General features: G+C 62.6%; 54 protein-coding genes and 3 tRNA genes (1 of these 57 cut by a window edge). 29 read left to right on the forward strand and 28 right to left on the reverse strand.

Going from position 1 to position 56033, the window contains the following annotated elements:
• Positions 1-98 precede the first annotated feature (98 nt).
• Positions 99-1244: a C45 family autoproteolytic acyltransferase/hydrolase gene (locus tag B9Z01_RS04700; RefSeq protein ID WP_085481043.1), complete on the reverse strand. Its 1146-nt coding sequence runs from the start codon at positions 1242-1244 to the stop codon at positions 99-101.
• A 197-nt stretch (positions 1245-1441) separates the two neighbouring features.
• Between B9Z01_RS04700 and B9Z01_RS04705 the strand changes: the two genes are divergently transcribed.
• Positions 1442-2320: a LysR family transcriptional regulator gene (locus tag B9Z01_RS04705; protein WP_244195917.1), complete on the forward strand. Its 879-nt coding sequence runs from the start codon at positions 1442-1444 to the stop codon at positions 2318-2320.
• A gap of 118 nt (positions 2321-2438) precedes the next feature.
• On the opposite strand, the gene B9Z01_RS04710 is transcribed toward B9Z01_RS04705, so the two are convergent.
• Complete coding sequence (locus tag B9Z01_RS04710; protein WP_085481044.1) at positions 2439-3317, reverse strand: SDR family oxidoreductase; 879 nt, start codon at positions 3315-3317, stop codon at positions 2439-2441.
• Positions 3318-3444: 127 nt separating this feature from the next.
• Here B9Z01_RS04710 and B9Z01_RS04715 point away from each other — a divergent pair, with 127 nt between their 5' ends.
• Positions 3445-4365 (forward strand): LysR family transcriptional regulator, encoded by a 921-nt coding sequence (locus B9Z01_RS04715; protein ID WP_085481045.1) that lies wholly within the window; start codon positions 3445-3447, stop codon positions 4363-4365.
• A 312-nt stretch (positions 4366-4677) separates the two neighbouring features.
• On the opposite strand, the gene B9Z01_RS04720 is transcribed toward B9Z01_RS04715, so the two are convergent.
• The 6 genes from B9Z01_RS04720 to B9Z01_RS04740 all read right to left on the reverse strand — a co-directional run bounded on the left by B9Z01_RS04720 (position 4678) and on the right by B9Z01_RS04740 (position 10007).
• Entirely contained in the window at positions 4678-5688 is a 1011-nt protein-coding gene (locus tag B9Z01_RS04720) for a response regulator (protein ID WP_085481046.1), read from the reverse strand.
• Positions 5685-5876 carry an ATP-binding protein gene (locus B9Z01_RS37045; RefSeq protein WP_476704041.1) on the reverse strand — a complete coding sequence of 64 codons (192 nt, stop codon included), beginning with the start codon at positions 5874-5876 and terminating at the stop codon, positions 5685-5687. Before B9Z01_RS37045 ends, B9Z01_RS04720 begins: the two co-directional genes overlap by 4 nt.
• A complete protein-coding gene (locus tag B9Z01_RS04725) occupies positions 5873-6277 on the reverse strand; it encodes a response regulator (protein WP_476704042.1) in 405 nt (134 codons plus the stop codon). The genes B9Z01_RS37045 and B9Z01_RS04725 overlap by 4 nt, the downstream gene beginning before the upstream one ends.
• A 7-nt stretch (positions 6278-6284) precedes the next feature.
• Positions 6285-7622 (reverse strand): sensor histidine kinase, encoded by a 1338-nt coding sequence (locus B9Z01_RS04730; RefSeq protein WP_085481047.1) that lies wholly within the window; start codon positions 7620-7622, stop codon positions 6285-6287.
• Position 7623: 1 nt separating this feature from the next.
• Positions 7624-9030 (reverse strand): class I SAM-dependent methyltransferase, encoded by a 1407-nt coding sequence (locus B9Z01_RS04735; protein WP_085481048.1) that lies wholly within the window; start codon positions 9028-9030, stop codon positions 7624-7626.
• A gap of 779 nt (positions 9031-9809) precedes the next feature.
• Positions 9810-10007 (reverse strand): hypothetical protein, encoded by a 198-nt coding sequence (locus tag B9Z01_RS04740; RefSeq protein WP_085481049.1) that lies wholly within the window; start codon positions 10005-10007, stop codon positions 9810-9812.
• A 653-nt stretch (positions 10008-10660) separates the two neighbouring features.
• Here B9Z01_RS04740 and B9Z01_RS35425 point away from each other — a divergent pair.
• A complete protein-coding gene (locus B9Z01_RS35425; RefSeq protein WP_008921206.1) occupies positions 10661-10810 on the forward strand; it encodes a hypothetical protein in 150 nt (49 codons plus the stop codon).
• Between the two features lie 316 nt (positions 10811-11126).
• A complete protein-coding gene (locus tag B9Z01_RS04745) occupies positions 11127-11750 on the forward strand; it encodes a chorismate mutase (protein ID WP_085481050.1) in 624 nt (207 codons plus the stop codon).
• A 40-nt stretch (positions 11751-11790) separates the two neighbouring features.
• Here B9Z01_RS04745 and B9Z01_RS04750 read toward each other — a convergent pair whose 3' ends face one another.
• A complete protein-coding gene (locus B9Z01_RS04750) occupies positions 11791-12948 on the reverse strand; it encodes an exonuclease domain-containing protein (RefSeq protein WP_085481051.1) in 1158 nt (385 codons plus the stop codon).
• Positions 12949-13291: 343 nt separating this feature from the next.
• Complete coding sequence (locus B9Z01_RS04755) at positions 13292-13495, reverse strand: cold-shock protein (RefSeq protein WP_085481052.1); 204 nt, start codon at positions 13493-13495, stop codon at positions 13292-13294.
• 403 nt (positions 13496-13898) lie between these two features.
• On the opposite strand from B9Z01_RS04755, the gene B9Z01_RS04760 reads away from it, so the two are divergent.
• Positions 13899-14147 carry a hypothetical protein gene (locus B9Z01_RS04760; protein WP_085481053.1) on the forward strand — a complete coding sequence of 83 codons (249 nt, stop codon included), beginning with the start codon at positions 13899-13901 and terminating at the stop codon, positions 14145-14147.
• 522 nt (positions 14148-14669) lie between these two features.
• The gene (locus B9Z01_RS04765; protein WP_085481054.1) at positions 14670-15818 is read left to right on the forward strand and encodes a porin; all 1149 of its coding nucleotides are present in this window, start codon (positions 14670-14672) and stop codon (positions 15816-15818) included.
• An 80-nt stretch (positions 15819-15898) separates the two neighbouring features.
• On the opposite strand, the gene greB is transcribed toward B9Z01_RS04765, so the two are convergent.
• Positions 15899-16468 (reverse strand): transcription elongation factor GreB, encoded by a 570-nt coding sequence (gene greB / locus B9Z01_RS04770; RefSeq protein ID WP_085481055.1) that lies wholly within the window; start codon positions 16466-16468, stop codon positions 15899-15901.
• A 123-nt stretch (positions 16469-16591) separates the two neighbouring features.
• Between greB and B9Z01_RS04775 the strand changes: the two genes are divergently transcribed.
• A tRNA-Arg gene (locus B9Z01_RS04775) sits at positions 16592-16668 on the forward strand.
• A 77-nt stretch (positions 16669-16745) separates the two neighbouring features.
• Positions 16746-16822: transfer RNA gene (locus tag B9Z01_RS04780), tRNA-Arg, on the forward strand.
• 112 nt (positions 16823-16934) lie between these two features.
• Here the strand turns inward: B9Z01_RS04780 and B9Z01_RS04785 are convergent.
• The 5 genes from B9Z01_RS04785 to B9Z01_RS04805 form a co-directional block, all read right to left on the reverse strand.
• Complete coding sequence (locus B9Z01_RS04785) at positions 16935-17420, reverse strand: phage protein NinX family protein (protein ID WP_085481056.1); 486 nt, start codon at positions 17418-17420, stop codon at positions 16935-16937.
• 155 nt (positions 17421-17575) lie between these two features.
• Positions 17576-19936 carry a RelA/SpoT family protein gene (locus B9Z01_RS04790; RefSeq protein ID WP_085481057.1) on the reverse strand — a complete coding sequence of 787 codons (2361 nt, stop codon included), beginning with the start codon at positions 19934-19936 and terminating at the stop codon, positions 17576-17578.
• A gap of 98 nt (positions 19937-20034) precedes the next feature.
• Positions 20035-20238: a DNA-directed RNA polymerase subunit omega gene (gene rpoZ, locus B9Z01_RS04795; RefSeq protein WP_008921215.1), complete on the reverse strand. Its 204-nt coding sequence runs from the start codon at positions 20236-20238 to the stop codon at positions 20035-20037.
• Between the two features lie 60 nt (positions 20239-20298).
• A complete protein-coding gene (gene gmk / locus B9Z01_RS04800; RefSeq protein WP_085481058.1) occupies positions 20299-20979 on the reverse strand; it encodes a guanylate kinase in 681 nt (226 codons plus the stop codon).
• Positions 20980-20998: 19 nt separating this feature from the next.
• Positions 20999-21922 (reverse strand): YicC/YloC family endoribonuclease, encoded by a 924-nt coding sequence (locus tag B9Z01_RS04805; protein WP_085481059.1) that lies wholly within the window; start codon positions 21920-21922, stop codon positions 20999-21001.
• A 213-nt stretch (positions 21923-22135) separates the two neighbouring features.
• Between B9Z01_RS04805 and rph the strand changes: the two genes are divergently transcribed.
• From rph to B9Z01_RS04825, 4 genes are all read left to right on the forward strand, one after another.
• The gene (gene rph, locus B9Z01_RS04810; RefSeq protein WP_085481060.1) at positions 22136-22873 is read left to right on the forward strand and encodes a ribonuclease PH; all 738 of its coding nucleotides are present in this window, start codon (positions 22136-22138) and stop codon (positions 22871-22873) included.
• A complete protein-coding gene (rdgB, locus tag B9Z01_RS04815) occupies positions 22870-23565 on the forward strand; it encodes an RdgB/HAM1 family non-canonical purine NTP pyrophosphatase (RefSeq protein WP_085481061.1) in 696 nt (231 codons plus the stop codon). Before rph ends, rdgB begins: the two co-directional genes overlap by 4 nt.
• Positions 23562-24791: a radical SAM family heme chaperone HemW gene (gene hemW / locus B9Z01_RS04820; RefSeq protein WP_085481062.1), complete on the forward strand. Its 1230-nt coding sequence runs from the start codon at positions 23562-23564 to the stop codon at positions 24789-24791. Before rdgB ends, hemW begins: the two co-directional genes overlap by 4 nt.
• A gap of 65 nt (positions 24792-24856) precedes the next feature.
• Positions 24857-24946, forward strand: a tRNA-Ser gene (locus tag B9Z01_RS04825).
• Positions 24947-25155: 209 nt separating this feature from the next.
• On the opposite strand, the gene B9Z01_RS04830 is transcribed toward B9Z01_RS04825, so the two are convergent.
• Complete coding sequence (locus B9Z01_RS04830; RefSeq protein ID WP_085481063.1) at positions 25156-25575, reverse strand: winged helix-turn-helix transcriptional regulator; 420 nt, start codon at positions 25573-25575, stop codon at positions 25156-25158.
• A gap of 273 nt (positions 25576-25848) precedes the next feature.
• Here B9Z01_RS04830 and B9Z01_RS04835 point away from each other — a divergent pair, with 273 nt between their 5' ends.
• Together B9Z01_RS04835 and B9Z01_RS04840 are read left to right on the forward strand one after the other, a co-directional pair.
• On the forward strand, positions 25849-26721 hold the full coding sequence (locus B9Z01_RS04835; RefSeq protein WP_085481064.1) for an NmrA family NAD(P)-binding protein: 873 nt from the start codon (positions 25849-25851) through the stop codon (positions 26719-26721).
• Between the two features lie 152 nt (positions 26722-26873).
• Positions 26874-27245: a DoxX family protein gene (locus B9Z01_RS04840; RefSeq protein WP_085481065.1), complete on the forward strand. Its 372-nt coding sequence runs from the start codon at positions 26874-26876 to the stop codon at positions 27243-27245.
• Between the two features lie 82 nt (positions 27246-27327).
• Here the strand turns inward: B9Z01_RS04840 and B9Z01_RS04845 are convergent, their stop codons facing one another.
• The 3 genes from B9Z01_RS04845 to B9Z01_RS04855 all read right to left on the reverse strand — a co-directional run bounded on the left by B9Z01_RS04845 (position 27328) and on the right by B9Z01_RS04855 (position 33510).
• Positions 27328-30690: an efflux RND transporter permease subunit gene (locus B9Z01_RS04845; protein ID WP_085481066.1), complete on the reverse strand. Its 3363-nt coding sequence runs from the start codon at positions 30688-30690 to the stop codon at positions 27328-27330.
• 9 nt (positions 30691-30699) lie between these two features.
• A complete protein-coding gene (locus B9Z01_RS04850) occupies positions 30700-31917 on the reverse strand; it encodes an efflux RND transporter periplasmic adaptor subunit (protein WP_085481067.1) in 1218 nt (405 codons plus the stop codon).
• A gap of 75 nt (positions 31918-31992) precedes the next feature.
• On the reverse strand, positions 31993-33510 hold the full coding sequence (locus B9Z01_RS04855; protein WP_244195918.1) for an efflux transporter outer membrane subunit: 1518 nt from the start codon (positions 33508-33510) through the stop codon (positions 31993-31995).
• Positions 33511-33806: 296 nt separating this feature from the next.
• Between B9Z01_RS04855 and B9Z01_RS04860 the strand changes: the two genes are divergently transcribed.
• On the forward strand, positions 33807-34442 hold the full coding sequence (locus tag B9Z01_RS04860; RefSeq protein ID WP_085481069.1) for a glutathione S-transferase family protein: 636 nt from the start codon (positions 33807-33809) through the stop codon (positions 34440-34442).
• 81 nt (positions 34443-34523) lie between these two features.
• Here B9Z01_RS04860 and B9Z01_RS04865 read toward each other — a convergent pair whose 3' ends face one another.
• Together B9Z01_RS04865 and B9Z01_RS04870 are read right to left on the reverse strand one after the other, a co-directional pair.
• The gene (locus B9Z01_RS04865) at positions 34524-34754 is read right to left on the reverse strand and encodes a hypothetical protein (protein WP_085481070.1); all 231 of its coding nucleotides are present in this window, start codon (positions 34752-34754) and stop codon (positions 34524-34526) included.
• Positions 34755-34992: 238 nt separating this feature from the next.
• Positions 34993-36213: a Bcr/CflA family multidrug efflux MFS transporter gene (locus B9Z01_RS04870; RefSeq protein ID WP_085481071.1), complete on the reverse strand. Its 1221-nt coding sequence runs from the start codon at positions 36211-36213 to the stop codon at positions 34993-34995.
• 332 nt (positions 36214-36545) lie between these two features.
• Between B9Z01_RS04870 and B9Z01_RS04875 the strand changes: the two genes are divergently transcribed.
• The 8 genes from B9Z01_RS04875 (at position 36546) to B9Z01_RS04910 (ending at position 43993) form a co-directional block, all read left to right on the forward strand.
• Entirely contained in the window at positions 36546-37076 is a 531-nt protein-coding gene (locus B9Z01_RS04875; RefSeq protein ID WP_085481072.1) for a hypothetical protein, read from the forward strand.
• A gap of 194 nt (positions 37077-37270) precedes the next feature.
• The gene (hemL, locus tag B9Z01_RS04880) at positions 37271-38554 is read left to right on the forward strand and encodes a glutamate-1-semialdehyde 2,1-aminomutase (protein WP_085481073.1); all 1284 of its coding nucleotides are present in this window, start codon (positions 37271-37273) and stop codon (positions 38552-38554) included.
• Positions 38555-38604: 50 nt separating this feature from the next.
• Positions 38605-39756, forward strand: coding sequence for a bifunctional diaminohydroxyphosphoribosylaminopyrimidine deaminase/5-amino-6-(5-phosphoribosylamino)uracil reductase RibD (gene ribD, locus B9Z01_RS04885; protein ID WP_085481074.1), 1152 nt, complete (start codon positions 38605-38607; stop codon positions 39754-39756).
• Between the two features lie 15 nt (positions 39757-39771).
• Complete coding sequence (locus B9Z01_RS04890) at positions 39772-40410, forward strand: riboflavin synthase (protein ID WP_085481075.1); 639 nt, start codon at positions 39772-39774, stop codon at positions 40408-40410.
• A gap of 80 nt (positions 40411-40490) precedes the next feature.
• The gene (gene ribBA / locus B9Z01_RS04895) at positions 40491-41624 is read left to right on the forward strand and encodes a bifunctional 3,4-dihydroxy-2-butanone-4-phosphate synthase/GTP cyclohydrolase II (protein WP_085481076.1); all 1134 of its coding nucleotides are present in this window, start codon (positions 40491-40493) and stop codon (positions 41622-41624) included.
• A gap of 48 nt (positions 41625-41672) precedes the next feature.
• A complete protein-coding gene (ribH, locus tag B9Z01_RS04900) occupies positions 41673-42185 on the forward strand; it encodes a 6,7-dimethyl-8-ribityllumazine synthase (protein WP_085481077.1) in 513 nt (170 codons plus the stop codon).
• Positions 42182-42613, forward strand: a complete 432-nt coding sequence (gene nusB, locus B9Z01_RS04905) for a transcription antitermination factor NusB (RefSeq protein ID WP_085481078.1) — start codon at positions 42182-42184, stop codon at positions 42611-42613. The genes ribH and nusB overlap by 4 nt, the downstream gene beginning before the upstream one ends.
• Before the next feature lie 183 nt (positions 42614-42796).
• Positions 42797-43993 (forward strand): pyridoxal phosphate-dependent aminotransferase, encoded by a 1197-nt coding sequence (locus tag B9Z01_RS04910; protein WP_085481079.1) that lies wholly within the window; start codon positions 42797-42799, stop codon positions 43991-43993.
• A 207-nt stretch (positions 43994-44200) separates the two neighbouring features.
• Here the strand turns inward: B9Z01_RS04910 and B9Z01_RS04915 are convergent, their stop codons facing one another.
• A complete protein-coding gene (locus tag B9Z01_RS04915) occupies positions 44201-45409 on the reverse strand; it encodes a lytic transglycosylase domain-containing protein (RefSeq protein ID WP_085481080.1) in 1209 nt (402 codons plus the stop codon).
• A gap of 629 nt (positions 45410-46038) precedes the next feature.
• Here B9Z01_RS04915 and B9Z01_RS04920 point away from each other — a divergent pair.
• Both B9Z01_RS04920 and B9Z01_RS04925 read left to right on the forward strand, forming a co-directional pair.
• The gene (locus B9Z01_RS04920) at positions 46039-47607 is read left to right on the forward strand and encodes a UbiD family decarboxylase (RefSeq protein ID WP_085481081.1); all 1569 of its coding nucleotides are present in this window, start codon (positions 46039-46041) and stop codon (positions 47605-47607) included.
• Positions 47608-47653: 46 nt separating this feature from the next.
• Positions 47654-48334, forward strand: coding sequence for a LysE family translocator (locus B9Z01_RS04925; RefSeq protein ID WP_085481082.1), 681 nt, complete (start codon positions 47654-47656; stop codon positions 48332-48334).
• 80 nt (positions 48335-48414) lie between these two features.
• Here the strand turns inward: B9Z01_RS04925 and B9Z01_RS04930 are convergent, their stop codons facing one another.
• From B9Z01_RS04930 to B9Z01_RS35430, 3 genes are all read right to left on the reverse strand, one after another.
• Positions 48415-49380: a threo-3-hydroxy-L-aspartate ammonia-lyase gene (locus B9Z01_RS04930; RefSeq protein WP_085481083.1), complete on the reverse strand. Its 966-nt coding sequence runs from the start codon at positions 49378-49380 to the stop codon at positions 48415-48417.
• A gap of 181 nt (positions 49381-49561) precedes the next feature.
• The gene (locus tag B9Z01_RS04935) at positions 49562-49864 is read right to left on the reverse strand and encodes a hypothetical protein (protein WP_085481084.1); all 303 of its coding nucleotides are present in this window, start codon (positions 49862-49864) and stop codon (positions 49562-49564) included.
• Positions 49865-50248: 384 nt separating this feature from the next.
• Positions 50249-50410 (reverse strand): hypothetical protein, encoded by a 162-nt coding sequence (locus B9Z01_RS35430; protein ID WP_167387428.1) that lies wholly within the window; start codon positions 50408-50410, stop codon positions 50249-50251.
• Positions 50411-50622: 212 nt separating this feature from the next.
• Here B9Z01_RS35430 and B9Z01_RS04940 point away from each other — a divergent pair, with 212 nt between their 5' ends.
• The 3 genes from B9Z01_RS04940 (at position 50623) to B9Z01_RS04950 (ending at position 52804) form a co-directional block, all read left to right on the forward strand.
• Positions 50623-51558, forward strand: a complete 936-nt coding sequence (locus B9Z01_RS04940; RefSeq protein ID WP_085481085.1) for a Rossmann-like and DUF2520 domain-containing protein — start codon at positions 50623-50625, stop codon at positions 51556-51558.
• A gap of 87 nt (positions 51559-51645) precedes the next feature.
• On the forward strand, positions 51646-51966 hold the full coding sequence (locus tag B9Z01_RS04945) for an EthD family reductase (protein WP_085481086.1): 321 nt from the start codon (positions 51646-51648) through the stop codon (positions 51964-51966).
• 274 nt (positions 51967-52240) lie between these two features.
• Positions 52241-52804 (forward strand): YggT family protein, encoded by a 564-nt coding sequence (locus B9Z01_RS04950; RefSeq protein ID WP_085481087.1) that lies wholly within the window; start codon positions 52241-52243, stop codon positions 52802-52804.
• Between the two features lie 375 nt (positions 52805-53179).
• Here the strand turns inward: B9Z01_RS04950 and B9Z01_RS04955 are convergent, their stop codons facing one another.
• Positions 53180-54004, reverse strand: a complete 825-nt coding sequence (locus B9Z01_RS04955; RefSeq protein WP_143808811.1) for a hypothetical protein — start codon at positions 54002-54004, stop codon at positions 53180-53182.
• Positions 54001-54960, reverse strand: coding sequence for a toll/interleukin-1 receptor domain-containing protein (locus B9Z01_RS04960; protein WP_085481089.1), 960 nt, complete (start codon positions 54958-54960; stop codon positions 54001-54003). Before B9Z01_RS04960 ends, B9Z01_RS04955 begins: the two co-directional genes overlap by 4 nt.
• Positions 54961-55582: 622 nt before the next feature.
• Here B9Z01_RS04960 and B9Z01_RS04965 point away from each other — a divergent pair.
• On the forward strand, positions 55583-56033 hold the 5' portion of the coding sequence (locus tag B9Z01_RS04965; RefSeq protein WP_085481090.1) for a hypothetical protein. 197 nt of this gene lie beyond the right edge of the window; the window shows 451 of its 648 coding nt (coding positions 1-451); its start codon is at positions 55583-55585; its stop codon lies beyond the right edge, outside the window.

Raw genomic sequence — 56033 nt, forward strand, 5'->3', positions numbered from 1 at the left:
AGACGGCGTTGCGGTTTCGGTAACTTCGGACATCTATTTGCTCCTCCCTGACTGTTTGAATGTGGCGCGCAGCGTCGCGCTGTATCGCGCTATGTCGTTCAGGCTGCTTCGGCGATGGGATCCCGCTGCAGGCTGTAGCGGGTGAACACGCGGTTGAGCGCCGGCATCGGCGCGACGTCCATCTCGCCTGCCGCCGGCTGCATGACGATCATCGCGACCGTCGCCGTCATCGTGTGGCGCGTGCCCAGACGCGGCGGCCTGCACACCGAATACGGCGTGCCGAATGCATCGAACAGCGCAGCCTTGACCGCGTTGCGATCGAGCTTCGGCGCCGCGTTCAACAGCTGGCGCACGCGCCAGTCGCGGTAGTAACTGTCGGGCGAGTTCTCGCAGCCGGTGTCGCGCAGCTTCGTGCGGGCAATCGGGCTGACCCAGTGGTTCGCGTGCACGATCAGTTGATCGTCGCCCGGGTAGATCGGGAAAGCTTCGTCGGGCGCGCATTCGAAATCGATGCCGAAGCCCTCGGCCATGCCCAGCATGATGTTGTTCGAACACGATTTCGGGGTCGTCGCGACCGTGCGCAGCGCATTGGCGAACACCGGCTCTTCGAGCACCCGGCGGCGCAGCAGCGACAGCGGCACGCCCAGTTGCGTATAGTCGCGATCCGACTCGAGATAGTTCGCCGTGATCGACACGCCCGCCGCATTCAGCCCGCTGCGCGCAAGGCCGCCCGCCTCGACGAAGGTCAGATAGTCGGGCCCGTCGTCGTTATGCACGCGCAGCACGATGCCGGTATCGACGCAATCGGCCTTCCAGTCCCAGTTCTGCGCGTGGATCAACTGCCCGTTCGCCGAGCGCGACGGCAGCACGAGCACGCCTGTGCAACCGTCTTCGTCTTCGATGCCGGCGTCGGCGTCGGCAAGCTTCGCCTGTTCCACACGCGCTTTTGCGAGCACCTCGGTGCGGGCGTTGATCATCACAATGTCCTCATAGGCCACTTCGGCCCCGGCCGCGATGCCGCGCATCTCCTCGAGGTAGGCCGGCTGGAACTCGCCGATCGCCTGTTCGAGCGAGCGGATGAACGCCGTGCGCGCCTCCTCGCTGTAGCCGAGACTGCGTAACGTCTGCCCGTATCGCGACGCGCTCAGGCGCACGCGCTCCGCTACCGCACGGCCGTACTGCAGGCCGCGATCGTAGGGCTTGCCGGATACGCTGACAAAAGGAAACGGCTGGATTTGCGACATCGTTTGGACTCCTTACCCTGAAAAGCTCCGCATCGGACCTCGCGGCGGCGCTCGTGGCGTCCGATAGGCTGATTGAGTCGATTCTCAGCCGCGATAAACAAAATAAAAAGCGTTATTTTCTTTACCGAAACGAAAAAATTATTTTCGTTTCGTGCGATCATCCGGCGCTTGGGGCTGGCATTTTCAGGAGGTTTGGGATGAGCGAAATCCGGATGCTCCGGACGTTTCTGGCAATCGAAAAACATGGAACGATGGCTGCCGCGGCTGACCGCATCGCACTGACGCACGCGGCCGTCGGCGCGCAGATGCGCACGCTGGAGCGCGTGTGCCAGCGTCAGTTGTTCGACCGCAGCGGGCGGAGCATTCAATTGAACGATGCCGGCCGCTCGATCATCGAGCAGGCGCGCACGGTGATCGCCGCCTATGACTCGCTGCTACGCGGCGTGGCCGACAAGCACACCATCGAAGGCTCGATTACGATCGGCTCGACCGTTTCGTCGATGGGCTTTCTCGCGGCAAACGTGATCCGGCTGAAAGTGCCTTATCCGGGTTTGAACGTACGGCTCACACATGACAGCAGCCCCGAACTGGAGCGACAGGTACGGGCCGGCGAGATCGACGCGGCGGTCATCATCAGCGAACCGCGCGTGACCACGCTGCCGGAATCGTGGGAGCGTCTTTACGAGGAACCGCTCGTGCTGCTGGCGAATCCGGCGATTGCTCCAGCCGATGCGTCGGTCACCTCGCTGCTCAAGCGCCATCCGTTCATCGGTTTCGAGAAGGTGTCGATAACCGGAAGACATGTGAGCAGCGTTCTGCGGCGTCTGCGCGTCGATGTGAACCCGGTGCTGGAGATGAACTCGATTGCCGCGATTGCCGATCTGGTGCGTCAGAACATCGGCGTTTCGATCGTGCCGCGCCTGCGGCATGCTGCGTGGGAAGACGATCCGCAGTTGTCCGTCAAACTGATTCCCGGTGCGACGTGGCGCCGGCACGTCGCATGGTATGAGTTCGGCCGTCAGCCGCGGGCGACCGCGATCGTCAAAAACCAGTTGCTTGCGGCGTTAGCGGATTAGAACAGCGTGGACTGATCGCATCTCACTGGATTGCGATCGGCAGCGCGCGACTCGTTGCAGCCAACCGGCCTTCGCAACGGGCATCGCGCGATGCCCGAACGGCGTTACTCCGCTTCTCTCACCCTTTCGCCCACGCCTGAACCGTCCCCGCGACGAACTCGCGATACGACCTCGGCTTGCGGCCCAGCAGCTGCGCGAGCCGTTCGACCTCCGCTGCGGATGCCACCGCGCCGTCCCGCTGATAGCGCTGCATCATCAGCCGCATGTCATATGCGAGCCACGCCGGAGCGGACGCCTTGAGACGTTGTTCGAGCACGTCGAGATCGTCGCCGCCATAACGCACCGTGCGTTCGAGCGCTTCGGACCACGCCGCGCTCACCGTTTCCGCCGTCATTGCATCGGGACCGACGAGTTCGTATGCAATGCGCGGCAGCGGACCATCAGCGCGTTCGCGACGGAGCAGTTCACGCGCCGCGGCATCGCCGATGTCGCGCACATCGACCATCGAGATGCCTTTGCTTCCAATCGGCATTCCATAGACGCCATGTGTGAGCAACGCGTCCTTCTGACGGGCGTCGTTCTGAATGAAATACGCTGGGCGCAGCACGGTTGCGGGCAAGTCGCATTGCTCGATCATCCGTTCGGCTGTGTGCTTGCTGGCGAAATGCGGAACGTCCGCGTACTCCGCGCCCTTGAAGACCGACAGGTACACCAGGCCCTTCACGCCCGCTTCGCGAGCGACGCTCAGGGTCTGCAGCACTTGCGTCAGTTCGTCGGCGGCGTTGGGTGCGAGCAGGAATAGCACGCTGACACCGCGCATCGCATCGCGGATGGAGTCCACGTCGGACAGATCGCCTCTCACTGCGATGACGCCATCCTCAAATTGCGCCTTGGCGGGCGAACGCGTCAGCGCCCGCACTTCTACGTCGCTACTGCGCAGATGTTCCAGCACCTGCTTGCCCACGACGCCCGTGCTTCCGGTTACCAGAATTGCCATGATTTTCTCCTAAGGGTAAATGGACTGCGTCAGCCCGTAGACACACGATAGTCGTTCCATCCAACAACGGAAAGTGCCAGAATAAAGACATGTCGTCTCACTGATGGAACGATACGGGAGTTGACGTATGGATCTGACCTCGCTTGCCGATTTCAACGCCGTCGCCGTGCATGGCGGCTTCGGCCCGGCCAGCCGTGCCTTGGATCGCCCCAAAGCGACCCTGTCGCGGCGCGTGGCCGAGCTCGAGGAAAGTCTGGGAGTTCGCCTGATCGAGCGAGGATCCCGGCGGCTACGGTTGACGGAAGAAGGCCAGGTTCTGCACGAGCGCACCCGAGGGTTAATGGCCGAGATCCAGGAAGCAGGCGATGCGGTCGCGTCACGCGCGCCGGTACCACGAGGGCGCTTGCGAATCAGCGCACCTGTCGTATTCGCGCATGTCGTGCTGTGCCGGATCGCGGCACGTTTTGCGCTCGCCTATGCGCAGGTCGAATTGGAGGTCGTCGCGGAAGACCGCGTCGCAGACCCGGCGGAAGACAGCTTCGACCTCGTTATCCGGATCGATCCGCCGCGCGACGAACTGCTGGTCGGTCGACGCATCCTCGATGACGTGAGGATGGTGGTCGCGTCGCCGTCGATGTCGATGTCGATACCGTCCGATCCTGGGGCCGACGGCAGCGACAGTAGTGGCGAAAGCGCGCGGGCCGTTCCTGCTGTCGTGTCGTCGGCATCGTCGACATCCGCTGCGATGAGTGGCGCGATGTGGACAATGCGAACACCATCCGGTGAGCTAAAAACGCTGAAACCGGCGCCGGTCTTGCGACTGTCGTCGCTTCTGATGATTCGCGACGCAGTGGTGGCGGGTGCGGGCGCAGCGCTCCTGCCTCGTTTGCTGGTCGAGCAGGACATATCACAAGGAAGGCTGGTGTGTTGGGGCACGGAAGCCGGGCCGCCAGTCGAGATCTGGGCGCTTTACAGTTCGCGTCGTCTGCTGAGCGCGAAAGTCCGCGCGTTCCTCGACATGTTGCAGGAACTCCTCGCGCGGACGTAGCTGCACACGAATAGACGCGAGCAACTTCGTCTGAACGGCAGACAGTCACTCAATCTGCGTCGGCCTTATAACGAATAATCCGGCGAGCAACGGCTGTTGGTCTGCTGACCATCCCTTGCAAAACTCCGGGGGTCCACTTTCGGGCAGAGAGCCGCGGATCAGCCAAACGGCAAGCCAGATGATTTCACCAACCCGCGGCCGATGTTGCCTCTGCGGGCGCGCGCCAGAAACAGGCGCGCGCAGGATCAGGTCCAACGCCGGGGTCGCTCCGCATCAATACAACCGCGCGCGACAGCGGATCGTCCCCTTCACCTAGTCGAACACCGGCTCCGAGAACCGCTCGATCCAGACTGCCAGGCGGTCGGCCGCAAAACTGGCAGCGCGTGTGCCGGCGCGGCAGACGATGCTGTCACCTTCGCGCACAAGCTGCAGGGCGCCGCCGGCTTCTTCCAGCCACAGCAGGCAGGCCAGCCAGCCAGCGTGTTCGGCCGATACGGCCTGAGCCACCGGCCGGGTGAGGAACTCGCTCAGCGTGGCCGGCGAAGTGCAGATCAGCGCATCGCCATCGCCGCGTACTGTGGCGCCGAGGACTTCAGTGAAGACCTGCACCGCATCGGCAGCGCTGCGCCCTGCATTCTGCGTACGCAGCTCCGCGAGGCGCGTGCTGATCGCGTGGCCGAAGCTGCCGCTGCATTCGCTCTCGGCACGCACCAGATCGGCGTAGTCCATACGCTGCCAGTCCGGCTCCACATTGCGCGTACCAGCCAGTTCGGCGCCGGCCAGGTAGGTTTCCACCGGCTGGAAGCGGCCCGGCCCGATCAGGCTCGCGCACAGCGTGTGCACCATGCCGATGCGGGTCGCCACGGTCTGCGTCTGCAGCACGCTCAGCTTCTCGCGCACGAGTTGGTCGCGTTCCTTGCGCAGTCCCGCCAGCTCCAGCGCCTGCTTCATCTCCATGCGCAGCGCGGTGATGTCCCACGGCTTCTTGATATAGCGATGTATCTGGCCTTGATTGACGGCCTCGACGGTCTGGTCCAGCTCCGAATAGGCCGTCGTCAGGATCCGGACGATGTGGGGATAGCGCTCGCGCGCATAGCGCAGAAGTTCGTTGCCATGTTCGCCCGGCATGCGCTGGTCGGACACCAGCACGGCCAGGCTGGCGGCGTGGGCATCCAGCATTGCCTTGCCGTCCTCCACGGAGGCGCCCGTCACCACTGGCGCAATCGCGCCGATGGCGCGCTCGAAGTATTTGACCGCGGTGGCTTCGTCATCAACGAACAGAATCGCCGGGGGCGGCGTCTGGTTGGCAATCGTATTGCTCATTGGTAACTCCTGTGCATTCGATCCTTGAAATTTGGTAATTCCGGCGTCACGGTCGTGCCGGCGCCGGGCGCGGATGCAATCCTGATACTCCCGCCAAAGGACTGCATGACGCGGTTGCAGAAAATAATGCCGAAGCCGCCAACGCCGGCGTTCGTGATAACTGGGTCGACCAGCAGGTGCTGTATCACCTCGGACGCGATACCGGGACCGTTGTCGCCGCTGCCAGTACCTCGCGGACCGTGCCCACGCCCAACGGCTTCTCCAGGATTCGAAACACCTCGCCAGGATTGACCGCTCCCAGCAGCGCGTCCTTGTCCACGTAGGCTGTCACCAGGATCCGCACGATATGCGGATACTCCTGCGAGACCCGCCGCAGCAGATCGCCGCCGTGCGGGCCCGGCATGCGGAAGTCGGTCACCAGGATCGCCACCCGTGCACCTTCGCGGCGCAGGATCGACATGGCCTCGTCCGCGCCGTCGGCGAGCAGCACCTCGTAGCCGCTGCCGGCCGCGCGCGCAAAGTACTTGCGGGCCAACTCCTCATCATCGACATAGACGACAGTCGGCCGCGCTCGCTGGGTCTCGCTCATCTCGACCTCACTCGACACGCGGCAGGTCGAAGTTGAACGCGGTCCACTCGCCCAACTGGCTTTCTGCGAACAGTGTGCCGCCGTGCCGCTCCACCACCGCATAGCTGATGGACAGGCCAAGGCCGAGGCCCTGGCCGACTTCGCGGGTAGTGAAGAATGGTTCGAACACGCGCGCCAGATTCTCCGCGGCAATGCCCGGGCCGTTGTCGCGCACATTCACGTGCAGCCGGTCGTCGCGCCATTGCGCCGCGACATGGACCCGCGGCGATACGGTGCCGGCCTTGTGCATGGCCAGAGCCGCATTCGAGAACAGGTTGATGAGTACGCCGATGATGGCGGCTTCGTCGCCCAGCACGAGGGTGTCGCCGGGCAGCTCGCGCGTGACACTCACGCCGCGCAACTCATGCGCGCTCAGCCGGATCGACGAGTCGAGCGCCTTCTCGAACAGGAACGGCACGTCGTCTGCCGCCGCGCCGGGTTTGCGGTAGGCAAAGGTCTTCAGGTCCGACACGATATGCTGGATGCGGTGCATGCCCTGCTTGACATCCATCAGGCACTCCTGCAGCGACGGGCTCTCCTTGGCCTGCGGTTCCTCCATGGCTATTTCGATCGCCATCAGGCAGAAGTTCACCGGATTGTTGACCTCGTGAAGCAGCCCCGCGGACAGCGTACCGATTGCGGCCATCTTCTCCTGCTGCAGCAACTGGCCCTTGATCTGCGCCAGGCTTTCATTGGTGCGGGCGAGCTGATCGTTTTTGTGCGCCACCTCGTCCTTTAGCCGGAAAAGCTGGAAACGGCCCTTCTCGTTGAAGTAGGTGTAAATGGAGCTGGCCAACGCGCAGAAGAAGATCAGGATTAGCTGGAACTGAAACTTGCTAGGGTTCTGTATGCCGCCCGGATGTGCCACGCAGGCGATGTAGTAGAGCGAGACCGTGGCCAGGCCGAATGTCAGCGTCTGCAAGTAGCCGGAGGGGAACAGGATCCCCACCGCAAAGATCGTCAGCATGAGCCCGGCATAGAACAGCGATTGCTCGCCCTGCGTGGCGTAAATCATCCAGGAGATCATGACCTGCGGCAGCAGCAGCCAGCAGAAGGTGATGACCTGCACGTGGCGTTTGCCCGTTTCCGTGTAAAGCGAGAGCAAGGCCAGGCCGATGGCCGCGCTGGTCAGCATCCGGACGATGGCAAAGTACTTCTGCTCAGCCGGATACACGACATAGTCCATCGCCATGCCCATCAGCACCAGCACGATCACGGTCAGGCCGCCAGCCTTGCTGCATAGCAACCGGTAGTCGCGCAACTCTTCACGATAGTTCGACTGCAGGCCAACCAGCGATGTTGTCATCTCAGGCTACTTGTTGCTGGCCGATCACTACCTCGGCGAACACATTAACCCCGGTCGCGTCCGTATACAGACGGGGCTCGCCGCAGTTCTCCGGCATGATTTCGGCCATCTGTGCCTCGTTGCGATAGATCAGGTACCACTCCAGCACGTGCTCCATGCTGAAACGCTCCGGGTTGTCGGCGTGAACATTGGTTACCAGCAGACGGCCGCCCCGTCTGGTGCGGCTGGCGAAATGCTGGTTCAGCCGGGCACAGACCTTGTCCGATAGATAGTCGAACAGGCCGGCGCAATAGACCGCGTCGAACTCGCGGACGTCCGACGCGTCCGCATGCATCCGGCGCTTGAGCAGGTTGTGGACCGAATCATGCGTGTAGCTAATGGTCATGCGCGCGGCCGTTTTCTGTGCGATGGATCCCAGGCGGTCGCGCGTCCAGTCCAGTGTCTCCTGGCTGAAGTCGAGCAGTTCGAACGTCAGCCACTCCGGTTCGTCGTATTCCTGCATGAAGCGCTGGATCTCCTGAGCGGGGCCGCAACCCACGTTCAGCACCCGGAACGGCCGCTGCGCGGCGCGCGCTTCATTGGCCAGCCGGGTCAGGTAGTCCACCAGCAACTCGACGCGATTGCGGTGCGCGCGCGCCACGGCCGTCTGCAGGAAAGCCGCGTTGACGATCTGGAAATACGTGCTCGGGCCCTGGCGGGGATCGTCGAGCATCTGATTGACCATCTGGTAGTCACCGGCATAGCCCAGCGGCTTGGTGAAGGTGCGGAAGACGAAGGGCGAGCGCAGCAGCAGCGGATGTAGCGCGGCCTGGGCAAAGGCACGGTGCGCCGGCGCCAGTTCTTCGTCGACGAGGCGCGCCTCGCCTTCGAATTCGTCGAAGTAGAACTTGGTCCTCTCCATCAGTGGCGATGCCAGTTCGAGGAAGAAGTCCTCGCGCAGGCTTTTGCCTTCCTTCGGCATGGTGTCGGCCAGGTCCGCCTGCTCGACCCAGCGCGACATGTCCGAGAGAAAAGCCCGGATCTGGTTGACCGCGATCTGGTAGTCACGGCGTATCTTGAAACGCTCGGACCAGTCCTGCACGAACCGGCGGGCTTCTTCCCCCACCGCGCGCGCTTCCAGCGCGCCGCCGCTCAGTTCCCGCCACTCGGCGATCAGCGTCACCGAGACAATGGCTGTCAGGCCGGTATTGACCATGCTGATTACGACCGCCTTGCCCGAATAGGCGTGCTCCACGCCCATCTTGACCGACAGGTCGCTCAGCACTTCACTGACCTGGACAATCGAGTACGGGTTATAGACCTCCATCACCAGGGACTTTCGCTGAAGATTGATGATGGTGCCCCGCGCCTGTTCACCCTGCGAGTTGCGGAAGCTCACTACCGGATCGATTTGCGTTTTGGAATACACAGTATTGCGGCCAGGTAAGTACCACGAGAAATTGGTTTGAAATTCGGTGCCATACCCAGGCCGGCAGGTCGGCAGGTCGGCCAATCGGCCAGTTCAGCGTCGATGGGTCCCTTGGTCCAGGTGACGAAGCGTCGCCATCGGTCTCTCAGTTGTCGCCACAGCAACCCGTTCTTTCTGGGCGGCGTACCACTGCTCCCGAACTGCGTCGGCCAGACAAGTTATGCATTTAGAGTTATCCGCGTCACCTCGCGACAGCACGTGTGCTAATGGCATCACGGTTTTAACGAGACTCGTTAGTCTGGTGGGCCTGAGGGCCGGTTTCGGAACAATACGGACCTTTGCGATTGCAGCATTCTACTGATAAAAAAGAACGCTGTCGTCTCGCGCAAATTTCATCAGTGACACATATCGGACCTCCATTCCCATCGATTGCTTTTCTAGGGATTTGCATTGGGTTTACGACAGGAAAACACGAGTTCCGGGCCATGTACGCCACTTCGTCGCGCGCGACTTCGGGCCTCATGCGTTCGCGTCGAACCACATCGCGACGACGAGGAGCAACATGGAGTCACGGCAAACAGGTATGGCCGCGTGACGACGCGGCTCACGGGAGCAAAAAAGTACTGGATGCCACGATGCTGTGAGGCAGGCCTGCGCACCCCGCGCAGCCGCCTTGCGAGGTTGGCCGTTTGCTGATTGATGCTGATGCGCTTCGTTATCGGCGCATCAGACTGGGACCTTTGGGTCCGTCCCGATCGGAGGTTGCCGAAGCGTCCGGTTCATCCGCGAAAATCGAACCGGTCAGGCTGCGTCACCATGAGATTGCGGGCCACGACGGAATCTCCGGCAGCGACCCGCTCCTTGTGCGGCGTGCCGTACGCGGCGATCGCGTCCGCCGGCGCCGACACGAACCACGAGATCCTGCCCGCGCATTCGATACCAACCTGATGTCCGTTCCAGTAGACAGCGTTTTCCATCGCGAACTCCCCGAATGACGAAGACTGTCATGATCCGCACCGCGCCGCGCGCGTCCGTTAGCCACCGCACGTCGGGTGACAGGTAGCCGTTTCAATCATAGATGGCCGGGATCGCTCGGCGGCGTTTGTCATCGAATGCGGATGTTTTGGCACAAAAGTGTGGCGATGGGTTTGTTACCCAACTGTCTACGATTAATTCACGCACAAAAATTATTAAATAGCGCTCACGGCGTCAACGAAGCACGGGAATCTGCCGTTTACAAAAAATCAGGACTGACTCGTTCAATCGGTAAATAACGAACGTTCAGTCTTATAGACAGAAAATCCTGCCGATGCCGCGCCGCACAAATGCTGTCACGATTGATTCACATCAAAACGTTAAAAGCGGTCGCGCAAACGGCGCCAACTGCTCGGCCAGAAGGTAAGCGGGACAAGGCGGAGAAGGGAACGGTGGGAGAACTGGCTGATTTGATTTCGAACCGGGAAAGAGCAAACCGGCAGCGCGAGTGATAGCCAGAGGACAAATTTTATTCAAACACTCTGTTCAAGTGTCGGCTTGTGCCGTTAAAGCAACAGAGAACATGTGACTTGTATCAGGCACTGGTGCGACGCAGGGGCCGAGGCAGATAATTGGTTTGTAAAGGAGAAAGATCATGGATGCCAAACCACCGAAGATTCCGACCCCGGATAAAGTTTTTTACCCGGATCCGGAACCTGTGGCCGTCGAGTTTCTGGGTGCCGAACTGCCTGAGCACGTTCGCGCTTTTTTCGACGAACAACGCAAGTCGTGCGATCCGAAGTAATCATGCAGTTGCGCGGCGCAGCATCGACGCGCGTGCAGCAAGCACGCGTGGCAAGTGCGCGCCCTTATTTCGCGTATGGGTATCCGTCCGGCGCTCGCGTCGTGACGCCTGGCCGACTCGCCTGAGTGCAACGGCGCTGGGCCGTGCGGCTCGAGCGTCTGAATGCGCACGCCGTTCACTTCCGGGAGCGCATGATCTGTAGCGCCCTCCTCTTCTTCCCAGACTGCGGTTCCCGTTTGCCAGATACGCGTGGTTTGCCACGCATCGTTTATTCTTCTGATTTTTCCGTCAGCGGCCGCCCGGCTTCGTCCACCTCATGAATCGTTCGCATCGCTTCGGCGCGTCATGCGCGCTTACCGCACTCGCCCCATTCGCCCCGTTCGTGCTGGCCGCCAGTTTCGTCTTCGCACCCGCCCCGGCCTTCGCCGACGGTGACGACACCGCGCTCACCAATCTGATCGCATTGGCCTCGCAGCGCCTCGCGCTTGCGGAACCGGTTGCCCGATGGAAATGGGCCAATCACCAGCCTATCACCGATATCCCGCGCGAAAACGCGTTGCTCGCCGACGTCGAGAAGCGTGCCGCGGCCGCGAACGTCGACCCTGCGTTCGCGCGCGCGTTCTTTCAGGATCAGATCGACGCGAGCAAGGACGTGCAGAACGCGCTCTTTGCCACGTGGCGCAGTACGCAACCGCCGCAGGGGCCCGCGCCCGATCTCGCCACCAGCACGCGGCCGCAACTCGACAAACTCACGCAATCGCTGCTGGCCGGCCTTGCGCGCGTGCAGCCGCTGCGCAAGGCGGAGGATTGTCCGTCGCGCGTCGCACAGTCGCTCGCCAACTGGAAATCACTAACTCGCTATGACTCGGCTCATTCGAGTGCCTTGAACCGCGCACTCGGTCACGTGTGCGAGACGGGCGGCGTCGGCGCGACCGGCTGATCGCGGCAGCGCTACCGGACAGGATATGTGCGGGCCTCGCTCAGACGAGGCTCGACTCGGTGCTCGACGCAGGCGCCCCGCTCGGGACGCCGAGCGGCATCACGCGCAGACCGCGCGCAAGATGGCTCTGCAGGATGCGATACGTCGAAAGCTCGAACGGCCCGGCAATGCTCGACGCATGCAACTGCGCCGCCTGCACGAGCGACGATGCATGCCCGAGGTAACGCCAACGGTCGACCACATGAAAAACGCGCGCCGCATCCTCGCGCTCCTCGAAAACGATCGCCCCCTGGAAGGGCCACGGTGCATCCTCGGGATCGCTCTTCGTCACGCGCGGCAGCCGGTTCTGGCCCGGCCGCAGTGTGGCAATCCACTGCGCCTCGGCGAGCATCGCACCCAACTCGCCGCCGGTCGCGCGCCATTCGACCCGCCGCACCTGCTGGGCGAGCCGGATTTCCTTCGATGAGCGCCGCTCGCCCGTCAGGTGCGAGCGCAACCGTTGACACACGCGCACGCTTCGTCCCACGTAAAGCGGCGCATCCTCTTCTCCGTAGAACACATACACACCGCAACCCGCCGGCGCGGTATCGAGCAGGTCTTCGGTGATGTCGCCGGCCAGCCGGTAGCGCCGCGTGGTGCGCTCGATCTGCGCGCGCAGCACATCGAGCGGCACGAGCGCAGGCAGACGCTGCCAGAACTGCCAGATCAGATCGGCGTCGGCGAGCGCGCGGTGGCGATCGGAAGGCACGAGTGCGTGACGTTCGACGAGCGCATCGAGGCCGTGGCGCTTTTCGGCCGGAAACAGCGCGCGCGACAGCCGCACCGTGCACAGCACGTCCGGATCGAATGCGATCCCTGCGCGACGAAACTCGCTGCGCAGAAATCCTCGATCGAAACTCGCATTGTGCGCAACGAACAGCTTGCCGTTCAGGCGTTCGAAAAGCGCCGGCGCGATCGACTCGAAGGTCGGCGCTCCGCGCACCATCTCGTTGGTGATGCCAGTGAGCTGCTGGATGAACGAAGGAATCGGCTGCTGCGGGTCGACCAGACTGCTCCAGCGCGACACGCCAGCGGGCCCCACTTCGACGACGCCAACCTCGGTGATGCGGTGCTCGCTCGTGGAGCCGCCTGTCGTCTCGAGATCGACGAAGACAATCGGTACATCCAGGGCCGGTTCCGGCGAAAACTGTTCAGACATGAAGAAAAAGGAGACTTTAGACGCGTGACTTTGCGGCAAGTATGCACCAGTTGGGCATTGCGCATCCAGATTGCATCGTGTGACGCGAACAAAAGTCGCCGTGCGGGGAGCCTATTGGTGCTAGCGCTCGCAGACAACAACTGAACCACAAAGATTATAAAAACCGCTCAAATGCATTTCGCCACGTTATCCATTAGCGGCCGGGGCAGGCATTTTTGAACCATGCGGTTACACCAAATTATTCCGGCAAAAAACGCTTCGAAAAACAAAAGCCCTCGCGCTCCGGCGAGGGCTTCCCTTAAAAAAACTGCCGGAGCGAGACGCCCGGGTGCAACGCGACTCTTTACAACGGCTGGATATTCGCCGCCTGCTTGCCCTTCGGGCTCGTCTTGACCTCGAAGGACACGCGCTGGTTCTCCTTCAGCGACTTGAAGCCTTCCGCACGGATCTCCGAAAAGTGTGCGAACAGATCCTCGCCACCCGAATCCGACGTGATGAAACCAAAGCCCTTAGCATCGTTGAACCATTTGACGACACCAGTTTCCATTTCCTGTTTCCCTCTATGATTTATCAAAATCGGGCATTGCCCCTGGATCGATCCAACCCCGGATTCATTAGTGACTGATATATGAACATTTAAAATGCATAATCAGTCAATGAAATACGGCCTTGCCGTTATACGGGGGACGAAGAATCGTCGTCAAGTAAACTTTCCGTATGTGTTAATCGTATTAAGAGATAAATACACAAATCGCATCGGATAAACCGGATCGCGTCAATATTACCGAGAAAAAATTTGGCTCACGTCAAATAACGGGAAAAATTGCGGCACAACTACCGTACAGATGTAACAAAATTCAGGTTTCGGTAAGTGTTTGTCCGACTTGTTGCAGCGCATTCACAATCGCATGATGGAATTCAGGGGTAGCGCTGTGCATCAGGAGGTTGTCATGCTGTTCAATGAAATTCGCCGTCTCGTCGCCTGGCTCACTCATTCACACGCAAAGGTGGTTTCCGACCAGCCTGCCCGGGTTGCGGACTCGTCCACCGTTTTCTCTTTCGATCCGATGTGGCATGGGGATCACTGGCAAAACCTGCTGTCGTCGCCAATGGACGCACGCCGTTATGTGATCGAAGACTGGAGCGTGTCGGCTGCAGCCGACTGGAACGAGACCGACGGCACCGCGCCGGCGCACTAGGCGGAACACGCAGTCCGCAGACAAAAAAAGCGCGACTGGAAAGTCGCGCCGACAAAGGTTTGGAGATCTTTTTCGTCAACGAAAAAGTCTGCTTCGAAAAGCAGAAATTACAGTATAGCTGCCGGTCGCTATTTCGATTATTCACACTATTAACAATCATCTATTGCGGCAGCAACAACAATCTTTTTGAGTATTTCTTATCGTTGCTTTTTGCATCAATTTGTGTCGCGAATCAGCAACGCCATTTCCGCCGGCTCTCCTTTTTAATCTTCCCTGTATCGCGCAAAGCCTTTGCCCATAAGGCTTAAACGGCAATCGAACATCGTTTCCAATCACGGAATACTTTATTGCGAAAATCGGAACATCCACTTTGCGAAGTGTCTCTCTACACTCTGCCTAATCGGAAACCGGCGCGAAATCTGGTCATCGCGCTTGTCACGCGGATTCACCGCTTCTCGCAGCGCCGCGTGAAGGTCTCCTAAGCCAGGGTTTTATACCTCTCTTGCTCTCGGAGTTATATAAATGAAGAAGACACTGATGGTCGCTGCCCTCACGGGCGTTTTCGCAACGGCAGCGCACGCGCAAAGCAGCGTCACCCTGTACGGCTTGATCGACGCGGGCATCACCTATACGAACAACGAGCACGGCCACAGCAACTGGCAAATGACGAGCGGCTCGGTGAACGGCAGCCGCTTCGGCCTGCGTGGCGCTGAAGACCTCGGCGGCGGTCTGAAGGCTATCTTCACGTTGGAAAACGGCTTCGGCATCAATGACGGCACGCTCAAGCAGAACAGCCGCATCTTCGGCCGTCAGGCTTTCGTCGGTTTGGCGAGCGACCAGTTCGGCGCCGTCACGCTCGGCCGTCAATATGACAGCATGGTCGACTACGTCGCCCCGCTGGCTCTGACCGGCACGCAATACGGCGGCACGCAGTTCGCGCACCCGTTCGACAACGACAACCTGAACAACTCGTTCCGTATCGACAACTCGATCAAGTATCAGAGCGCAAACTACGGCGGCTTCAAGTTCGGCGCGTTGTACGGCTTCTCGAACCAGGCTGACGGCTTCGCGAACAACCGCGCATACAGCGCAGGCGCGTCGTACAACTGGGGCGGCCTGAACGTCGCTGCCGCTTACCTGCAACTGAACAGCAACGGCGCGACCAGCGCGGCGGCGGCGTTCAACTCGGGTGGCGCGGTGTCGGGCGACAACACGTTCTTCGCGGCCCGCCAGCAAACGTGGGGCGCAGGCGCGAACTACGCGTTCGGCCCGGCAACGGTCGGCCTCGTGTACTCGCAGACGAACCTGCACGGTCTGGCCGGTATCAGCCAGAGCGCATCTGGTATCACGGGCGGCGTTGGCTTCCCGACCAACAGCGCTCAGTTCCAGAACTTCGAAGCCAATGCCCGTTATGCTCTGACGCCGGCACTGAGCCTCGCGGCCGCGTACACGTACACCCGCGCGAACCTGTCGAGCACGCACGTGCACTGGAATCAGGTCAACCTGCAAACCGCTTATGCGCTGTCCAAGCGTACCGACGTGTACCTGCAGGGCGTCTATCAAGCGGCTAATGAAGACTCGATCGTCGATGCCAACATCAACGGCATCGGCGGCGCTTCGGGCAACAACAAGCAAGTCGCTGTGACGGCTGGTCTGCGTCACCGCTTCTAAAAACTGCGGGAGTATTCGCAGTAGAAAGGCGCCGTTCGCGGCGCCTTTTTTTATGCCTGCTTCGTGCCCGCCTCCGCCGCTTAGCCGCCGTTGTCGGGCCGCGGATACTTGACGTCGAGAATATCGATCGGCTGCGGGCCAGCCGGCGTGAACAGCGTCACCGTGTCGCCGACTTTCGCCTTGAGCAACGCGCGCGCAATCGGCGAAATCCAGCTCACGTGCCCGATATCCAGATCGACCTCGTCGATACCGACAATCGTCACGGCGTGCTCTTCGCCATCTTCGGTCGCATAGTCAACGGTCGCGCCGAAAAACACCTGATCGACGTTTTCCTGCCTGCTGCTATCAACCACCTCGGCGAGATCGAGCCGCTTGGTCAGAAAGCGGATGCGCCGGTCGATTTCCCGCAAACGGCGCTTGCCGTAGATGTAATCGCCATTCTCCGAGCGATCGCCGTTCGACGCCGCCCACGATACGAGCTTGACTATATCGGGCCGCTCGACATCGATCAGATTCAGCAGCTCATCGCGCATGCGCCGATGGCCGGCGGGCGTAATGTAGTTTTTAGTGCCTGCGGGCACATCGGGCTGAGCGACGTCGAGATCGTCATCGTTATCTTCGCTCGATTCTTTGACAAAAGCCTTGTTCATAGTGATCCAGTAACGGCAACAAGCAACAACCTTTTAAAAGGTTACACGATCGGGAGGGCGACACAAATCTCCGTGATAGGCTTCCATTTTCAAAAACCATTGGCTATAATCTCGTTTCTGTGTGCGGCTGTAGCTCAGTTGGATAGAGTACTTGGCTACGAACCAAGGGGTCGTGGGTTCGAATCCTGCCAGCCGCACCACCTTTTCGAGGGCGTCCCTGCGGGGGCGCCCTCAAGTTTCACCGGTTTCATTGCAGTAAGCACCATCTGTTTTGCGTGCGGCTGTAGCTCAGTTGGATAGAGTACTTGGCTACGAACCAAGGGGTCGTGGGTTCGAATCCTGCCAGCCGCACCACCTATTAAGGGCCTTCCAATCGGAAGGCCCTTTGTTTTTCCCGGTGCTTCTCGTCGGGCGCTCGTCAGCCATTCCTGCTCGTAGCACGTGTGCCGTTGCGCAACACCCGCAGTTATCGCGGCGCCGACTGAATATCTCCGATTTGTCCATTCGGGTTCGGCAGGTCCTCGACAAAGCCCTCTTTCGTTTGCTCGCCGATCACCACCGCCCGCGTCCCAGCCAGCGCCTGCGACTCGCGCAGCACGTCGCCCACGGTGTCGCCGAAATGGCTTGCGACAAACGCCCGCAGCAACGCTTCCCGCAAAGACGCTCCTCGCCCCTCCACGGCACGATGCCCGCCCTGGAACTCTGCTACGCATACCGCGCCGTTCTCGTCCTGCTCGCGCACGTCTAGCCGCCGCGCACGCTCCAGCACCACGACAGCCGTCTCCCATGACGTGGAAGGCGTAAAACGGCCATCCCACGGACGACCGCGGTCATTGCCGCGGATCGCAACGATCTCGCCACTATCGGTAAAGTAGATTTCGCGCACGAAGTCGTGCAGGCTGCGGGCCACCCAATAGTCGAGCGCCACGCCATCGAGGTCGGCTACGTTCATCTGCGTTCTCCCTGGGAGATCAGAGGTGAGACTTGCTCTCTGCCGATGCCCTTAGAGTCACACGAAGGATGCGAAGACCAACCGCGCGCAACGAGCGCCGGTCAGACGTCGCAACACTCTAAAAGCGCTATCCAGACCCGGCCGAAACACGCGGCTCAGTAGTCCGCCCGCTCGCGATCGATACGCATGCCGCCCTCGTGGCGGTGGTGCCCTTCTTCGCTCGGCCGCTCACGCACAATGCGCATCACGTCCGGGTTCGTGCGCACGCGGCGCATCACGTTAGCCAGATGGACGCGATCGCTGACCTGGATCACGAAGCGCAGCACCGTGGATTCCTGCGACAGGTCTTCGTCCATTGCGATATGGACGATGTTCGCATCCGCCGACGTAATATCGGCCGCGACGCGGGCAAACACGCCCTTGGTGTTCTTGACCAGCACCTTCACCGCGACATCGAACAGACGCCCCGGCTGCGGCGCCCACGCGACGTCGATCCAGCGGCCCGGATCGCGCCGGTGAATGCGCTGCGCGACGCGGCAATCGGTCGTGTGGATCGCCATGCCGAGGCCGATGCCGATATAGCCCATGATGTCGTCACCCGGAATCGGGCGGCAGCAGGCGGACAGTTGCACCGACATGCCCTCGGTGCCCGTAATGACGACCGGCGGCGCATGAGGCGCCGAACCGGACTCGGAACGCGAGCCGTCGTCGTCGGCGTCGCGCCCGCTCATCAGCACCTCGATGCGCTTGGCCATGACCGCCGCGACACGCCGGCCGAGACCGATATCCGCGAAAATTTCCTGACGGTTTTTGTTGCCCGTCCACTGCACGAGCTTTTCCCACGCTTCCGGCGTGACATCCGACAGCGCGAGCCCGTAGCCCTTCAATGCCTGATCGACGAGGCGCTCGCCCAACTGCACGGACTCGTTCAGGCGCATCGTCTTCAGGTAATGACGGATCGCCGAGCGCGCCTTGCCGCTGCGCACGAAGCCGAGCCACGCGGGATTCGGCTTCGAATACGGCGCCGTGATGACCTCGACGATATCGCCGCTCTTCAGCTCGGTACGCAGCGGCAGCAATTCGTTGTTGATCTTCACGGCGACGCACTGGTTGCCGAGGTCGCTGTGGATCGAATACGCGAAGTCGAGCGCCGTGGCGCCGCGCGGCAGCGCCATGATCTTCGACTTCGGCGTGAACACGTAGACCGCGTCCGGGAACAGGTCGATCTTGACGTGCTCGAGGAATTCGCTCGAGTCGCCCGCTTCGCTCTGAATGTCGAGCAGCGACTTCAGCCACTGATGCGCGCGCTTCTGCACGTCGTTCAGGTCCGCGCTGCCGTTCTTGTACAGCCAGTGCGCGGCGACGCCCGCTTCGGCGATCTCGTGCATCTTGCGCGTGCGCACCTGGAACTCGATCGGCGCGCCGAACGGGCCGACTAGCGTGGTGTGCAGCGACTGGTAGCCGTTCACCTTCGGGATCGCGATGTAGTCCTTGAACTTGCCCGGCACGGGCTTGAAGAGCGCGTGCAGCGCGCCGATACAGGTGTAGCACTCGAGCGCGTTCTCGACGACTACGCGAAACCCGTACACGTCTAGCACCTGCGAGAACGACAACTGCTTGTCGCGCATCTTCTTGTAGATACTGAAGATGGTTTTCTCGCGGCCGGTGACTTCCGCGTCGATCTTCGCGTCCGCGATTGCGCGCTGCACCGATTCGAGAATCTTGCTGACCACCTCGCGCCGGTTGCCGCGCGCCGCCTTGACGGCTTTTTCGAGCGTGGCGTAACGGTGCGGGTTGAAGTTCGCGAAGCTCAGGTCCTGCAACTCGCGATAGGTGTTGTTCAGGCCGAGCCGATGGGCGATCGGCGCGTAAATATCGAGCGTTTCGCGCGCCACGCGGCGGCGCTTTTCCGGCGGCACGGCGCCGAGCGTGCGCATGTTGTGCAGGCGGTCGGCGAGCTTGACCAGAATCACGCGAACGTCGCGCGCCATCGCAAGCAGCATCTTGCGGAAGTTTTCCGCCTGCGCTTCCTCGCGATTGCGAAACTCCATCTTGTCCAGCTTCGACAAGCCATCGACCAGTTCCGCGACCTTCGCGCCGAACCGCTCGGCGAGTTCGGCCTTGGTCACGCCCTGGTCTTCCATCACGTCATGCAGCAGCGCCGCCATGATCGACTGCGCGTCGAGATTCCAGCCGGCGCACATTTCCGCGACGGCGACAGGATGCGTGATGTAGGGCTCGCCACTCTGGCGATACTGGCCGAGGTGGGCTTCGTCGCTGAAATGGAAAGCCGCCTTGATGTCCTTGATCTCTTCCGGCTGCAGATAGCCGGACAACACGGACGTCAGTTTGGCGATGGAGACGACGTCATGCCGGCGCGGCTGCTCCGGCGTGGCGGTCGGTCCGAACAGGTGGCGAAACGACTGTTCGAGGACCGCGTCGATGTATTTGCGTGCAGACGAAGGCGAATCGGCGTCGTGTTCCGCTTCCGTGGCGGTGGGCGGGGTAGCACTCATGGTCGCCTCCGGTAGCGGTCAGGGTTGGACGCGGGTCTGCACGTTGAGCAATCCGGTAGGCAAATACCGGGCAAATCGAAAACGAAAAACAGTGCGCCTTAGACCGGCACCTTCTTCAGCATTTCGACGCCAACCTGGCCCGACGCGATTTCACGCAGCGCGAGGACGGTGGGCTTGTCGCGGCTTTCGATCTTCGGCGTGTGGCCTTGGGCGAGCTGACGCGCGCGATAGGTCGCGGCAAGCGCGAGTTCGAAACGATTCGGGATCTGTTTGAGGCAGTCTTCGACGGTAATGCGGGCCATGTTGGGTTCCTTCTCAGTATGTTGCTTATTCTACCTTATGTGCTCGACACGACGCCGCGCTCAGGCGTGCGGCAGGTGGATGCCGAGCTGCATGAAAAGCTGCGTGTGACGTGCGTACTGCGAGGCGAAGCGCGAGCGCGTCGCGCCGACGAGGCAACGCAGTTCGGCGAGCGCGCGATCGAAATTCTCGTTGATCACGACGTACTCCGCCTCGGCCGCGTGCGCCATCTCGCCGCCGGCCGCGAGCAGGCGCCGTGTGATGACATTCGGCTCGTCCTGGCCGCGCTTTTTCAGACGCTCTTCGAGCGCTTCGAGCGACGGCGGCAGGATGAAAATTTCGACCGCGTTGTGGAACTGCTTCTTCACCTGCTGCGCGCCCTGCCAGTCGATTTCGAGCAGCACGTCATGGCCGCTTTTCATCTGGTCCTCGATCCACACGCGCGAGGTGCCGTAGTAGTTGCCGTGCACTTCCGCGCTTTCGAGGAACTCGCCCGTGTCATGGCGCTGCATGAAGTCTTCGACGGTCGTGAAGTGATAGTGCTCGCCGTCCTGCTCCTTCGGACGCGGCGGGCGCGTCGTGTACGAGATCGACAGACGGATCGCGTCGTCGCCCGCGAGCAGCGCGTTCACGAGCGTCGACTTGCCGGCGCCCGACGGCGCGACGACCATGAACAGATTGCCGGGATAAGCACCCGCATAGGGATGGCGCGAGGCGCCGGTTTCGCGTGTGTGGTCGGTCATGATGTGTCGTACTCCAGCCTTATTCGAGATTCTGTACCTGCTCGCGCATCTGTTCGATCAGGAGCTTCAGCGTCATCGACGAATCCGCGAGTTCCTTCGCCGCCGCCTTCGAGCCGAGCGTGTTCGCTTCGCGGTTCAGCTCCTGCATCATGAAGTCGAGCCGCTTGCCGACCTTGCCGCCCTTCTCGATCACGTGACGCGTTTCGTTCAGGTGAGCCGTGAGGCGCGACAGTTCTTCGGCGATGTCGATGCGAATGCCGTACATCGTCACTTCCTGGCGAATCCGTTCGTTGATCTCTTCGCGCGAGACGATCGTCGCGGCCGCATCGGGCGCGGCAATGCCGAGCGCCTCTTGCAACCGCTCGACGATCTTCTGCTGATGCCGCGCAATCAGTTCGGGCACGAGCGGTGTGATCTTCGTGACGATCGCTTCCATTTCGGTGACGTTCGCGAGCAGCATGTTCGCGAGTTGCGCGCCTTCGCGCGCGCGCACGTCGATGAGGTCGGTGATCGCCTGCTTGCCGCACGCGAGCACCGCATCGCGCAGCGTCTCGGGGGCGACGCCGCTTTCGGCGAGCACGCCCGGCCAGCGCAGGATTTCACCGGTGCGCAGACGCCCGGCCTCTGGAAACGTCGAGAGCACCGCGCGCTCGAGCAGCGCGAGTTGCGCGAGCGCCTCGCGGTTGATCGCGCCCGCGTTCGCGGACTGCTCGCTGCGCTGCAGATTGATGCGAATGTCGACCTTGCCGCGCGAGAGCTTGTTCATCAGCATCTCGCGCAGCGTCGGTTCGCAGACGCGCACGTCTTCCGGCATGCGGAAGTTCAGATCGAGAAAGCGCGAGTTCACCGTGCGCAATTCGACCGACACGCTCACGCCGCCAGTGCCCGAAGCCGCCACGAGTTCGCGCGTGGCGCTCGCATAGCCAGTCATGCTGTAGATCATCGTATTTCTCGCGATTGCGGCCATGCGTGCGACGATGGCCTGAGAAGCGGATCGCCCGGCGTGTACGAGACGCGAGGCGGGGAACCGTCATTATCCCATTTCTCCACGCGCGACTTCGCGCATCGTCCGCACGCGCCACCGCCCTACCCGATCGGCGGTAAAATTGCGCTTTTCCCTCCACCCCTCTTCCGGCCTACTTCGACCCATTCCGACATGAGCAACGACCCCCAACGCCCCAGCGGCCGCCAGGCCAACCAGTTGCGCGACGTGCGCATCACGCGTCATTACACGAAGCACGCGGAGGGCTCGGTGCTGGTCGAATTCGGCGACACCAAGGTCATCTGCACCGCGAGCGTCGCCGAGAGCGTGCCGCCGTTTCTGCGCGACCGCGGCCAGGGCTGGCTCACCGCCGAATACGGCATGCTGCCGCGCGCCACGCACACGCGCAGCGACCGCGAAGCCGCACGCGGGAAGCAGACCGGCCGCACGCAGGAAATCCAGCGGCTGATCGGCCGCGCGCTGCGCTCGGTGTTCGATCTCGAGAAGCTCGGCGCGCGCACGATCAATATCGATTGCGACGTGATCCAGGCCGATGGCGGCACGCGCACGGCGAGCATCACGGGCGCGTTCGTCGCGGCGCACGACGCGGTCGCGAAGCTGCTTGCCACGGGCCGCATCGAAAGCTCGCCGATCAGCGATTACGTCGCCGCGATTTCAGTGGGCGTCTACGACGGACAGCCGGTGCTCGACCTCGACTACGACGAAGATTCGCAGTGCGACACCGACATGAACGTCGTGATGACGGGCTCGGGCGGCTTCGTCGAAGTTCAGGGCACCGCCGAAGGCGCGGCGTTCTCGCGCGCCGAAATGAACGCGCTGCTCGATCTCGCGAGCGACGGCATCAGCACGCTGATCGCGAAGCAGAAGCAGGCGCTGGGAGTAGAGCAGTGAGTGAGGTTCGCCAAGACAGCGGCGCGAACAATGCCGACGGAGCAAACAGCGCCAACGGCTCAAACGGCGCGGCCTCGCCGTTGAACACACCGCTGAAAAAAGTCGTGCTCGCCTCGAACAACGCGGGCAAGCTGCGCGAATTCGCGGCGCTGCTCGGCGCGGCCGGCATCGAGCTGATCGCGCAAGGCGAGCTGAACGTGCCGGAAGCGGAAGAGCCGCACCCGACCTTCGTCGAAAACGCGCTGACCAAGGCGCGCCATGCGGCGAAGCTCACCGGCCTGCCTGCGCTCGCCGACGACTCGGGTCTCTGCGTGCGCGCACTGCGCGGCGCGCCGGGCGTCTATTCGGCGCGCTATGCGCAACTCGCCGGCGGAGAAAAAAGCGACGCGGCCAACAACGCACGCCTTGTCGCCGAGTTGCGGCACGAAAGCGATCGGCGCGGCTATTACTACTGCGTGCTCGCGCTCGTGCGTCACGCGGACGACCCCGAACCGCTGATCGCCGAAGGCCGCTGGCACGGCGAAATTCTCGACGCTCCGCGTGGCGAACACGGCTTCGGCTACGACCCGTACTTCTACTTGCCGTCACTGAACGCGAGCGCCGCCGAGCTCGAGCCCGCGATGAAGAACGCGAGCAGCCATCGCGCCATCGCGTTGCGGCAACTGCTCGCGCGTCTGTCGGAGGAAGCGTGATTCCGATCAGGCCCACGCCGGCGGAGGTCGGCAACGGCGTCATCAAGGCGTTCACGTCGCCGGGCAGCATTCGCCTGACGTCGCTGCCGCCGCTTGCGCTCTACGTGCATTTTCCGTGGTGCGTGCGCAAGTGCCCGTATTGCGATTTCAACTCGCACGAGTGGAAAGGCGAGACGTTTCCGGAGCGCGACTACCTCGACGCGCTGCGCGCCGATCTCGAGATGGCGCTGCCGCTCGTCTGGGGCCGCCAGGTGCATACGGTGTTTATCGGCGGGGGCACGCCGAGCCTGCTGTCGGCGGCGGGGCTCGACCGCATGCTGTCGGACATCCGCGCGCTGCTGCCGCTCGACGCCGACGCGGAGATCACGCTCGAAGCGAACCCCGGCACGTTCGAAGCCGACAAGTTCGCGCAGTTTCGCGCGAGTGGCGTGAACCGGCTCTCTGTGGGCATCCAGAGTTTCAACGAAGCGCACCTCAAAGCGCTCGGCCGGATTCACGACACGGCACAGGCGCGCCATGCGGTCGAAGTCGCCGCGACCACGTTCGACAACTTCAACCTCGACCTGATGTTCGCGCTGCCGCAGCAAACGCTCGCCGAATGCCAGGCCGACGTCGAAACGGCGCTGTCGTTCGCGCCGCCGCATCTGTCGCTGTACCACCTCACGCTCGAGCCGAACACGCTGTTCGCGAAATTTCCGCCGGCGTTACCCGACGACGACGCCTCCGCTGATATGCAGGACTGGATTCATCAACGCACGGCGGAGGCCGGCTACGAACGCTACGAGGTATCGGCGTATGCGCGGCCGCACCGGCAGAGCAAACACAATCTGAACTACTGGCGCTTCGGCGACTATCTCGGCATCGGCGCAGGCGCGCATACGAAGCTGTCGTTCCCGAACCGCGTGCTGCGTCAGGCGCGCTACAAGCATCCCGCGACGTTCATCGAGCAGGCGAAGGCCGGCACGGCCGTACAGGAAGAGCACGAGGTCGGGCCACGCGATCTGCCGTTCGAGTTCATGCTGAACGCACTGCGGCTCGTGGAAGGGTTTCCGGTGCATCGATTCGCCGAGCGCACCGGCCTTTCGATGACGTCGATCGAACCGGCGTTGCAGGAAGCCGAACGGCGCAAGCTCATCACGCGCGACCACGAAAGGATTGCGCCGACGCCGTTGGGCCAGGCGTTCCTGAACGACTTGCAGGCGCTGTTTCTGAAAGATCCGCAGTGATTCGCTGTGGTTGAGGCTCAACCTGACCCCGCGGCCGGCAGTTTTCAGGTTACAATTTAGGGCTTGGAGGTGTGGCCGAGTGGTTTAAGGCACCGGTCTTGAAAACCGGCGAAGGAGCAATCTTTCCGTGAGTTCGAATCTCACCGCCTCCGCCATACAGCCTTACTGAATAAGGCTTTCAGGGAAGCAGCAGCGAATCCCCCAAGTTTTGCCCCATATTTGACGCGCACACTGTCACGGACGTGTGCGCGTTTTGTTTTTTGGGTATTCGGATTCAGCGATTGATGCTCGCACGCAATGCATGCTGCGTCACAGGAATCGAACGCAGTGCCCGAGATATCCCGTCGCGACCGGACTAAAGCATCTAGCGCGGGACATCCCCGGGTGCGCCGTCAAAGCGGACGCGCGCGGCATGGATGTCGGAATAACGACGATCGGCCCAATCGATGAGGGCCGCCATCGGGTCCAACAGCGATTGGCCTAGCGGGGCCAGACGATATTCAACGGTCGGCGGCCTGGTGGGAAAAACGTGGCGGGTGATTAGTCCGTCGCGCTCCAGATCGCGGAGTGTCTGAGTAAGCATGCGCTTGGAAATGTCAGGGATGGCTCGGTGAAGCTCGCTGAAGCGCTGCGATCGCGTCGCGAGCTCCATGATCATGAGCATGCTCCATTTGTCGCCGATGCGGTCGAGCACGTCGCGAACCGCGCAGTGTGCGGACTGGTCGCCGCCCAATTGACGTTGATATCGGCTGAATCTCTCGATCGCATTCTGTGCGGAGCTCATTCGGGTTCCCTTTAACTCTGCTGGTAACAAAAAACTGCCTCCTTACGGCGCGAGGCATTGGTCTCTATGATAGACCTACCCTAAAACATAGACCGCTTTCAACGATTCAACGACCCAACGACGCTCGCCACGGCCTGTGCCGGAGTCGAGCGCCTGCTGATCATCTCCATCGATGAGTTGGGCGACAGCATTCTTTCCAACAACAGCGTATTGGGATGAATCTCCAGATCGCGAGTTGACGTTTAAAGGCAATCCTAATCTCAGGAGAAACACATGTTTTTGGTAATGGGAATTACGGGACGCGTGGGTGGCGCAACGGCCCAACATCTGTTGGCGCAAGGCAGGAAAGTACGCGCGCTGGTCCGCAATCGCGAGAAGGCGGCGAATTGGGCGGATCAAGGTGTGGAACTGGTCGACGGCGACTGGAATGATGCGGCCGCCGTCGAGCGGGCGCTCGAAGGAGTCGAAGGTGCATTTGTCATGCTGCCGGCTGTCTGGGCGCCCTCGCCTGATTTCAAGGAAGCAAAGAGCGTGATCGCGAACTATGTCGAGGCGCTGACCAAGGCAGCGCCGCCGCGGGTGGTTGTGCTCTCGTCGATGGGTGCGAACAGAACCAGCGGGCTGGGGATGATCACGGCCCTGTCGCTTCTGGAGCAAGGACTTCGCCGCCTGCCATTGCCGATCGCCTATGTGCGCGCCGGCGGGTTTTTCGAAAACTTCCTTTACGGCTTGCACGTCGCCCAGGGCGGCACGCTACCCGTCTACTACAACCCGACGAATCGGAAATCGACCATGGTCGCGACCGGCGATATCGGCGCCGAGGTGACGACGCTACTGACCGGGCCGGCGTGGTCCGGGCATCGCGTCGTTGAACTTGGCTCGATGGTCAGCGCGGATGAAGTCGCGGCCCAACTGGGCGAAGTCATGCAGCGCGACGTCAATGCCTTCGCGATCCCGCGGGACGGGTGGCCGGCGGCGTTCGAACAGCTCGGCATCCCGAAGGGCCGGACCGGACCGGCCGAAGCGATGTACGACGCCGTGAACGCGGGCTGGATGGACCTCGGCGTCGAGGGTACGGAGCACGTCGCGGGCACGACGTCCCCTCGCGACGTCTTTGCGGCGGCCCACAAGGCCGCTACGGCATGAACCGCGGCATTCACGCCAGGCAAGATCGAGCTCTGGCATGAAGGTTTTTGTTTTGGGTGCGACGGGCGGAAGCGGACGGCAGATCGTCCGCTTCGTCGACCAGGCGGTCACACTGGTCCTCGGCGATACCCTCATCAGACAAGGAAGGACGCATGTCCAAGATATCCTGGCGCCAGGCATTACCTTTGGCTCTTGCCGCTTTTTTCGTCGTGGGAGGGCTCAGCAACATCCTCGCGCCGCGATCCATCATTGAGGAATACCTGAAGTGGGGGTATCCGCACTGGTTCCATTTCGTGACCGGTTCGCTGGAACTTACGACCGCCGTTCTGCTGGCACGGGAACAGACGCGGCTGTGGGGCTCGGCGCTCGGCTGCGCCGTGATGTTGGCTGCGCTCGCGACCGTCACACTCCACGGCGAATACGTGCATGGGGTGGCGCCACTTGTCGCGGCGACACTATCGATTGTTGTCGGCTGGATCGCCTGGCGCAAGCGGCTCGCCGCCGGGTTCATGGCACGGGCCTAGACGTTATGTGGTCCTCAAGAACTTGCAAGCGTGCCGGAAATGCTATTTCGCGCCGCGCGTGAATCCCGCGCGCTCCGGTTCATCAGGCTGGCGTGCTTTCCCCAGCAGGGCTTGCGCCGCCAGGACCGCCTCCCTGGCCGCCACCACCCTGCCCCCCACCGCCGCCCGGCGTGCCGCCGTCATGTGGATCGTGACCGGCCTCGTCGTCGCGATCGTGGTGAGGCATCTTGTGCGACACCTCGTCGAGCTTGTCGCCCAGCAGTCGCCGCACGACCACATAGAACACAGGAATCAGCAGCAGACCGAAGGCAGTCGCGAACAGCATCCCACCGATCACGCCGGTGCCAATTTCGTGACGTGAAGCCGCGCCCGCACCCGAAGAGATCACGAGCGGGAAAACACCGAGGATAAAAGCCGCCGAGGTCATCAGGATCGGACGCAATCTCAATCGGGCCGCGGTCAGCACCGCATCGCGCAATGTCATGCCACTTTGTTGACCCTCGACGGCAAACTCGACGATCAGGATCGCGTTTTTCGCCGCGAGACCGATCACGGTCACGAGGCCGATCTTGAAGTAGATATCGTTGGGCACGCCGAACGTCAGACAGAACACCAGCATGCCGAGCATACCGAGCGGCACGACGAGCAGCACCGAAACCGGAATCGACCAGCTTTCATAGAGTGCGGCGAGACACAGGAACACCACCAGGATCGACAGCATCAGCAAGGTCGTCGCCGATGAACCCGACAGCAGCTCCTGGAACGACTGTCCGGTCCAGTCCGCCGCGAAACCCGTGGGCAACTGACGGTCGACGATGCTCTGAAGCACATCGATCGCCTGTCCGGTCGAATAGCCCGGCGCGGAGTTGCCGACAATCTCGATCGCCGAGTAGCCGTTATAGCGCGGCAGCACCGTCGGCCCGAAGCTCCATCTGGCATTCACCACGCTGGAGAGCGGCACCATGTTGTACGGGCTGATCGACGTATTCGTGGGCGACGGGTCCACGGGCGTCGTGAAGCCGTTCGACGCGGTCGCGCTGCTCGACGACTGGCTCGCGCTCGTGCTGGTAGTGCTGTTCGTGAACAGGCTCGGCGTATACAGATGCTGGAGCGCGTCGATGTCCATCCGGAACGGCACGTCCGCCTGGATATAGACGCGCTTCACGCGGCCGCCGTAAGTGAACTGGTTGACGAAAAACGGCGCGAGCTGCATCTCAATGGTGTTGTACACATCGGTCAGCGACAGGCCCATCGCTTCGGCCTGGGTACGGTCCACCGCGACGTCCAGTTGCGGTGCGCTCGGCAGCGAGTTGGGGCGAATCCCGAACAACACCTTGCTCTTCGTCGCAGCCGCCAGCAGCGTGCGCTGCGCCTCGCCGAGTTCTTCGCGCGACTGGCCGGCACGCGCCTGCAGATACATGTCGATGCCACCGAACTGGCTAAGGCCGCGGATGGTCGGCAGATTGACCGCGAAGATCTGCGCATCGGGAATGCCATGCAGGATGCCATTGATCTGCGGAATCAACTGCATCGCGGTGGCCGAACGCTTGTTCCAATCCGCCAGCTTGATGAATGACATGCCGACGTTTTCGCTCGTGCCGACAAAGCTGAAACCCTCCGGCTGGAAAATGCCCACGATGTCCTTGCCGACCGCACTGTTAAGGAGCGCATTCCGCACTTCGCCCATCACGTGATTGGTACGTTGCAGTGTCGAGCCGGGCGGCAGATTGATGAGCGCGAGCACGAAGCCCTGATCTTCGTCCGGGACGAAGCTGGTCGGCAGTTTCGTATAGAGGAAGCCCGTCAGCACCACGACGAGCACGAACACCATCATCCAGCGCGGCGCATGGGTCACTGCGCGGCCGGCATGGCCGAGATACTTTTTCGAGGTCCAGTTGAAAGACCGGTTGAACCAGCGGAAAACCGCGCTCTTCTTTGCCGCGTGTTCGGGCTTGAGGATCGCCGCGCACAGCGAAGGCGTGAACGACATCGCAAGGAACGCGGAGAATCCCATCGACACCGCGATCGTCAATGCGAACTGCGCGTAGATGATGCCGGTCGCGCCGGGCTGCAGCGCGGACGGGATGAAGACGGCGGACAGCACGACGGTGATCGCGATGATGGCGCCGGTGATCTGGCCCATCGCCTTGCGGGTCGCCGCTCGTGGCTCCAGATGCTCCTCGGTCATGATGCGTTCGACGTTTTCAATCACGACGATCGCATCGTCAACCACGATGCCGATCGCGAGCACCATGCCGAACAGCGTCAATTGGTTGAGCGTGTAGTGCAGCGCCGACAGGCCGATGAAAGTCCCCAGCAGCGCGACCGGAATCACGAGCGTCGGAATGATCGTGGCCCGCAGATTTTGCAGGAAAATCAGCATCACAAAAAACACCAGCACGATCGCCTCGACGAGCGTGCGGATCACGTCGATGATCGACGCGGTGATGAACGGCGTGGTGTCGTATGGCACGCTCCACGTGACGCCTTGCGGCAAATCCCGCGCGAGTATCGCCATCTCCGCCTTGACAGCCTTCGCGACCGCGAGCGCGTTCGCGCCCGGCAGCAGAAAGATCGCGAGGCCGCCGGCCGGTTTGCCGTTATAGACCGGCGCGAAGCCATATGTTTGCGAGCCGAACGAAATGCGCGCGACGTCGCTCAGCTTGACGGAGGTGCCGTTGCTGTTCGCCACGAGAATAATGTCCTGGAACTCCTTGAGCGACGAGAAAAGGCGGTCGCCTGTCACGGTCGCCGTGAATACCTGCCCCTTCACGGCCGGGTCCGCGCCTAGCGAGCCGGCCGCGAACTGCGCATTCTGTCCGCTCACAGCATTGAGCACCTGGGTGGTCGATAGTCCGTAGCTTTGCAGCTTGTCGGGGTCGAGCCAGATGCGCATGGCGTATTCCGAGCCAAGCAGCGTCGTATTGCCGACCCCGCTCACGCGGCCGATGTTCGGCTGGATCTGCGACGCGAGAATATCGCTCAGACGGCCTGCATCGATCGCCGGATTGCTTGATTGCAGCGCGACGAACATCAGGATGTCCGGGCTCGCCTTCGCCACCACGACGCCTTGCTGCGTGACCTGCGAAGGCAGCAGCGGTTGCGCCAGCGTGACCTTGTTCTGCACCTGCACCTGAGCAATGTCCGGGTTGGTGCCTGTCGCGAATGTGAGGGTGATCTGGGTCTGGCCATTCGAGCTCGACGACGAACTGAAATACAGCAGATTGTCGATGCCGGTGAGTTGCTGCTCGATCACCTGGGTCACCGTCGATTCCATCGTCTGGGCACTCGCACCGGGATAGTTCGCGGTGACGGTCACTTCCGGCGGCGCGATGTCGGGGTACGAATCGATCCCCATGCCATGCACCGAGATGATGCCGAACAGGCAGATCAGAATCGCGATGACCCACGCGAAGACGGGGCGGTTGATGAAAAAATTCGGCATGGCGGTCTCCTATTCCGCCTTGCCGGCAGAGGCCGAAGCCGGAGCCGCTGACGCTGACGCTGCGGAATCGGACGCCGGCGCCGCCGCGGGCGGCTGCCATGCGACGGTTTTCGCCGGCGCCCCTTCCTTCGCCATCTGCACGCCCGTCACGATGATCTCGTCGCCGTCCGCCAGCCCGTGCGTCACGATCCAGTCGTTGCCAAGGCTATCGTGCGCCTCGACATCCTTGCGCACCACCTTGCCGTCCGCGCCGACCACCAGCACGTAGCCGCCGACGGTATCGCGCTGCAACGCCTGCTGCGGAATCAGGAACACGTTGTTCTGACGGCCAAAATTGACGGTCAGCGTCACATACATGCCGGGCAGCAGACGCCGCTGCGGGTTCGCGACGAGCGCCCGCATATTGATCGCGCCGGTCGCCGCATTCACCGACACGTCGGAGAAGTCGAGCGTGCCGTCGGTGCCGTAAGACGTATGGTTGGGTAGTCCGATCTGCACCGAGGTATGTTTCTGCTGCAGCAGTTCGACCGAGCCGTTGCTCTCGGACTGCTGCAGCGTCGCCAGTTCGGACGAGCTGATCGTGAAGTTGACGTACATCCGGTCGATCTGCTGGACCGTGGTCAGCAGCGTGCCGCTGCCGCCCGTGTCGGAGGTGCTGGTGCCGACCACCGCGCCCGCCGTCGCCTGTTGCTGTCCGGCGATGCCGCTGATCGGCGAGGTCACATACGTGTAGTTCAGCGAAATCCGCGCGCTCTCGACAGCGGCCTCGTCGGCCTTCACTTTGGCTGCGGCGCTGCGCTCGGCGGCATCGGAGTTGTCGACGGTCTGCTGCGAGACCGAGCCGACCGGCAGCAGCTTGCGGTTGCGGGCGGCGGTGATGCGATCGTTGACATAAGTGGCCTGATCCTGGGCCAGCACCGCGAGGTCGTTATCGAGTTGCGCACGGTAAAACGCCGGATCGATCTCGAACAGTAGCTGACCTGCGCGCACCTGAGAGCCTTCGGTGTACGTACGCCGCAGCAGCACGCCCGACACGCGGGCCGTGACGTTCGCGCTGTAGTAGGCCGAAAGCCGTCCGACGAACTGGCGCTCGAGCGGCGCCGACTGCGATTGCACCTTGACCACCGCGACCTGCGGCGGCGGGGGCGGCGGCACGCTTTTCGAGCAGGCGGCGAGCATGATCAGGCACAGGTACGACAGCGACGCGCGCTGAGGGCGTGACTTCATGAAAACTCCGTTCTTGCTTGAGGCCAGCGCACGCAGGCTACGCGATTTGCCGGATCGTACGAAACTGCATGCGAGTCAGTCCGCGGAGGGTTGCGCGGCAGGTTGGACTACCGCATCCGGAACGGGCAACGAACCGGATGAAGCAGGCATTGAAGCGGCCGATGGTGCCGATGGCGCCGATGCCACGTTGGCGTCATCGCGTTGCCATCCACCGCCCAGATTCTTGACGAGAAGCACGTTGCTTTCGGCGAGCTGTGCCTGCGTGTCACGCAGGCTTTCTTCCGCCTGGATCAACGTCAGCCGTTGCGTCAGCACGTTCTGCTCGCTGGCCGCGCCGGCATTGAATTGCGCCTGCTGGCTTGCAAACAGCCGACTACTGTTGTCATACACGCCTGCGAACGCCTCTGCCTGCGCTCGCAGGTGATTCATCGACGACAGGCTGTCCTCCACGCTCTGGAACGCTGTCAGCACCGTGTTCCGGTAGTTCGCGACGTCTTCGTCATAGGTCGCGCGCGCTCCGTGTACCGCCGCCGTGCGCTCGCCGCCGTCGAACAGTGTTCCCGCGAGATCGGGGCCGAGCGTCCAGAAGCGGCTCGGCAACGAGAAAAGATGCGCGAACGTGTTGTGCGCGAAACCGCCCTCGGCGGAGAGCGTCAGCGTCGGGAAAAACGCGGCTTCGGCAACGCCAATGCTCGCGTTGGCCGCCGCCGCCGTGCGTTCGGCGCTCACCACGTCATAGCGCCGCTCGAGCAGTTGCGAAGGAAGCGCCGGCGGCACGTCAGGCGAAACGAACTTGTAGTCCGGATCGGGCGCGATGGAAAACGCCCCCGGCGGCGTGCCGGTCAGCACGGCGATCGCGTGCTCGTTCTGTTCCCGTGAGATTTCGATCGTCTGCAGGTCGGCGATCACCGTCTGCAGGTTCTCCTGCGCGTTGAGCACGTCGTCGCCGGACGCCTGGCCTTCTTTGAAACCGATCTGCGTCATCACGAGAATCCGGCCGTAGATGTCCTGTTGCTCCGTCAACATGCGTATGTTGACGTCGGCCTGGCGCAGCTGGAAATAGTCGGTCGCGACGCTGGCCGCGATCGAGATGCGCTCGCCCGCGAGCTGCGCATCCGACGATTGGGCATTCGCTTTCGCCGCTTCGATCTGGCGCCGTATCTGTCCCCACAGGTCCAGTTCCCAACTGACGGTACCGCTAACAACGACGCTGTTGCTCGGCGGGGACGACGTGCCAGAACCGAGTCCCTGGAGCCCTCCGAGGTTGCCGCCAGCGCGGCCACCGGACAGCCCGGCAGTGACGGTCGGAAACAGACCTGCCCGGTTTGCCTCCACGGTCGCGAGCGCGACCCGATAAGCGGCTTCCGCCGCCACGATGGACTGGTTGGCCCGCAACGCCTGCTCGACGAGACCATTGAGCTTGTCGTCGCCATACATGCGCCACCACGTGCTGGAGATCGCGGCCTGTGGATTCGCCTGCGCGCGCTGCCAGTCCACGCCCTCCTTGAATCCTTCGGGCACCTGGACTTCGGGCCTGCGATAATCCGGACCGACCATGCACGCGGCAAGGGACATGGCGATGACAATCGCCATTCCACACTTCATCACACGTCGCGATTGAGAGCGTGTATTACCTTCGTAAGCGAACTCCAAGGTCTGCGAATTACTCTGCACGCAATTCCCCTGTTCACCAGATCGGCAGTACGACAACGAGACGGAAAATACCCTGTATATTTAACTACCTTAGAAATAAATATCAATCTGGATCGTGATTACAAACGCTAACTGATCATATCGTTGGCACAACTATTTTCATTGATTTATCAGGATTACTTATTCAATTACAGCATGACTACAACGACCCGTCCTTTCGAAATGGACCGCATTAAATGACAATCACCTTGTACACCTGGAATACGCCTAATGGCCGCAAGATTAGCGTCGCGCTCGAAGAGATGAATTTGCCGTACACCGTCAGGAGGGTCAACCTCTCGAAGGGCGAACAACACGAGCCCGATTTCCTGCGTATCAGCCCGAACAACCGTATTCCGGCGATCGTCGACTCCGATGGACCCGATGGTCAACCCATTAGCGTTTTTGAATCCGGCGCAATCCTGCTTTATCTGGGCGAGAAAACAGGAAAGTTTTTGCCCGAAAACTTGCGCGAGCGCGTGCAGGTCATCGAATGGCTGATGTGGCAAATGGGCGGCTTCGGTCCGATGCCGGGCCAGGTGCATCACTTTCGCATGGTCGAGCCGGAGGCCGATCGGCGTTACGGGCTCAAGCGCTATTCGGACGAAACGCGTCGCCTCTACGGTGTGCTGGACCGGCGGCTTGCCGACGTTGAATTCGTCGCCGGTGAGCTATCCGTGGCGGATTTTGCGATTCTCGGCTGGGCGTGGCGGCACGAGCGTCACCAGGTCTCGCTCGACGACTTCCCGAACGTTAAACGCTGGTACGGGACCTTGTTCGAGCGTCCCGGCGTGCAACGCGGCTTTGCCGTCAAGCTGGACGATCTGGGTTAAATGGACTAAATGGGCGGAAGCAACTTTTAGCGCGATACGCGGACGAGATCGCACAAGTTCGTCGGTCTGATCGCGCCGCCCTCACACGTCGGCCATCTCCAGCTTCTCGCGCGCATCGGCGCAACGGCGATTCAGATCGCGATGCATCAACTGCCCATCGAGCAAAGCCGATACATCGGTCAAACCATAATCAAAGCGCAACACGTATTCGACGTCCGTGTAATCGTGATAAGCGCCGCTGTCAGCGAGCTTTTGCGCTTCGGCGAAGGCAGCCTGTTGCCGCTCGCCGTACATCAGATCTCTGATCGCCATGATTGCCGCTCCGAGGAACAGTGACTTCATCATAGCAACGCAACCTGAAGCACACGGTGGCGTGCGCGCAACACCAGGTGTTTTCCGTAGATGCGCGCTCGCGCGTCACACGCGGCTGGTAGCACAAGAGCGGGAGCGTGCGCACGCTGCTCTCACGTCGCTCTCCCGCCGCGCTCCCACGGTCCGCACAGCGCTCCCAGGCAACCCTCACGCAACCCCGCAACCCTTTACGCAACCTTTAAGCAGCCGCGACGGGCGTCTTCGTCCCATGCCAGCGGGTCACGAGAATCCGCCCGACGTAGCACAAGGTTCCCGCGACACCGACCACGATGCCCATCCCTTGCGGCGAGCCGTCCTGCCACAGGCCGACCGCGACGCTCGACAACGCGCCGAGCGCGAGCTGCACCGCGCCGAACACGGCCGCCGCGGCGCCGGCGTTGAGCGGATAGCGGTGCATCAGATCGGTCGTGCAATTGGCGGACAACAATCCCACCACGCCGACCACGAAGAACAGACCAAACACGATCGACCACAAGCCGCCCCAACCCGTCAGCGAGACGACGCAGACGAACAGCGACGCCACGAAGCTCACGGTCGCCGCGAACGAGATGATCGGCAGCGAACCGAGCCGGCCGACGAGCCGCGTGTTCATGTAATTGCCGAACATGATGCCGACGATGTTCAGCGCGAAGAGAAACCCGTAATGCTGCGCCGACACGTGGAAATACTCGATGTACACGAACGGCGTCGCCGTGATGTACGCGAACATCGACGCGAACGCCATGCCGCCGCACAGCATGTGTCCCCACGCGACCGGATCCCGCAGCAACGTGCCATACGCGCCGAACGACTTGAGCAGCGCCGACTGCGCCCGCTTCTCGCGCGGCCACGTTTCCGGCACCTTGAGGAACGCCGTTACCGCGCACACGCTGCCGAACAGCGTCAGCACGACGAAGACGGTCCGCCAGCCGCCGAGCAACAGCAACTGTCCGCCGATCAGCGGTGCGAGAAGCGGGCCGATCGAGGTGACGATCGCGATCATCGACAGCACGCGGGCGGCATCGGCCGGTTCGTGCGCATCGCGGGCAATCGCCCGCGCGAGCACCGAAGCCGCGCCCGCGCCCAACGCCTGCACGAAGCGGAACGAGACGAGCGAGCCGATCGAGAACGACAGCGCGCACGCGATGCTCGCGAGCGCATACATGACAATGCCGCCGAGCAGCACCGGCCGGCGTCCATACGCATCCGACAGCGGGCCATAAAGCAACATGCCGATCGAGAAGCCGGCCATGAAGCTCGTGAGCGTCGATTGCGCGGCGGCGGTGCTGACTGCGAAAGCCTGCGCGATGGTCGGCAGGCTCGGCAGATACATGTCGACAGAAATCGGCCCGCATGCGGCAAGCGCACCGAGCAACAGGATCAGCCGGCCATCGGGCCGGCGTTTGGCGACGTGAGACATGGGGAAATCCGGATGAAACGCCGCGCCGGCATCGGCAGCGGAACGGGAAAAGCGGAGGTGACAACAGCCTGACGGACCCGATTGTACGCGACGGTTCGGGGACCGGGCCCGCTCGCGTGGCTGCGTGGCTTGCAGACATTCGAACGCAACGGTCACAGCGACCGCGATGGCTCTTCCAGTGACAACACCCATCCGGGGCAGGTGCGCCGCCGATCGGTTAAGCTGCCGCCTGCATGCCCGGCCACGCATCGGAGCGCGCATCGCGGCGCGCAGCGAAGTCACGCGCGAAGCACCGCGCAACACCCTTCCCTCCACCCTGTTTCGAGTCTGCCATGACCGCCTTCCTGCTGATCTGGAGCCCCAAGAAATGGCCGTGGCCCGAGTTGCCCGACATCGCGAAACGCGTTGCCGCCGGTGTCGCGGTGACCGACGTGTGGGGCTGCGGCTTTGCGCGCGGCATCCTGCCCGGCGACCGCGTGTTTCTGCATCGCGTGGCTCAGGAGCCGAAGGGCATTTTCGGCTCCGGCTACGTGACGCGCGCGCCCTACGAGGTCCCCGACCCGTCCACGAAACGCGGCTACCGGCTGTGCATCGACTTCGTGTACGACTGGCTCGTGGACGCGCACGAGGCGCCGGTGATTCCGCGCGACCAGTTGCGCGTGCATCCGTTCTCGGTCCAGACATGGGATGCGCAGAGTTCGGGCACGATCATCAAGCCGATTGCCGAGGGCGCGCTCGAAAAGCGCTGGACCGAACTGACCGGCAAGCGCAAGCCGCCGAAGCTCGATGCTCCAGCTGGGCCGACTCGATCGTCGAAGGTGACGGCTCATGCGGCCGCGGCCAAACGCACGCCGGAAGGTTGAGCGAAGCGCACGCGCCGAAGCCTGTCGAAGCCCGACGACACACAACCGCCAGGGCCGTCCGCGCAGCCCGCCGACGCCGACTCCGGTACAATTTCCCCACCTATCCCAGCATCGCGCGAATCGCCCGCGGGAATGACCCGCAGGCCGTTTGCGCCGCTGTGCAACCCCCAATTCCAGCTATTCCAGCCATCGCCATGTCCAGAAACGAAACCCTCTTCGAACGCGCGCAAGGCACCATTCCCGGCGGCGTGAACTCGCCGGTGCGAGCCTTTCGCTCCGTCGGCGGCACGCCGCGCTTCATCGAGCGCGCGCAAGGCCCGTATTTCTGGGACGCGGACGGCCAGCGCTATACCGACTACATCGGCTCGTGGGGGCCGATGATCCTCGGCCACGTGCATCCCGAAGTGCTCGAAGCGGTTCAGCGCGTGCTCGCGAAGGGCTTTTCGTTCGGTGCGCCGACCGAATCCGAAGTCGAGATCGCCGAGGAAATCTGCAAGCTGGTGCCGTCGATCGAACAGGTGCGCATGGTGTCGAGCGGCACCGAAGCGACCATGAGCGCGCTGCGTCTCGCGCGCGGCTTCACGAACCGCAGCCGCATCGTCAAGTTCGAGGGCTGCTATCACGGCCACGCGGACAGCCTGCTCGTGAAGGCCGGCTCGGGCCTGCTGACCTTCGGCAACCCGACTTCGGCGGGCGTGCCGGCCGACATCGCGAAGCACACCACGGTCCTCGAATACAACAACGTCGCCGCGCTCGAAGAAGCGTTCAAGGCGTTCGGCAACGAGATCGCCTCGGTGATCGTCGAGCCGGTCGCGGGCAACATGAACCTCGTGCGCGCCACGCCCGAATTCCTGCAGGCGCTGCGGCGGCTGTGCAGCGAATACGGCTCGGTGCTGATTTTCGACGAAGTGATGTGCGGCTTCCGTGTCGCCCTCGGCGGCGCGCAGCAGGTCTACGGCATCACGCCGGACCTCACGTGCCTCGGCAAGGTGATCGGCGGCGGCATGCCGGCGGCGGCCTTCGGCGGACGCCGCGACATCATGGCTCACCTCGCGCCGCTCGGCGGCGTCTATCAGGCGGGTACGCTGTCAGGCAACCCGATCGCGGTCGCGGCCGGCCTGAAAACGCTGCAACTGATTCAGGCGCCCGGCTTCTACGACACGCTCACCGCGCGCACCGCGCGTCTCGCGCAGGGCCTCGCGCATGCCGCGCGCGAAGCAGGCGTGCCGTTCGCGGCCGATTCGATCGGCGGCATGTTCGGCCTCTACTTCAGCGAAGCGGTCCCGGCGAGCTTCGCCGAAGTCACGCAGAGCGACGTGCCGCGCTTTAACGCGTTCTTTCACAAGATGCTCGACGCGGGCGTGTACTTCGCGCCGTCCGCGTACGAGGCGGGCTTCGTGTCGATCGCGCACGACGACGCGGTGATCGACGCGACGATCGACGCCGCGCGCGGCGCGTTCGCCTCGCTGAAGGGCTGAATCAGGACCTGAGGCCGCCAGGCCCCGCTACCGCACTACAACGGACACCGATGTTTTCGCAAACCGATTTTGTCCACATGGAACGCGCGCTCGCACTCGCGAAGCGCGGCATGTACACGACCGACCCGAACCCGCGCGTCGGCTGCGTGCTCGTCAGGAATGGCGAGGTGATCGGCGAAGGCTTTACGCAGCCGGCCGGCCAGGACCATGCCGAGATTCGCGCGCTGAAGGACGCGCGCTCGCGCGGCCACGACCTGCGTGGCGCCACCGCCTACGTGACGCTCGAACCGTGCAGCCACTTCGGCCGCACGCCGCCGTGCGCGAACGCGCTCATCGACGCGCAGATCGGCCGCGTGATCGCGGCGATGGAAGATCCGAACCCGCAGGTCTCCGGCCGCGGTCTCGCCATGCTGCGCGACGCCGGCATCGAAGTGCGCTGCGGGCTGCTCGCGCACGAAGCGCAGGAACTGAACATCGGCTTCGTGTCGCGCATGACGCGCGGTCGTCCGTGGGTGCGCATGAAGGTTGCAGCTTCGCTCGACGGCCGCACCGGTTTGCCCTCGGGCCAAAGCCAGTGGATCACGAGCGCGGCCGCGCGCGCCGACGGCCATGCGTGGCGCGCGCGCGCCTCGGCGATCCTGACCGGCATCGGCACCGTGCGCGAGGACAATCCGCGCATGACCGTGCGCGCCGTCGATACGCCGCGCCAGCCGCAACGCGTGCTGATCGACAGCCAGCTCGAGGTGCCCCCCGATGCGCAGATCCTGGCCGGCGCGCCGACGCTGATTTTCTGCGGCGTTCTCGATCATCGTCTCGCCGAGCGCGCGAGCGCGCTGCGCGATCGCGGCGCCGAAATCGTGCCGCTGCCGAACGAGGCGGGCAAGGTCGATCTGCCTCAGTTGCTCAACGTGCTCGGCGAGCGCAGCGTGAACGAATTGCACGTCGAGGCGGGCTACAAGCTGAACGGCTCGCTCCTGCGTGAAGGCTGCGTCGACGAACTGCTCGTGTATCTCGCGCCGAGCCTGCTCGGCATGGATTCGATGAGCATGTTCAATCTCGCCGCGCCCGACATGCTTGAAGATCGCCTCAAACTGAATTTCCACACGATCGAGCGGATCGGCGACGATCTGCGGATTCTCGCGCGCTTCGCGCCGCACACCGTACCCGGGGCCGATCACGCGGCTCCCTCCGTTTCGAAATGATCGAGGACTAGCACGATGTTTACAGGAATCGTCGCGGCAGTGGGCCGCATCGAATCAGTCAAGCCGCTCGGCAGCGGCGACGACGCGGGCGTGCGCCTGAACGTCGAGGCCGGCGGGCTCGACCTCGCCGACGTGCAGCTCGGCGACAGCATCACGATCCAGGGCGCCTGCATGACGGTGGTCGCGAAGACCGGCCATTCGTTCGAGGTCGACGTGTCGCGCGAAAGCCTGAACCGCACGGTGGGTCTTGGCGAAACCGGCGAGGTCAATCTCGAGAAGGCGCTGCGCGCGCATGATCGGCTCGGCGGACATATCGTTTCGGGACACGTCGACGGACTCGGCACGGTGACGCGTTTCGCGCCGGTCGGCGAATCGCACGAGTTGCGCGTGCTCGCGCCGCGTGAGATCGGGCGCTACCTCGCGTATAAAGGCTCGATTACGGTCAACGGAGTGAGCCTCACCGTGAATTCAGTCGAGGATCGCGAAGATGGCTGCGAGTTTTCGATCAACCTGATTCCGCACACCGTGCAGGTGACCGCGCTCAAGCATCTGCGGGAAGGCGTCAGGGTGAATCTCGAGATCGATCTGATTGCGCGGTATGTGGAGCGGATGTTGTCGGCGGGGATGGAAAGCAGTAACAGGCCGCTGGAATAAACCGGCCCATGTCGTCCGGCGCAGGCGACTTGGGCCCGCGCGTGGCGTAAAATACGCGCTTTCCCGAAAATCTCGCCAACATGACGCTCGCCTCCACCCAAGAGATCATCGCCGAACTGAAAGCCGGCCGGATGGTGATCCTCGTCGACGAAGAAGACCGCGAAAACGAGGGCGACCTCGTGATCGCCGCCGAGTTTGTCACGCCGGAAGCGATCAATTTCATGGCCCGCTATGGCCGCGGCCTGATCTGCCTGACGCTGACGCAGGAACGCTGCAAGCTGCTGAACCTGCCGCTCATGACCTACCGCAACGGCACGCAGTACGGCACCGCGTTCACGGTCAGCATCGAAGCGGCCGAAGGCGTGACCACCGGCATTTCGGCCGCCGACCGCGCCCGCACGGTCGCCGCCGCGGTCGCGCCGGAAGCCCGCGCCGAGCACATCGTGCAGCCGGGCCACATCTTCCCGATCATGGCCCAGCCCGGCGGCGTGCTGGTGCGCGCCGGCCACACCGAGGCCGGCTGCGACTTCACCGCGCTCGCGGGCCTGACGCCCGCCGCCGTGATCTGCGAAATCATCAAGGACGACGGCACGATGGCGCGCCTGCCCGACCTGATGGAATTCGCGAAAGAGCACAGCCTGAAAATCGGCACGATCGCGGATCTGATCCACTATCGCAGCCGCACCGAGTCGATCGTCGAGCGCATCTGCGAACGCACCATGCAGACCGCGCACGGCGCATTCCGCGCGGTCATGTACCTCGACCAGCCGAGCGGCCAGCCGCACATCGCGCTCGTGCGCGGCACGCCCCAGCCCGAGCACGACACGCTCGTGCGCGTGCACGAGCCGCTATCGGTGCTCGATCTGCTCGAAGTCGGCGAATCGACCCATTCGTGGACGCTTGACGCGGCGATGAAAGAGATCGCCGAGCGCGACCTCGGCGTGATCGTGCTGCTGAACTGCGGCGACTCGAAAGACCATCTGATCGACGTCTTCAAGGCGTTCGACTCGAAGGAAAAAGCCGACGCGCTCAAGCGCCGGCCCGTCGACTTCAAGACGTACGGCATCGGCGCGCAGATTCTGCGCGAACTCGGCGTCGGCAAGATGCAGGTGCTGTCGAACCCGCGCAAGCTCGGCAGCATGTCGGGTTACGGCCTCGAAGTCACGGGCTTCGTGCCGATGCCCGGCAGCGCCGCCCAGGTTCCGCAAGGCTGATCCCACCATCCGCGCGCCTCGCGCCCACTCATCCACTACGGAATTCACATGGAAATCGGACAATACCAACCGAATCTCGACGGCGACGGACTGCGCATCGGCATCGTCCAGGCGCGTTTTAACGAACCCGTCTGCAACGGCCTCGCGGACTCCTGCATCGAAGAACTCGAACGCCTCGGCGTGTCCGGCGAAGACGTGCTGCTCGTCACCGTGCCGGGCGCGCTGGAAATCCCGCTCGCGCTGCAAAAGCTCGCGGAAAGCGCGCAATTCGATGCGCTCATCGCGCTCGGCGCCGTGATTCGCGGCGAAACGTACCACTTCGAGCTGGTCTCGAACGAAAGCGGCGCGGGCATCACGCGTATCGGCCTCGACTTCGGCATTCCGGTTGCGAACGCGGTGCTGACCACCGAAAACGACGAGCAAGCCGTCGCCCGCATGACCGAGAAGGGTCGCGACGCCGCGCGCGTGGCCGTGGAAATGGCTAATCTCGCGGTTGCGCTCGAGCAGCTCGGCGGTGACGACGACGATGAAGAAGACGAAGACGACGAGGAAGAGGCATGAAGAGCGCACGCCGACGCTCCCGCGAACTGGCCACGCAGGGGCTTTACCAGTGGCTGCTGTCGGGCTCGCCCGGCGGTGAGATCGACGCGCAACTGCGCGGCGCGCAGGGTTACGACAAGGCCGACCACGAGCATCTCGAAGCGATTCTGCATGGCGTGATGCGCGATTCGGAGGCGCTCTCAGCCGCGATCGCACCGTGCCTCGATCGTCCGATCGAGCAGCTCTCGCCGGTCGAGCGCGCGGTGCTGCTCGTGGCCGCGTTCGAACTGAAGAATCACGTCGACATTCCGTACCGCGTCGTCATCAACGAAGCGGTCGAATTGACGAAGACGTTCGGCGGCTCGGACGGCTACAAGTACGTGAACGGCGTGCTCGACAAGCTCGCGGCGCAACTGCGCGCCACCGAAACGGCAGCCCGCAAGGGCTGAGCACAGCGCGCATGAAGCCGTGTGTCACATGGCTCTCATGCGCCGCCCTGCACCGGGCGAAGCACCCCTACCGCCCGCAAGGACACCGCTGCGCACATCAATGAATGCATGAGCGCATCATTTCATGTGCTGGCGCCGTCCCGCTTCTGCTTCTGCTTCTGCTTCTGAACTGGATCTGACTGTATGAACTCCGTGACCGAACCTCTCGTGCGGCTCGCTGCGCGCGTCGACGCCATCCAGCCTTTCTACGTGATGGAATTGGCCAAGGAGGCCGCGCTTCTCGAGCGCGAAGGACGCGACATCATTCACATGGGAATCGGCGAGCCCGATTTCACCGCGCCCGAGCCGGTCATCGAGGCGGCCGCGAGCGCGCTGCGCCGCGGTGTCACGCAGTACACGAGCGCGCTCGGCCTGCACGCGCTGCGCGACGCGATTTCCGCGCACTACGCCGGGTTTTACGGCATCGACGTCGATCCGGCGCGGATCGTCGTTACCGCGGGCGCCTCCGCTGCGCTGCTGCTTGCGTGCGCGGCGCTCGTCGATCGCGACGACGAAGTGCTGATGCCCGACCCGTGCTATCCGTGCAACCGCCATTTCGTGATCGCGGCCGAAGGCAAGCCGGTGATGGTGCCGAGCGGCCCGGCCGAGCGTTTCCAGCTGACCGCCGCCGATGTCGAGCGCCTGTGGGGCGAGCGCACCCGCGGCGTGCTGCTCGCTTCGCCGTCGAACCCGACCGGCACGTCGATCGAACCCGCCGAGCTCGAACGCATCGTCAAGGCCGTCAGGGCGCGCGGCGGCTTCACGATCGTCGACGAGATCTACCAGGGCCTGAGCTACGACGCGAAGCCGGTGTCGGCGCTGTCGTTCGGCGACGATGTCATCACCGTCAACAGCTTCTCGAAGTACTTCAACATGACCGGCTGGCGCCTCGGCTGGCTCGTCGTGCCGCCCGAGATGGTCGGCGCGCTCGAAAAGCTCGCGCAGAACCTGTTCATCTGCGCGTCGGCGCTCGCGCAGCACGCGGCGCTCGCCTGCTTCGAGCCGGAGACGATCGCAATCTACGAAGCGCGGCGCCTCGAATTCAAGCGCCGGCGCGACTTCATCGCACCGGCGCTTGAATCGCTCGGCTTCTCGGTGCCGGTGATGCCCGACGGCGCGTTCTATGTGTATGCCGACTGCCGCGGCGTCGCGCACCCAGCGGCCGGCGACAGCGCGGCGCTCACGAAGGCGATGCTGCACGATGCCGGCGTCGTGCTGGTGCCGGGCATGGATTTCGGCACGCACGCGCCGAAGGAGTACATCCGGCTGTCGTATGCGACCGCGTATCCGAAGCTCGAGGAAGCGGTCGAACGCTTGGCGAAGCTGTTCGGGCGGCATTGATCCCACGGCGGGAATGAGAAGCCCCAGCGGCGCTGACGCGTGCCACCCGGCCGCTTTTCAACAGCCGCCTCGGGATCGCTAAAGCGCGCTGCGACATACCCCAACGACAAACGAGCAGCCAGACGAAAAAAAGGACACTGCGAAGTGTCCTTTTTTCATTTGCTAGCGAGGTACGACCTCGAGGTGGGAACTTCAGAAGTACCGCCCTCAGGCCCCCAGATCCGAAGCCGACGCCACATGCCGCGTCGCATTGGAACTCGCGTCGTCCTGATCGTCCGGCTGCGTATGTACCGCCGGCGTCGCCGAGCTCAGCGCATGGCCGCTCTGCAACGTCACCTGCACCCGCTTGCCGGTACCGCTGCCGCTGGCTGCTGCTGCCGGAGCCGGATTGGCCGACGCGGTCAGAACCGGTGCCTGCGGCGCATTGATCGGCACCTTGCGGCCGTGCGCGACATCGCGCAGACGGCCGCGCTCGGCCATCACCTTGGCGCCGTAGCCGCCGTCGTCCTGCGAGGTCGAGCCGACGTAGAGGCGAAGGCCGCCCGGCAACGAACCGCCGCGCGCGATGCAATCCTTCAGCACGAGCGCGCCGACCTTGATGTTCGCGAGCGGTTCGAGCGCCGCGCTCTGGCCGCCGAAGTACTGGAACTTGTCCGAATGCACCTTCGACATCACCTGCATCAGGCCTTGTGCGCCGACGCCGCTTTCGGCATACGGATTGAAGCCCGATTCGATCGCCATCACGGACAGCAGCAGAAGCGGGTCGAGGCCGACTTCGCGGCCGGTGTCGAACGCGGCCTTCACGAGCTCGCTGACGGGCTCCTGAGCGACGCGATAACGCCGTGCGATATACGACGCGACCAGGTCCTGCTCGCGGCTTGACACGAGCACGCGGTCGTCGCGCGCATCGGCGGACACGCGTTGCGACGGAATCAGGCGCGCGAGCGCGCTGACGCTTTGCATCGTGCGCGGATCGAGACCGTTCAGCGCCGCGACGCCCATGCCGACGGAGTCAGCCGAGCCGGCGGGGTTGTCGAAAGCGCCGTTGAAGCTGGTGTTGCCCGAAGTAAAAGTCGTGCTGCCGTCGTTCGCGCTGTCGGTATTGCTCAGCGAATTGGCCGACTGTAATTCGTCGGAGGACGAGCCCGCGGCTCCGGCCGGTGCAATGGACGGCAGCGGATTGCCTTGCAGCAGGCGCACGGGGCCCGCCTGCACGGCGGCGGAAATAACCGGCATCAGCCGCGCGGCGAGCACGCCACGCCAGGCTGGCATCAGCCACAGTGCGAGAGCCAGCACCACGGCGATACCGCCGACAATGCTGAACAGATGATGACTTAGTCGCGTCCCGCGCCGCAGCGCACCGCGTACAACTTGTGCAATGCGCTCATCGGGACGCCACGATAACCAGGCGCTCATTCAGATCTCCCATCTTGCATGATCCGCGAACCCCGCCCGATGAACAGGCGACACTACGTGTTCGCAGAGTCAGGACATCGCGTGCTTGTCTGGTTGGCCAGCAGCGACGTCGGGAAAACGGCAAATACCGTTGGTGAGGAGCCATCTCAAAAAACAGCCCGCACACTCTAAGCATGCAGGCGTGGCTCCCACGCGAAAAACCAGCGCCTATGGACGCTGGCGAGGACTTCATAAGGCCGTTCGTACCCTGCTGGGAGTGGAAACGGTGACGCGTTGCGTCTTAAGAAACCGAGGGCGGCGGTAAAAAGGTTAACGCCCTTCAACCAATGTGGACGGATTTTATGCACCGTTTTATAGATCGTCAACACTATAGAATGTCAAATTTATAACTATTTGTAATTATGAACAGTGTTCAGTTGCCCGGAAACCATGCGGAATGCACGTTTTGAGCGATCAAACCTTGGTCGTCACGCTTATGACATTTGGCCGATCTACGTGCGCTCACCAACGCAGGTAAAATCGACAATCGATTCGGCGCCCCGCAACCCGGCCGCGCCGTCCTTTTTTCCGATCGTCGTAGTTCGATCCACCGCTTACCCGCCGCTCATGCGGCCCCTGAACCGTCACAGATGAAATACAAAGACCTGCGCGATTTCGTCGGCCGCCTGGAAACGATCGGTGAACTTCGCCGTATCCCGCAAAAGGTGTCGCCGAATCTCGAAATGACCGAACTGTGCGACCGTGTGCTGCGTGCGGGCGGCCCGGCCTTGCTGTTCGAGAACACCGAACAGCATGCGTTCCCGGTGCTCGGCAATCTGTTCGGCACGCCGCGCCGCGTCGCGCTCGGCATGGGGATCGATGCGCAGGCAGGCGTTGGCGACACCGCGGCGTTCGAGTCGTTGCGCGACGTGGGGCGGCTGCTGTCCGCGCTGAAGGAACCGGAGCCGCCGAAGGGACTCAAGGACGCCGGCAAGCTGTTGTCGCTCGCGAAGGCAGTGTGGGACATGGCGCCGAAGACAGTGAGCGCGCCGCCCTGCCAGGAAATCGTCTGGGAAGGCGCCGATGTCGACCTCGCCCGCCTGCCGATCCAGACCTGCTGGCCGGGCGACGCCGGACCGCTCATTACATGGGGCCTGACCGTCACGAAAGGCCCGAACAAGAGCCGACAAAACTTAGGGATATATCGCCAGCAACTGATCGGCCGTAACAAACTGATCATGCGCTGGCTCGCGCATCGCGGCGGCGCGCTCGACTTCCGCGAGTTCGCGCTGAAGAATCCCGGCAAGCCCTATCCGGTCGCTGTGGTGCTCGGCGCGGATCCGGCCACGATCCTCGGCGCAGTCACGCCAGTGCCCGACACGTTGTCCGAATACCAGTTCGCCGGGCTGCTGCGCGGTGGCCGCACCGAGCTGGCGAAATGCGTCACGCCGGGCGTCGACGGCTTGCAGGTGCCCGCGCGCGCCGAGATCGTGCTCGAAGGCTTCATCTATCCGCAGGAGGGCGCGCCCTCGCCTGCGCCCGCCGGGGCGCCGCCGCGCCCCTCGAAGGGCGCGTCGGCCATGTATGAACATGCGCTCGAAGGCCCGTATGGCGACCACACCGGTTACTACAACGAGCAGGAGTGGTTCCCCGTCTTCACGGTCGAGCGCATCACGATGCGCCGCGACGCGATCTACCACTCCACCTACACCGGCAAACCGCCCGACGAGCCGGCCGTGCTCGGCGTCGCGCTGAACGAGGTGTTCGTGCCGCTGCTGCAGAAGCAGTTCACCGAAATCACGGACTTCTACCTGCCGCCTGAAGGCTGCAGCTACCGCATGGCGATCGTGCAGATGAGGAAGAGCTACCCCGGCCACGCCAAGCGCGTGATGTTCGGCGTGTGGAGCTTCTTGCGGCAGTTCATGTATACGAAGTTCATCGTCGTCGTCGATGAGGACGTCAATATCCGCGACTGGAAGGAAGTGATCTGGGCGATCACGACGCGTGTCGATCCGACGCGCGACACGGTGCTCGTCGATCGCACACCGATCGACTATCTCGATTTCGCGTCGCCGGTGGCCGGGCTCGGCTCGAAGATGGGGCTCGACGCGACCAACAAGTGGCCCGGCGAAACCGACCGCGAATGGGGCCGCCCGATCGTCATGGACGAGGCGGTCAAGCAGCGCGTGGATCGTTTGTGGAACGAGTTGGGCCTGTAACGTTCGCCTGATAAAAAAATCAATAACGGATGGAGCGGTAGCCCGGATGCACGCCTTCTCAATGATGTCGGACGGCTTTTTTCTGTCGTTGTCGCTGTGCCTCGACATCGGTCTCGTTAATGTCGCGATCATTTCGCTGACGCTGTCGCACGGCTTCCGGCCGGGCTTCTGGCTCGGCCTCGGTTCGTGCGTCGGCGACCTCATTTATGCGGCGCTCGCGCTCGCGGGCATGGCCGCGCTGCTGCAGTTCGAATCGGTGCGCTGGGTCGTGTGGATCGGCGGCGCGGCAATCCTGCTCTTTCTCACGTGGAAGATGGCGCGTGAAGCGATGTTCCCGGCCACGGCGCCCGCCGTCGCCGGCGAAGGCGATGTCAACGCGCCGCATTTGTCCGCGTGGCGCGGTTTTCTGCGCGGCGTGCTGCTCGCGGTGTCGTCGCCCTCGGCGATTCTGTGGTTCGCGGCCGTTGGCGGCGCGTTGATCGCGAAAGCGGGAGCGACGAGCCCGAAGACCGCGCTGGTCTTCCTCGGCGGCTTCTTTCTCGGCGGCCTGTGCTGGACGCTCTTTATCTGCGGGCTCGGTAGCCACGGCCGCAAGCGCGCCGGCGCCGGTTTACTGCGCGCGTGCCATGTGCTGTCGGCACTGCTGTTCGCGTATTTCTCGTACAGCGTGATCGTCAACGGATATCACGATCTGATCGTGCAAGGCGCGGCGCACGTGACGAGCTGAAAGCGGAAAGCTAACAGGCAAAAAGAAAGCGGCTCGCCTCGGCGAGCCGCTTTTCCTTCAGGCGAATTCGGCCCAGGCGCTTACGCGAGATACTGCGCAAGCTTCGGCAGATCGACATTGCCGCCGCTCACCACCACCCCGACGCGCTTGCCCTTCACCGGCACGATGCTATTCATCACCGCCGCCGCGGCGAGGCAACCGGTGGGCTCCACGACGATCTTCATGCGCTGCGCGAAAAAGCGCATCGTTTCGATCAGTTGCGCGTCGCTGACCGTTTCGATCCGCGTGACCAGCTCGCGGATGATCGCAAACGTGTAGTTGCCGAGATGCGTGGACGCGGCGCCATCGGCAATCGTGCGCGGCGTGTCGATATGCACGATCTCGCCGCGCGCAAGCGATTGCTGGCCGTCGTTGCCCGCCTCCGGCTCCACGCCGATCACGGCGCATGCGGGGCTCAGCGCCGCCGCCGACAACGCGCTGCCGCCAATCAGCCCGCCGCCGCCAAGGCACACGAACAGCATATCGAGCGACCCGGTCTCGTCGATCAGCTCTTTCACCGCGGTGCCCTGCCCGGCAATCACATGCGGATGATCGTACGGCGGGATCAGCGTCATGCCGCGCTCTTCGGCGAGCCGCCGGCCGATCTCCTCGCGGTTCTCCTTGTAGCGGTCGTAGGTGATCACTTCACCGCCATAGCCCTTCGTCGCGGCGACCTTGGCCTCGGGCGCATCGTGCGGCATGACGATCGTCGCGTGGATGCCCGCGAGGCGCGCCGACAACGCGATTGCCTGCGCATGATTGCCGGACGAATAGGTCAGCACCCCCGCTTTGCGCTGCTCCGCGTCGAAATGCGAGATCGCGTTGTACGCGCCGCGAAACTTGAAGGCGCCCATGCGCTGGAAATTTTCGCACTTGAAGAACACGGACGCGCCCGTGCGCTCATTGAACGTGCTCGACGTGAGAACGGGGGTACGGTGCGCGACGCCCTCGAGACGCGCGGCGGCGTCGAGAACGTCATCGAAAGTGGGAGCGGGAAGCGCTTGCATCGGCGAAACTCTCCTGAGCGATGGCGAAACAGCCATTCTCCCAGCTTCGCCGATGCTTTGGAACGGCGCTCAGGCTACCGCGAGCGTGAAAGCGAAAGTAGAAAAACAAAAACGGCGCAACCCGGCGCTCAGGCCGGCGTTACGCCGTCGGTGTTCCTGCGCGCGTCATGCGCGCCTGCGATCAGCGGCGGTAGTAGCCGTGGTGACCGTAGTAGCCGCGATAGTAGCCGCGGTGATAGTAAGGCCGGCCGTAGCCGTATCCGTAATAACCGCCCACGACCACCGGCGGCGGTGCGACGACGACCGGAGCATAAACCGGCGGCGGCGGGGGCGCGTAATAGACCGGCGGCGGCGCCGCATACACCGGATACGCCGGCGCGATCGGCACCCCAATGCCAATACCAACGGAAACGTGCGCCTCGGCGGCCCCGGCAAGTCCCAGGCCGAGCGCGGCTGCAACGACAAACGGAACGATCTTTTTCACTTCTATTCTCCTAGCGCGGCCTGCCAAGGTCGCCGACTGCGCATGCCTTGCATGCTGTGAAATCAATGTATCGAAAAAGCCTCGGCCTAATTGTTCGCATTTGTTGCAAATTGCAATCGGCCACCGAGGCGGCCTTTGCACCTGCTGAGCTCGCAGATGCGAAAGCACCCGCGGCAGAGGCGAAATGGGCCGGGAATCAAAGGGTTGGACGGAACTGGGCAGTCGCGCTTCAGATTTAGAGCCGCAAAGGCATTCTGGCGTTCGCGCTTCGGTAATGTTTGATTACAAATTCGCTTCAATTCTGACAGCGGGAAGGAATTTCCCATAAAAATGCTCGGCCAATCCATTTAGCCGAGCATTTTCTCACCTGCGAAGGCCGCGCGCCTAGCCGACTTTCACATATACGAATTCGCGGGACACATTCGGCGGAACGTAGGCGCCGCTGATCCGCACGCGCGGCGTCAGGCGTTTTTTCTGATCCCACCAGCGACGGCGTTGTGCGTGCGTCAGGAACCGCAAGTGTTTTCGGTAAGAAAAAATATTCATCTCGACTCTCCGGAATCTGACTGCGAACGAAGTACGGAACAGCAACTGCAAAACCGGCTCGTGAACCGCTCATCAAACTCTTCGGCCCCGCGGGCGCCATATCGCACACAAACTGACCGGAAGAACCGAGTGGGGCCAGATCGCACCGCGACTCACAGGATGCGCGATACTTCTGCTTTCCCGTTCACACGATCCGTCTGGAGCACGCGACCATGTCCCAGTCTTCCTTGCCGCGCATCGGCTTCATCGGCGCGGGGCGGCTCGCGCGCTGTCTCGCGCTCGCCTTTGCACGCGCCGGCTATCCGGTCACGGCGGTGGCAAGCCGCTCAGCGGATTCCGCGCGCCGGCTTGCCGACCAGATCGAGCATTGCGCGGCATCCGGCAACGCGCAGCAGGTCGTCGACGCCGCCGATATCGTTTTTTTAGCCGTTCCCGACGACAGCATCGGTACGACAGCGCACACACTCCGGTTCGGCCCCGACAATGCAAGCCGGCACAGCAAGGCGCTCGTGCACTGCAGCGGGGCGTCGCCCGTCGAGTTGCTCGCGCCCGCGCGCGACAAAGGGGTATCGATCGGCGGCTTTCATCCACTCTACCTGTTCGGCGGCGAACTCGCCGACCTCGAACGGATCGCCGGCTGCTCGGTGACGATCGAGGCCGACGGCGCACTGAAAGACACGCTGACCGCGCTCGCCGTCGCGCTGCGCTGCCATCCGCTGTCGATTCCGCCTGGCGGGCGCATGCTCTATCACGGCGCCGCGCACTATGCCGCGAGCTTCGCGCTGTGCAGTCTCGCCGAATGCGTCGCGCTGTGGCGCACGCTCGGTTTCGCCGAGGACGACGCGCTGCGCGCGCTGCTGCCGATGCTCGCCGGCACGATCGAAACCGCGCGCGACAAGGGCCTGCCCAATGCGCTCGCGGGCCCGGTGTCGCGCGGCGACACGGGCGTCGTGCAAAAGCAGCTTGCGCTGCTCGAAGGGCTTGGCGGCGACCACGCCGCGCTGTATGGTCTGCTGACGCGGCGCGCGATCGGCCTCGCCCGGCGCCGCGCAAACCCGCCCGCCACGATCGAGGCGATCTCCGAAGCGGTGGAAGAATCGCTGAGCCGCTCGCTGAATCCGGCCGCGGCAGGTGCAAGCGTCAAGTAAGCCGTGATAATGTGGCGTCCGGCGGGCGCCGCGCGAACCAGCGTTGCGCCGTGCCGCGCATCGGGATCAACAGACGAGAACGCACAAATGATCAAGGTCAGCATCCTCTATCCGTACCGGGAAAACGGCCGCTTCGACATGGACTACTACTGCGCCACGCACATGCCGCTCGCGGCGAAGCTGTTCGGGCCGGCGCTCAAGGGCTGGTCGGTCGATGCGGGCATCAACGCCGGGCCGCCCGGAACGCCGCCGCCCTACGTGGCCGCCGGTCACTTCCTGTTCGATAGCGCGGAAGACTTCTATAAAGTATTCAAGCCCGCGTCCGAACAACTGTTGGCGGACATCCCCAACTACACCGACGGCGGCAACGGCGCGATCCTGATCAGCGAGGTTCGGGTTTCCGTGTGACGTCGCGCAGACAGCAATGAAGCGGCGGCGCGCAATGACGTCGAGCCGTCGCGTACCGAACCCGGGGCGAACCCACGTAACGTAACGCCGCGCCGCGCGAAGCAACGCATGCCCTCTTCGCGCGGCCGCCTGCAACAGACGCTGCACGATGCGCTCTTTCGCGAGAAAGGCGCTTGCAATTCCAAACGAACCGCCGGTGCGCTCCGATCGGGCGACGCCGGCAACCCGCGGCCGGTCAGCGGCCGTCATCAGAAGCATAAGGAAAGGACACGAGATGTTTGGCGATATCGCCCGTTTTCTGCTCAATACCGTCTTCACGCTGTTCGGCGCGGCGCTGCTCCTGCGCGCGTGGCTGCAGGTCGTACGCCTGCCGCCGTACAACCCGGTGTCGAACGCCGTGATGCAGGCCACCAACTGGATCGTGCTACCGCTGCGGCACATCCTGCCGAGCACGCGCAACATCGACTGGGCAAGCGTCGCGGCGACGCTGATCGCGGCGATCATCTACGTGGTGCTGATGGTCGTGCTCACCGGCGCCGACCCGCTCACGCTCGTGCCGACGCTGCTGATCGTCGCCGTGCTGACCGCGATCAAATGGGCGCTGAATCTGATCATCTGGATGACGATCCTGATGGCGCTGCTGTCGTGGCTCAATCCGCGTTCGCCCGCGATGCCGATCCTGTATCAACTGACCGCGCCGTTTCTGAATCCGCTGCGCCGCGTGCTGCCGCAACTCGGCGGCATCGACCTTTCGCCGATTCTGCTATTTGTGATCGTGCAGGTGCTGCAGATGGTGGTCACGCGCGCGGCGGTGCAGCTGACTTATTTTGTGATCTGACGGCGTGCGGCGGGACCGTGGTTGTCCGGTTTGTGTCGCCGCCCGGCCCATGTTGCCGCCACGCGATACCGGCACGCGCAGTCCCGAGATTGCCGCGGGCACCCAAAACCCTGTAAAATTATGCGCTCTGCGGGCGTCGTATAATGCGATAATACCCCAGCTTCCCAAGCTGCAACGGCTTGAGCAAACCCACTATTCATGCGGGTTTTAGAGGTAGTTTTCCGGCGGGCGCCATTGAAAACTACATGTAATGCGGGTTTGACGACGACGCCAGTTTTCACCCCAGCACATCAAGTCGGAAGCTAATAATCTACTTGGCATTTTTCCGGCACTCCTTCCCCCATCAGCGCTACAGCGTAGCTGTTGCTCCAGTGGCTAGATTGCTCCGAAGCGCTTCAACAGTTCGAGCTGTTTCTGCAGCTTCTCGATGTCCATGCTGGAGTCAAGCGTAACATTGACATTAAAGACAGCGCGCGGTCCGCTATGGGTCGTGCCCATTGATGACGTAGCTGCTACGACATTCGCACCATTACCGTGCCCCGTCGCGGCCTCGGTGCCCGTGTCAACGCCAAGATTGCTCTCTCCAGTCTCAACCACATCTGTCAATGCGTCCGTTGGTAAGTCAGGATTCATGTCGTCAGCAGTTGTACCGGCAGACATCTCCGAGGCATCGTTCGACGTCATATGCGTTACACGATCCCCGTCGACAGTCACCAGACCTGCGGTCGTCATGCCGGAAACATACAAATCCACGCAGGTTTCTGTCTCGTCAGGGTGGACCTTCAGGTCGGCAGCACGTTGCTTCAGCTTGGATTTCGTTACGGTATCCCCATGAAAGGTATCGAACAGTTTTTTGAATACCACCGGTTTTAACATCGCCCGTCTGTACAACGGGATCAACTCCTCTTGCGGTGCCGCCGCAATTTGCTTGGCCAGTTCGTCAGCAGAGAAGTTCGACTTTGCGTCCCCCTTGAGAAAGCCATACTGCCTCAGCGCAGACAGGCGTACGTCTCCCATACCGGTCTTGGCTCCAACCACACCGGAGAAGATAACGTCCTTCGGTTGCGCGCTTGTGTGCGTCTTGCTGACCAGCTTCCGTGCATACGCGAGTGCATCTATAAGTGCTACTCGTGGAAAAACGGTGCCACCCTTTCGCCCGCCTTTCGGCATCGGTCGCGCCTTCTTCTCTCCAGTAGTCATACATCACCCTTCAGTGCGTTGAGTAGGTCGTCCAAGCCTGCCTTGTAAGACTTCGAAAAATCTGCGTACTTCTTGTCGGCGAGAATCTGTGGCATTGGCGAGTCATCGAGCTTCAGCGGCAAGATATGGACCTTCCGTCGTTGTACCTCATTGACGAGCGCGTTGTTCAGTTCCTTCTGAACCCAAGGCGAGTTCGCAGAGTTCCCACTCATCCCGATCAGGAAGAAATCGGAGCCAGCCAAGCCTTGCGCAATTTTCTCCGGTATGGAGTCTCCTACCCGTATTCGCTGCTCATCGAGCCACACGTCAACCCCGTTCGCAGTGAGGTCAGCCGCGAGTTGCCGAATGAAGGGCTTGTCGATGGAACTGTGCGACAAGAACGCAATGCGACGTCCCTTTTCGTCCTTGTGACGCTGCTCTTTTTTGCTTTCAGCCGCATCAACAAGATCCTCGGCGATCAGAGTCGGTTGCAGTGCACCAAGTGACTGGGCCCATTCAAGCAGAGGATTAATGTCCGCAGGAACAAACGGCGTAATGCCAGCGATGGTCGCCGCCTTGCGAAGAGCAACATCCGTCTTATCACCCAGCCTCAGAAACTGGCGAACGCCTGTTAAGAGGGGAAGTCGAACTAGTGCCTCCTTGACCACCGCCTCCTTCTGTTCCTTCGATCCTTTGTAGGGGTAGGGAAGCACCAAGGCGTAACCTGAGCCGACACTATCAACCATCCCTATCTGACAGGCGTTTTTTAGCAACTTTCCCGCCGTCCTTGGATCAATCCCCGCGAATTGGGCGACCTGACCGTTTGACGGCGCATCCAGCCATGCGATTGCATCAAGTACAACGAATAGTGAATCGAGCTTGGCGGGTTCGAACCGCTGCGAATTGGTGGAACTGGAAAGTCTTTTCGCGGGCGATTTCTGTGCAGTGGTTTTCTTCGTCGTTGTTTTCGTCACCATAGCGTTTCTTCGTTAGTCGTAGCTAAACCCTTTATGAACCATGCAGCGACGGGAATTCCCCCGTGCGTCGCCACTCCGCGCAATCTAACACGTCCACGGGGTATCAAATCAGGTGTAGCAGCACACCAAACTCAAACAACACCACCGTCGGCCACGCAAATTACCACGGGACCGCTGCGCTCTCGTCAGCCGCATCGGAACGTCCTTCGGGAGTAACGCCGTCTCCCGTTACCATTGGAACAAGCTGCAATTGCTCGCGTACAGACGCGATGCGTTGCTTCAGTGCCCCCTTCCGTACAGTGAAAACGTTCAAGTATACTGACCCGACCTGTGACGGAGGGTAAAAGCGCCCGCGCTTCCGAAAAAGCGCCGGCCGCGAATGTCAGTTCGAGTTTGTGTACGGCAGCGCGAATCTGTCCTCGCTGCTGACCTGACAGGTCCGGCAAGGTTGCTTCCGAAAACGTCGCGAAGAGCAGCGGCAAGATCGTGAACCTGACCGGCAGTAAGGGGTGGGAAATCACCTTGGCATTGGATATCGTTCATGCGAAGACTATCCCGCCGACCGCGTTGTTTTGCCAACGGGGGACGTCGCAGCCGCACCCGCTAGAAGAGAGGACAAATCGTGGAGCTTGATCCGAGCGTCATGGCTGGTTTCGGCGTATCCGAGCACGACATTCAGTCGTTCACTGAATTGAACGCTGGACTGGCTGGAATCGACACCTCACGATTGAGCAAATTCTTGCTCGTACAATTAACCAGCGCGTGGAAGCATCGGACCATCAACACGTTTGCGATCACCGACGTAATCCAGCAACTTGAAGGGCGCGGTCCAAATCGCAGCAGCACCGCGAAACCACGCCCATTCAAGCACGAACCCCTGCGTGGGCTATGGAAGGTCCATTTCTTCGATCCGCGCTTTCTTATGCACAACATCTCCAACCAGTGGGGCTTGCCTGGCCCGGAGAGTGACAAGTTCGACAAGTTATGTGCGCACGTCGCAGCAGAGGAAAACGAAAATCCGTCCACTGTTGGCTGGCAAGGAAGGTTGGCTCACGAACTCGTGATCGAAGGCT

This window comes from Paraburkholderia susongensis (assembly GCF_900177725.1).
Taxonomy (GTDB): domain Bacteria; phylum Pseudomonadota; class Gammaproteobacteria; order Burkholderiales; family Burkholderiaceae; genus Paraburkholderia; species Paraburkholderia susongensis.

Excerpts from the sequence above, each read along its gene's own strand:
- B9Z01_RS04945 (WP_085481086.1), top strand. The coding sequence starts at position 51,646 with ATGATCAAGGTCAGCATCCTCTATCCGTACCGGGAAAACGGCCGCTTC.
- B9Z01_RS04845 (WP_085481066.1), bottom strand. The coding sequence starts at position 30,690 with ATGCCGAATTTTTTCATCAACCGCCCCGTCTTCGCGTGGGTCATCGCG.
- B9Z01_RS04865 (WP_085481070.1), bottom strand. The coding sequence starts at position 34,754 with ATGGCGATCAGAGATCTGATGTACGGCGAGCGGCAACAGGCTGCCTTC.
- B9Z01_RS04830 (WP_085481063.1), bottom strand. The coding sequence starts at position 25,575 with ATGAGCTCCGCACAGAATGCGATCGAGAGATTCAGCCGATATCAACGT.
- nusB (WP_085481078.1), top strand. The coding sequence starts at position 42,182 with ATGAAGAGCGCACGCCGACGCTCCCGCGAACTGGCCACGCAGGGGCTT.
- B9Z01_RS04760 (WP_085481053.1), top strand. The coding sequence starts at position 13,899 with ATGCTGTTCAATGAAATTCGCCGTCTCGTCGCCTGGCTCACTCATTCA.
- rpoZ (WP_008921215.1), bottom strand. The coding sequence starts at position 20,238 with ATGGCCCGCATTACCGTCGAAGACTGCCTCAAACAGATCCCGAATCGT.
- B9Z01_RS04745 (WP_085481050.1), top strand. The coding sequence starts at position 11,127 with ATGAATCGTTCGCATCGCTTCGGCGCGTCATGCGCGCTTACCGCACTC.
- B9Z01_RS04725 (WP_476704042.1), bottom strand. The coding sequence starts at position 6,277 with ATGAGCGAGACCCAGCGAGCGCGGCCGACTGTCGTCTATGTCGATGAT.
- B9Z01_RS35425 (WP_008921206.1), top strand. The coding sequence starts at position 10,661 with ATGGATGCCAAACCACCGAAGATTCCGACCCCGGATAAAGTTTTTTAC.
- B9Z01_RS04930 (WP_085481083.1), bottom strand. The coding sequence starts at position 49,380 with ATGCAAGCGCTTCCCGCTCCCACTTTCGATGACGTTCTCGACGCCGCC.
- B9Z01_RS04785 (WP_085481056.1), bottom strand. The coding sequence starts at position 17,420 with ATGAACGTAGCCGACCTCGATGGCGTGGCGCTCGACTATTGGGTGGCC.
- B9Z01_RS04705 (WP_244195917.1), top strand. The coding sequence starts at position 1,442 with ATGAGCGAAATCCGGATGCTCCGGACGTTTCTGGCAATCGAAAAACAT.
- B9Z01_RS04950 (WP_085481087.1), top strand. The coding sequence starts at position 52,241 with ATGTTTGGCGATATCGCCCGTTTTCTGCTCAATACCGTCTTCACGCTG.
- B9Z01_RS04700 (WP_085481043.1), bottom strand. The coding sequence starts at position 1,244 with ATGTCGCAAATCCAGCCGTTTCCTTTTGTCAGCGTATCCGGCAAGCCC.
- greB (WP_085481055.1), bottom strand. The coding sequence starts at position 16,468 with ATGAACAAGGCTTTTGTCAAAGAATCGAGCGAAGATAACGATGACGAT.
- B9Z01_RS04765 (WP_085481054.1), top strand. The coding sequence starts at position 14,670 with ATGAAGAAGACACTGATGGTCGCTGCCCTCACGGGCGTTTTCGCAACG.
- B9Z01_RS35430 (WP_167387428.1), bottom strand. The coding sequence starts at position 50,410 with ATGAATATTTTTTCTTACCGAAAACACTTGCGGTTCCTGACGCACGCA.
- ribH (WP_085481077.1), top strand. The coding sequence starts at position 41,673 with ATGGAAATCGGACAATACCAACCGAATCTCGACGGCGACGGACTGCGC.
- B9Z01_RS04720 (WP_085481046.1), bottom strand. The coding sequence starts at position 5,688 with ATGAGCAATACGATTGCCAACCAGACGCCGCCCCCGGCGATTCTGTTC.
- B9Z01_RS04730 (WP_085481047.1), bottom strand. The coding sequence starts at position 7,622 with ATGACAACATCGCTGGTTGGCCTGCAGTCGAACTATCGTGAAGAGTTG.
- B9Z01_RS04840 (WP_085481065.1), top strand. The coding sequence starts at position 26,874 with ATGTCCAAGATATCCTGGCGCCAGGCATTACCTTTGGCTCTTGCCGCT.
- B9Z01_RS04925 (WP_085481082.1), top strand. The coding sequence starts at position 47,654 with ATGCACGCCTTCTCAATGATGTCGGACGGCTTTTTTCTGTCGTTGTCG.
- ribD (WP_085481074.1), top strand. The coding sequence starts at position 38,605 with ATGTTTTCGCAAACCGATTTTGTCCACATGGAACGCGCGCTCGCACTC.
- B9Z01_RS04835 (WP_085481064.1), top strand. The coding sequence starts at position 25,849 with ATGTTTTTGGTAATGGGAATTACGGGACGCGTGGGTGGCGCAACGGCC.
- B9Z01_RS04805 (WP_085481059.1), bottom strand. The coding sequence starts at position 21,922 with ATGATCTACAGCATGACTGGCTATGCGAGCGCCACGCGCGAACTCGTG.
- B9Z01_RS04960 (WP_085481089.1), bottom strand. The coding sequence starts at position 54,960 with ATGGTGACGAAAACAACGACGAAGAAAACCACTGCACAGAAATCGCCC.
- B9Z01_RS04910 (WP_085481079.1), top strand. The coding sequence starts at position 42,797 with ATGAACTCCGTGACCGAACCTCTCGTGCGGCTCGCTGCGCGCGTCGAC.
- ribBA (WP_085481076.1), top strand. The coding sequence starts at position 40,491 with ATGACGCTCGCCTCCACCCAAGAGATCATCGCCGAACTGAAAGCCGGC.
- B9Z01_RS04790 (WP_085481057.1), bottom strand. The coding sequence starts at position 19,936 with ATGAGTGCTACCCCGCCCACCGCCACGGAAGCGGAACACGACGCCGAT.
- B9Z01_RS04860 (WP_085481069.1), top strand. The coding sequence starts at position 33,807 with ATGACAATCACCTTGTACACCTGGAATACGCCTAATGGCCGCAAGATT.
- B9Z01_RS04890 (WP_085481075.1), top strand. The coding sequence starts at position 39,772 with ATGTTTACAGGAATCGTCGCGGCAGTGGGCCGCATCGAATCAGTCAAG.
- B9Z01_RS04740 (WP_085481049.1), bottom strand. The coding sequence starts at position 10,007 with ATGGAAAACGCTGTCTACTGGAACGGACATCAGGTTGGTATCGAATGC.
- B9Z01_RS04940 (WP_085481085.1), top strand. The coding sequence starts at position 50,623 with ATGTCCCAGTCTTCCTTGCCGCGCATCGGCTTCATCGGCGCGGGGCGG.
- B9Z01_RS04755 (WP_085481052.1), bottom strand. The coding sequence starts at position 13,495 with ATGGAAACTGGTGTCGTCAAATGGTTCAACGATGCTAAGGGCTTTGGT.
- B9Z01_RS04850 (WP_085481067.1), bottom strand. The coding sequence starts at position 31,917 with ATGAAGTCACGCCCTCAGCGCGCGTCGCTGTCGTACCTGTGCCTGATC.
- B9Z01_RS04915 (WP_085481080.1), bottom strand. The coding sequence starts at position 45,409 with ATGAGCGCCTGGTTATCGTGGCGTCCCGATGAGCGCATTGCACAAGTT.
- B9Z01_RS04920 (WP_085481081.1), top strand. The coding sequence starts at position 46,039 with ATGAAATACAAAGACCTGCGCGATTTCGTCGGCCGCCTGGAAACGATC.
- B9Z01_RS04955 (WP_143808811.1), bottom strand. The coding sequence starts at position 54,004 with ATGACTACTGGAGAGAAGAAGGCGCGACCGATGCCGAAAGGCGGGCGA.
- hemL (WP_085481073.1), top strand. The coding sequence starts at position 37,271 with ATGTCCAGAAACGAAACCCTCTTCGAACGCGCGCAAGGCACCATTCCC.
- B9Z01_RS04875 (WP_085481072.1), top strand. The coding sequence starts at position 36,546 with ATGACCGCCTTCCTGCTGATCTGGAGCCCCAAGAAATGGCCGTGGCCC.
- rph (WP_085481060.1), top strand. The coding sequence starts at position 22,136 with ATGAGCAACGACCCCCAACGCCCCAGCGGCCGCCAGGCCAACCAGTTG.
- B9Z01_RS04715 (WP_085481045.1), top strand. The coding sequence starts at position 3,445 with ATGGATCTGACCTCGCTTGCCGATTTCAACGCCGTCGCCGTGCATGGC.
- B9Z01_RS04870 (WP_085481071.1), bottom strand. The coding sequence starts at position 36,213 with ATGTCTCACGTCGCCAAACGCCGGCCCGATGGCCGGCTGATCCTGTTG.
- B9Z01_RS04750 (WP_085481051.1), bottom strand. The coding sequence starts at position 12,948 with ATGTCTGAACAGTTTTCGCCGGAACCGGCCCTGGATGTACCGATTGTC.
- B9Z01_RS04710 (WP_085481044.1), bottom strand. The coding sequence starts at position 3,317 with ATGGCAATTCTGGTAACCGGAAGCACGGGCGTCGTGGGCAAGCAGGTG.
- B9Z01_RS04855 (WP_244195918.1), bottom strand. The coding sequence starts at position 33,510 with ATGGCGATTGTCATCGCCATGTCCCTTGCCGCGTGCATGGTCGGTCCG.
- gmk (WP_085481058.1), bottom strand. The coding sequence starts at position 20,979 with ATGACCGACCACACACGCGAAACCGGCGCCTCGCGCCATCCCTATGCG.